This window comes from Baekduia sp. (assembly GCF_035685985.1).
In the GTDB taxonomy this organism is placed as follows: Bacteria; Actinomycetota; Thermoleophilia; order Solirubrobacterales; family Solirubrobacteraceae; genus Baekduia.
This window is the reverse complement of sequence record NZ_DASRZV010000023.1, coordinates 1-56,426: the sequence shown is the minus strand read 5'-3', so window position 1 is coordinate 56,426 and position 56,426 is coordinate 1. Positions and strand designations below refer to the sequence as shown.

Sequence of the window (56,426 nt, the reverse complement as noted above, 5' to 3'; positions counted from 1 at the left end):
GTACGACGTGTCCGGCGCTCAGGCCGCGATCCGCGCGGCGCGCCTGCCCGCGTCGCTCGCGGAGCGCCTGGAGTACGGTCAGTGAGCGTGCCCCGCGCGCCCCTCCCCCACCTCGTCGCGCTGCTGCTCGGCATCGGCGCCGCCGTCGCGGTCGGCTGCGGTGACCGCTCGGACCTGATCCCGCAGGGCAAGGCCGACCAGCTCACCCAGCAGCTCGCCGACATCAAGTCGCGCATCGACCAGGGCGACTGCGACGGGATCACCGGCGACGCGCGCCAATTCCGCGCCGCGGTGATCGCGCTCAACAACAACGGCGTCGACACGGCGCTGCGCCGCCGCCTGCGCGAGGGCGCCGACTCGCTGCTGGCCCACGCCGCCGCCGACTGCGCCGCGGTCCGCGACGGCCAGACCCAGACCGAGACGACCGACACGACCACGACCGAGACGGCGACGACGCCCACGGAGACGGTCACCACCGTCACGACGCAGACGCAGACGACGCCGACGAACACGACGACCCAGCCGCAGACGACGACGCAGCAGACGACGACCGAGCCGCCCCCGACGACCCAGCCGGACGGCACGACCGACACGACGCCCGACGACGGCAACGGCGGCGTCGTCCCGCCCGACGAGGGAGCGACCCCGTGAGCGGCCAGGGCACCATCGCCGGCCGCTACGAGCTGGGCGACCGCCTCGGCCTCGGCGGCATGTCCACCGTGTTGGTCGCGTTCGACACGCGGTTGGAGCGCTACGTCGCGATCAAGCTGCTGGCCGAGCACCTCGCCGACGACGCGACGTTCGTCACGCGCTTCCGCCGCGAGGCGATGGCCGCCGCGCGGCTCGTCCACCCCAACATCGTCCAGGTCTACGACTACGGGCTCGACGAGCCCAGTGGCCGCTACTACATCGTCATGGAGCGGATCGTCGGCCCGTCGGGCGCGCAGGTGCTGCGCGACCGCGGCCGCCTGCCGATCGACGAGGCCGTCGACTGGATCGCCCAGGCCTGCCGCGGGCTGGAGTACGCGCACCGCGCCGGCGTCGTGCACCGCGACGTCAAGCCCGGCAACCTGCTGCGCTCCGAGGGCGACGGGACGATCAAGCTCGCGGACTTCGGCATCGCCAAGACCGCGTCGGAGGAGTCCTCGATCACGCAGGTCGGCTCCGTGCTCGGCACCGCCGCCTACCTGGCGCCCGAGCAGGCCGCCGGCGAGGAGGCCGGCCCGGCCGCCGACCTGTACGGGTTGGGCGTCGTCGCCTACCAGCTGCTCGCGGGCCGCCTGCCCTACGAGGCCGCGTCGCTGACCGAGCTCGCGCTCAAGCAGCAGCGCGAGGTCCCGCCGCCGCTGCACCACGTCGACCCGTCGATCCCGCCCGCGCTGGCGGTCGCCGTCGAGCGCGCGCTGGCGCTGCGTCCGGGCGCGCGCTACGCGTCGGCCGACGAGATGCGCCAGGCGATCATCGACGGCGCGCGCGGGGTCGGGCCCGACCAGGACGCGACGCGCGTCGTCGGCGGCCACCCCGACGAGACCGCGGCCACGACGGTCTTCGGCGGCGGGCCCGGGACCGAGTCCGCGCCGGTCGTCCTCCCCCGCGAGCCGCGCCCGCCGCGCTCCGGCGTCGTCGCGCCGGCGGGCGGGTCCGGTCGCCGCGTCGCCCAGGACGCCCCGCCGCCGCGCCCGCCCGCCACGCGCTCCTCGCGGCGCAAGAAGCGCGGCGCGTTCCGCCGCCTGGTCACCGTCCTGCTCCTGCTCGCGCTGCTGGTCGCCGCCGGCGCGGCCGCCTACATCGCGACGTCGCAGGACAAGGCGTCGGTGCACCTGCGCGACGTCGTGCACGACAACGCGAACCAGGTCATCGACGACCTGACGCAGCTCATCCAGGACAACACGAGATAGCCTCGCGGGCCATGGCCCGCTCGCGAGAGACCTATGACGTGCGCGGCAAGGTCGCGCTGATCACCGGCGCCGCCCGCGGCATCGGCCTGGAGACCGCGCGCCGCCTGCACGCGCGCGGCGCCACGGTCGTGCTCGTCGGCCTGGAGCCCGAGCTGCTGAAGGACCACGCCGACGCCTTCGGCGCCGACCGCGCCGCGTGGTTCGAGGCCGACGTCACCGACCCCGAGCAGCTCGAGGCCGCGGTCGCCGGGACGATCGAGCGCTTCGGCGGCATCGACGTCGTGGTCGCCAACGCGGGCGTCGCGAACGTCGGGACGATCGAGACGATGGCCGTCGCGGACTTCGAGCGCGTGATCGAGGTCAACCTGCTCGGCGTCTGGCGCACGGTCCGAGCGACGCTGCCGCACGTGCGGGAACGCAAGGGCTATGTGTTGGTCATCTCCTCCATGTCGGCGGTCGTGCACCTGCCGCTGATGGGCCCGTACACGATGGCCAAGGCCGGCGTCGAGGCCTTCGCCGACGCGCTGCGCATGGAGGTCGCCCACACCGGCACGAAGGTCGGCGTCGCGTACTTCAGCTTCATCGACACCGACATGGTCCGCGGCTCGTTCGCCCATCCGGCCGCGGCGGCGTCGCGCAAGGGCCAGCCGTCGTTCGTCACCAAGCCGATCCCGCTGTCGGAGGCGGGCGACGCGATCGACCGCGCGATCGCCGGCCGCCTGCGCATCACCTACGCCCCGCGCTGGTCGGGCGTGCTGATCAAGCTGCGCGGCTTCATCCCGCCGCTGCTGGAGGCCGGCCAGCGCCGCCGCCCGAAGGACACGATCGCCGCGATCGAGGCCGCGCGGGCCGCCGAGCGCGGCGACGGCGGCGACGCGCCGACCGGCACGCACGTCGACGCCAAGTACGCGCGACCCGCGGCGCCGAAGGGCAAGCTGCCGCGCGTCGGCAGCGGCGGCTAGCGCGAGAGCTACGGCGCGAGGCCGCCGCGCAGCGCGGCGGCCTCCTCGGCCAGCCGGCCGTCGATGATCGCCTGGCGCAGGCGGGCCATCGTGCGCTGGACGAACGCGAGGTTGTGGACGACGAGCAGCCGCAGGCCGGTCAGCTCGCGCGCGGCGACGAGGTAGCGCAGGTACCCGCGCGTGAAGCCCGCCTCGCAGGTCGGGCACGGGCAGCCCTCGTAGATCGGCTCGTCGGAGTCCTTGAAGCGCCCGGCGGTCAGGTCCACGCGCCAGCGCTTGTCGGGGTCGGGGACGAGCGCGACGCCGTGGCGGCCGAGGCGCGTGGGCATCGCGCAGTCGAACGTGTCGATGCCCAGCTCGGTGCCGCGGATCAGGTCGTCGACGTCGCCGATGCCCAGCAGGTGGCGCGGCGGCGCCTCCGGCAGGATCGACGTCGCCATCTCGACCACCTCGTACATCTGCGGCTTGTCGGCGCCCAGCGACCCGCCGATCGCGATGCCGTCGACGCGCGACTCGGCGATCACGCGCGTGGACTCCTGGCGCAGGTCCTCGTAGACGCCGCCCTGGACGATCCCGTACACCAGCTGGCCCTCGGGGCCGTGGGCGTCGTGCCAGTCCAGGCAGCGCTCCAGCCAGCGGTGCGTGCGCTCGGTCGAGCGCGCCGTGTAGTCCTTGGACACGTTGAACGGCGTGCACTCGTCGAAGACCAGCGCGATGTCGGAGCCCAGCGCGGCCTGGATCGCCATCGAGTCCTCGGGGCGCAGGAACTTCTCCGAGCCGTCGATGTGGCTGCGGAACGCGACGCCGTCCTCGGTGATCTTCAGCGTCTTGCCGTGGCGCTCGCCGCCGTGCGCGGCGCGGCCCTTGATCTCGTCGGCGACCGTGCCGTGGCCCATCGAGAAGACCTGGAAGCCGCCCGAGTCGGTGATGATCGGATGGTCCCAGCGCATGAACTCGTGGAGGCCGCCGAGGCCCTCGATGCGCTCGTGGCCGGGCGTGAGGAACAGGTGATAGGTGTTGCCCAGCACCATGTCGAAGCCGAGGTCGCGGACCTCGGCGGGCGTCAGCCCCTTCACGGTGGCCTTGGTCGCCAGCGGGACGAACGCGGGGGTGCGGACCTCGCCGTGGGCGGTGCGCAGGATGCCCGCGCGGGCGAGCGAGCCGGGGTCGCGGGCGAGGATCTCCAGGGGGGAAGCCATCGGCGCTCGACCCTAGCGGGCGACGGGCGCGCGGAGTGCGGTGACGCGTTCGCTAGCGTCGGGCCATGACCCAGCTCGGATCCAGCGGCCTCGACGTCAGCGCGCTCTGCCTCGGCACCAACGTCTTCGGGTGGACGGCCGACGAGACGACGTCGCACGCGGTGCTCGACGCCTACGTGGCGAGCGGCGGGAACTTCCTCGACACCGCCGACGTCTACTCGGCGTGGGTGGACGGCAACGCCGGCGGCGAGTCCGAGGCGATCATCGGCTCCTGGATCGCGAAGAACCCGGACAAGCGCGACGACCTGGTCGTCGCGACCAAGTGCTCGCAGCTGGCCCCGAACAAGGGCCTGGGCCGCGACGCGATCCTCGGCGCCGCCGACGCCTCGCTGAAGCGCCTGCGGACCGACCGCATCGACCTCTACTGGGCGCACTACGACGACGCCGACACGCCGCTGGAGGAGACGCTGGCCGCCTTCGGCGAGCTGATCGTCGCCGGCAAGGTCCGCGCGATCGGCGCCTCCAACTACAGCGCGCCGCGCCTGGCCGAGGCGCTCGCGCTGGCCGACCGCGAGGGCCTGCCGAAGTACGTCGCGCTGCAGCCCGAGTACAACCTGGTCGAGCGCGAGGAGTACGAGTCGACGCTGGCGCCGCTGGTCGCCGAGCACGAGCTGACCGCGGTCCCCTACTACGGCCTGGCCCACGGCTTCCTGACCGGCAAGTACCGCCCGGGCGGCCCCGCCGTCGACAGCCCGCGCGCCCGCGGCGCGGCCGCCTACCTGGAGCAGCCGGGCGCCGTCGCCGTGCTGGAGGCGCTGGACGCGGTCGCCGCCGCGCACGACACGACGGTCGCCGCGGTCGCGCTGGCCTGGATCGCCGCCCAGCCGCATGTCACCGCGCCGATCGCCTCGGCCCGCACGGTGGCGCAGCTGCGCGACCTGCTGCCGGTCGACGACCTCCAGCTCACCGCCGGCGAGATCGAGCGCCTGACCACGGCGACGGTCGCATGATCCCTGCGCGGATCGGCGTGGTGGTGCATCCGCACCGCGACCTCGACGAGGCCCTCGCGACGCTGCGCGGCTGGGCGGCGGGCCACGGCGAGGAGATCGTCCAGATCCGCGTCGAGGGACAGGAGCGCCAGGTCGCCCCGCTCGGCGACCCCGCCGACTGCGACCTGATCGCGGCCGTGGGCGGCGACGGCACGACGCTGGCCGCGCTGCACGCCGGCGCGCCGCACGGCCTGCCGGTGCTCGGGATCGCGTGCGGCAGCCTCGGCGCGCTGACCGCGACCCACGCCGGCGAGCTGACCGTCGCGCTGGACCGCTTCGCCGCCGGCGCGTGGGAGGCGCGCGCGCTGCCGGGCGTCGCGGTCGCCGTCGACGGCCACGCGCCGAAGATCGCGCTCAACGACCTCGTCGTCGTGCGCAAGGGCGCCAACCAGGTCGTCGTCGGCGTCGAGATCGACGACGAGCCGTTCGTGCGCTTCGCGGGCGACGGCGTCGTGATCGCGACGCCGCTGGGCAGCAGCGCCTACACCATGGCCGCGGGCGGCCCGGTCCTGGCGGGCGACACGCCGGCGATCGTCGTGACGCCGGTCGCCGCGCACGGCGGCTCGACGCCGCCGCTGGTCGTCGGGTCCCAGAAGGAGGTGCGCGTGACGATCGACGGCGGCTGGGGCGGCGCGCGGATCGAGCTCGACGGCCAGATCCACGACTACGACCCCAAGGAGCTGCACGTCGCGTGGCGCGCGGGCTACGCGACGCTCGTGCGCTTCGCGGGCGCCGAGACGCTGCTGGCCGGCCTGCGCCGGCGCCGGATCCTGCAGGACAGCCCGCGCGTCGTGGCCCGCGACGAGCGCGAGCGGGCGCACGAGCCGGACGCCGGCGCGGCGGGCTAGCGGATCGACCGCGCCGACAGCTCGATCGCCTGCGCCGCGTTGGCGGCGGTGACGAAGTTCGGGCCGGTCGGGATCACGTCGCCCTGGGCCGGGAACAGGCCGTAGCGCGCCTTCTGGGCCAGGAGCACGACCGGCAGGTAGCCCTGCAGGTAGGCCTGCTGGTCGACCGCGAAGGCGAGCCTGCCGTCGCGGACGGCCTTCAGCACGTCGGGCCCGAGGTCGAACGTGCCGACGGTGACGTCGGCGCCGGCCAGCGCCTTGCCGGCCGCCAGGCCCGACGTCCCGTTCATCGCCAGCGCGCCGTCGGCGCCCGCGGCCTCGACCGCCGCGGCGATCCGCCTGGGCGCGTCGGCGGCCTGGTCGTCGATCCGCACCATCTTGGACGTGCCGCCCGCCGCGCGCATCGCGCGCGCCAGGCCGGCGCAGCGCGCGTCCAGCCCCTGGTTGGGGATCAGCAGGTTGATGCACAACGCCCGATGGACGCCCGCGCGCGCCAGGCGCCGCCCGGCCTTGAAGCCCGCGTCGCCCTCCGGCTGGCCGACGTGCGCGAGCACGCCGAGCTTCTTGTACTGGTCGCTGCCCGAGTTGATGGTGACGGTCGGGATGCCGGCCTTGACCGCGCGCTCGATCGCCGGCGCCAGGCCCGGCTCGGGCAAGGACACCACCAAGCCGTCGGGGCGCGTCGCCACGGCCTGGTCGATCAACTCCTCCATGTGCGCCAAGGAGTACACGTCGGGCGCCTTGTAGTCGATGACGACGTCCATCTGGCGCCCGGCCGCCTCCACCCCGTTGCGCACGATCGCCCAGAACGGGCTCGAGGCCTGGCCGTGGGTGACGACCGCGATCCGGACCGCGTGCCCGCCGCCGGGTGTGTCGGGCATCGAGCCGGAGGAGCCGGGGTTGTCGGCGCCCGTGCCGCTGCGCGCGACGGTGACCGGGCCCTCGTCGACCGTCGTGCTCCCGCCGCACCCGGCGAGGATCGCCGCCGCCAACGCCATCACCATCACAACGACCAGGCGTCTCATCCGCCCTCCTCCGTGATCTCGCTCGCCGGGATGCGCGCCCGCAGGCGCGTGCCGCCGCCGGGCGGGCTGTCGATGTCCAGCTCGCCGTCGACCGCCGCGAGGCGGTCCCGCAGCCCGCGCAGGCCGCTGCCCGCGCCGACGTCCACGCCGCCGACGCCGTCGTCGGCGACGTCGACGAGCACCGCGCCGTCCTCGCGGCGGATCCGCACGTCCACCCAGGAGGCGCGCGCGTACTTCACCACGTTGGTCAGCGCCTCGGCCACGACGAAGTAGGCGGCGGCCTCGACCGGCTCGGCGGGCCGCCCGTCGAGCGCCACGTGCGCCTCGACCGGCAGCGGCGCGCGCGAGGCCAGCGCCTCGATCGCGGGCGCCAGGCCCTGGTCGGTGAGGATCGTCGGGTGGATGCCGCGCGCCAGCTCGCGCAGCTCGGCCAGCGCGCTGGAGAGCCGGTCGCTCAGCGAGTCCACCAGCGGCACCAGCTCCGGCCGGTCGGCGACCTTGCCGCGCAGCAGCCGCAGCTCCAGCGCCAGCGCGACGAGCTGCTGCTGGGCGCCGTCGTGCAGGTCGCGCTCGATCCGGCGCCGCGCCGCGTCGGTCGCCTCGACGATCCGCAGGCGCGAGACGCGCAGCTCCTCCAGCCGCGCGCGCAGGTCGGCCTTCAGCCGCTCGTTGTCGATGGCCAACGAGGACGCGGCGGCCGCCGCCTGCACCAGCTCGCTCGTCGTGTCCAGCGCGGCGTCGTGGACGATCGCCGCGACCGGGCGGCCGTCGCGCTCGACCGCCGTCCACGTCCGCCCCGAGGCCGGGTGCGGCAGCTCGACGCGGCGGCCGACCTCGTCGACGAAGATCTCGCGGTCCGGCAGCCAGTAGGCGATCGACACCGAGTGGTCGCCGAGCGACTCGGCCAGCAGCTCGCGGACCGGGCCGCCCGCGGCGACGTGGCGCGGCAGCAGCAGCGCGCGCGACACGGTGCACATGACGGTCGCCAGCGCGTCCAGCGCCGCCAGCGCGAGCACGGCGGCGGGCAGCGACAGCACCAACAACACCAGGCCGGTCCCGAAGCCGAACGACCACGGGCCGAAGTAGTCGACGTCGCCGACGCCCGCGACGGCCTCGACGCCGAGCTTGGCCAGCCATGCGAACAGCACGACCGGCACGAGGCCGACGGCGAGCTGCGCGGCGGTCAGCAGCGGCTTGATCGCCAGCAGGCCGACCGTCCGCCAGAGCGCGCGGTCGGCCAGCACGGCCTGGCAGCGCCGCCAGAGGCTGCCGGTCGCCGGACGCGGCGCGCCGGCCACCGGCGGGATCCGCGCGCCGAGGAAGCGGTTGGCCGCGCGGCGGTCCAGGCGCACGAGCCCGCGGCAGGCGGCCGCGCCCGCGAGCAGCACCGGCAGGCCGAGGCCGCCGATCACGCTCAGCGCCGCGCCGACGGCCAGCACGACGACCGCGAGCACGCCGAGGATCGCGATCGGCACGCTCGCGGCCAGGTACGCCGTCGCCTCGCCCGCGCGGACGAGCCGGCGCGGCACGATCAGCGCCGCGGTGGTCACGAGCCGCCGCGCTCCACGGTCACCGCGCCCGAGCCCGACAGCGCCTGGATCGCGAACGGCGCGCCGGCGTCGGTCGTCACGCCGGTCACGCGCGGGCGCGGACCGGACGTCGACGCGTCCACGCGGTAGCGCGCCGCCGGCACGTGGACGTGCACGGCGCCGGTCGTCGTGCGCAGCGTCAGCTGCGGCGGCGGGCAGGCCGTCGAGGCGTCGATGTCGCCGCCGTCGTCGGCGCGCGCCTGCAGCGCGAAGCCGCAGAAGCCGTCGATGTCGATGTCGCCCCGGCCGGTCGTGATCCGCGCCGAGCCGCGGTAGCCCGCGAAGCGCACCGAGCCGTCGCCGGTGCGGACGGTCAGCGGCACGTTGTCGGGGACGACGACGCGGTAGGTCACCGCGCAGCCGTGCAGGACCGTCCGCGGGCAGCGCGAGCGCACGCGGAACACGCCGCCGGCCACCGACCGCTGCGCGATCGGCGCGTGGCCGAAGCCGTAGCGGTCGACGTGGAGCACCGAGACCGAGGTCGTCCGGCCGCCGCCGAGGACGACGACGTCGGCGTCGCCGAGGTCCAGCGAGACGCCGGTGACCGCGCCCTGGACCGCGTAGGTCACGCGCCGCTCCTGGGAGGACGCCAGGCTCCAGACGGCGAGCACGATCGCCGCGACGCCGACGACCGCCCCGCAGAGCGCGACCAGCCGTCCCCACGGTGTGAGTGCTGCGGCGCCGGGCACGCCGCGCACTCTAGACCGGTGAGGGCGCGCTCAGGGTACGGCTAACGCGCCGTCCGCCGCGCGTTCGGCGGAGGCTCAGCAGCCGCAGTCGTCGCCCGCCGCGCCCTTGGCGCCGGGCAGCACGCGCGCCCAGATCCCGCCGAGGACGTCCAGCTCCTCGGGCGAGAGGTGGCCGAGGAACAGCGAGCGGACGCCGGCCAGGTGCGTGGCGCGCGCCGCGATCAGCTTCTCCTCGCCCGCGGGCGTCAGCTTGGCGAACGCGCCGCGCGCGTCGCTGGCGCAGGACTCGCGCACGAGCAGCCCGTCGCGCTCGAGGCGGTCGACGAGCCGCGTCAGGCCGCTGCGGCTGAGGATCACCGACGCGGCGAGGTCGCACATCCGCATCTTGCGACCGTCGGCCTCGGCCAGGTACAGGAGGACCTCGTAGGAGGTCAGCGGCAGCCCGTGCTCGCGCTCGAGCTGCTGGTCAAGGGCCTTCGACAGCGACGCGTGGACGCGCAGCAGCCCGCGCCAGGCGAGCAGCTCACGCTCCTCGAGGGCGCCGGTCTCGGCGGGAGAGATCGTCGTGGTGGTGGACACGGGGGCGCCATGGTTGCATGAACAACCGCCGCGCGGAAGGACTTGCAGGCGTACTGTCAGCCTTCATGCCCTTGGAAGGCCTGCACCACGTGACCGCGATCTGCGCCGACGCGCCGCGCAACGTCGACTTCTATGCGCGGGTGCTCGGGTTGCGACTGGTCAAGAAGACGGTCAACTTCGACCAGCCCGACGTCTACCACCTGTACTACGGCGACGAGGCCGGGACGCCGGGGTCGATCCTCACGTTCTTCGAGTTCCCGGGCGCGGCGCCGGGCGTCGCGGGCGCCGGGATGGTGCACGCGATCGTGTGGCGGACGGCGGGGCCGGAGGCGCTGGCGTTCTGGGCGACGCGCCTGGCCGACGAGGGCGCGCCGGTCACGTGGGTCGAGGGCGGTGTGCTGCGGTTCACTGATCCCGAAGGGCTCGTGCACGAGCTGGTGGCGTCGGACGCGGGCGATCCGCCGCTGACCGCGGTCGCGCTGGACGTCCCGCCCGAGCACCGGCTGCTGGGCTTCCACGGCGTGCGCGCCTACAGCGCCGCGCCGGAGCACAGCGCGCCCGTGCTGCGGGCGCTGGGCTTCACGCGGCGCGCCGAGGGCGGCGCGTGGGTCGCCGAGGGCGAGCGGCGCCACGGCGTCATCCACTACGACCGCCCGCCGCCCGCCCGCCACGGGATGGCGGGCGCGGGGACCGTCCACCACGTCGCGTGGTCGGCGGCCGACGACGCCGAGCTGACCGCGCTGCGCGGCGTCGTCCGCGACGCGGGCGGCCACCCCACGCCGATCATCGACCGCCAGTACTTCCACTCGGTCTACTTCCGCGAGCCCTCCGGGGTGCTCTTCGAGCTGGCGACGCGCGACATCGGCTTCGCCGTCGACGAGGACGCGCGCGAGCTGGGCCGGGACCTCAAGCTGCCGCCGCGCTACGAGAGCCGCCGCGCGCAGCTCGAGACGCTGCTGACGCCGCTGGCCAACCCGCGCTACTGAGCCGCTACGCGCCGGCGGCGGGCTCCAGGACCACGACCGGGATCTGGCGGTCGGTCTTGGTCTGGTACTCGTCGTAGGCCGGCCACTCGGAGGTCATGATCTTCCAGAGCTCCGGCTTCTCCTCGGGCGTGGCGTCGCGCGCGGTCACCGGGATGCGCTCGCCCCAGACCTGGATCGTCGCCGACGGGTCGGCCTGGAGGTTGACGTACCAGGCCGGCGGCTCCGGGGCCCCGCCCTTGGAGGCCACGACGAGGTACGTGCCGTCGTGCTCGCCATAGATCAGCGGCGCCTTGCGGGGCTCGCCCGACTTCCGGCCGGTCGTCGTGAGGATCAGGGTCTTGGTGCCGCCCTGCCAGTCGTGGCCCTCGGCGCCGTCGGTCGCCTCGTAGCGCTCGATGTGCTCCTGTCCGAAAAGCATGGGTGTAGTTCTACCCGACGCGCTCGCGCAACGCGCGTCGTGTCCGCGCCCAGGACCGTTCCAGGCGCGCCGCCGCGTCCCGCAGGTCGTCGCCGGGCGCCTGGGCGCGGCCGAGCCGCTCCAGCTCGTCGGCGATCGTGTTGAGCTGCCCGGCGCCGACGGCCAGGCAGCCGCCCTTGAGCCGGTGGGCGCCCTGGGAGATCTCGACGTGGTCGTCGCCCTCGGCGGCCAGCACGATGCGCTCGATGATCGGCGGGGTCGAGTCGATGAACGCGTGGACGACCTCGCGGACGACGTCGGGCGAGAAGTCGCGCGCGAGGTCGTCGAAGCGCTCGTCGTCGATCGGGTCCTCGGCGTCCTCGCGGCCGGCCGCGTCCGGCGCGGCGGCGTGGCCGGCGCCGTTCCCATGGCCATGGCCGTTGCCGTCGCCGTCGCCCCGCGCGGGCAGCCAGCGCGCGAGCATCGCGTCGACCTCGTCGGGCCGCAGCGGCTTGGCGACGTAGTCGTCCATGCCCGCCGCCAGGCACTTCTCGCGGTCCCCGGCCATCGCGTGCGCGGTCATCGCGACGATCGGCAGGCGCCCGATGCCGCGGCCGACCTCGCGCTCGCGGATCCGGCGCGTGGCCGCGTAGCCGTCCAGCTCGGGCATCTGGCAGTCCATGAACACCAGGTCGACCGCGCTCTCGGTCGCCAGGCGCACCGCCTCCAGCCCGGTCGCCGCCGCGATCGTGCGGTGCCCGCGCTTGTCCAGCAGCTTCTCCATCAGGATCCGGTTGACGTCGTGGTCCTCCGCGATGAGGATCAGCGCGCCCTCGTCGCCGGTGCCGCCTCCGGGCGCCATCGTCGCTTCGACCTCCTTGTCGTGGGCCTCCCGCACGCGCGCCTGCTGCGCGCCGGTGGCGTGGTACATCGCCGACGCGATCGCGTCGTACAGGCGCGACTGGCGGACCGGCTTGGTGAGGAACTCGGTCACGCCCGCCTCGCGCGCGGCGGCGTGGCCGGTGCCCGACGAGGTCAGCATGACCATCCGCACCGACCGCAGCGCGGGCGCGGCGCTGATCGCGCGCGCCAGCTCGACGCCGTCCATGCGCGGCATGTTGAAGTCCAGGATCGCGACGTCGAACGGCTCGCCGCGCTCGGCGGCGCGGTGCAGCGCGTCGAGCGCCTCCTGGCCGTCCGGGCAGCTCGTCACGCGCATCCCCCACGAGCCCAGGTAGGCCTCCAGGACGCGCCGGTTCGTCGCGGTGTCGTCGACGGCCAGCACCTTCAGGCCGCGCAGCTCGATCGGCGGCCGCACCGTGGCGGGCTCGGCCTCGGCGGCGGCGAACGGGATGACGAACGCGAAGTCCGAGCCCTGGCCGACCGTGCTGGCGACCGTCAGGTCGCCGCCCATCATCCGCGCGAGCTGGCGGCTGATCGCCAGGCCCAGGCCGGTCCCGCCGAAGCGGCGCGTGGTCGACGCGTCGGCCTGCTGGAAGGACTCGAAGAGCCGGTCGATGTCCTTGTCGGCGATGCCGATGCCGGTGTCGCGGACGCTGAAGCGCACGCGGTGGCGCCCGTCGGGCCCGTCCCCACCCGCCTCCGCCGCGCAGCGCACCTCGACGGCGACCTCGCCCTCGGGCGTGAACTTCACGGCGTTGGACAACAGGTTGGTCAGGATCTGCGCGACGCGGCCGCGGTCGCCGCGCACCGCGCGCGGCACGTCCTCGGCGATCAGCACCGACAGCTCCAGGCCCTTGCCGTGCGCGGTCGCGGCGACGACGTCGGAGGTCGTCTCCACCACCTCGCGCAGGTCGAAGTCGCGCTCCTCCAGCTCCAGGTGGCCGGCCTCGATCTTCGAGACGTCCAAGATGTCGTTGATGACCACCAGGAGCTGCTCGCCCGAGCTGCGCGCGGTCTCCGCGTACTCGCGCTGCTCGGGCTCGAGGTCGGTGTCCAGCAGCAGGTCCGACATCCCGATCACGCCGTTCAGCGGCGTGCGGATCTCGTGGCTCATGTTGGCCAAGAACGTGGACTTGGTCCGCGACGCCTCCTCGGCCCGCGCCCGAGCGATGGCCGCGACGGCCTCGCGGCGGATCCAGCGCACGTTGAAGACCGCCAGCGCGGCGAGCCCGCCGAGCGTCAGCACGAGGCCGGCGACGCCGAGGATCGTGGCGCGGTCGGCCGCGCGGTCGGCGGCGGCGGCCTGGCGGTCCGACAGCGCCAGCTCGGCCGTGCGGAACGCGTCGAAGCGCGCGCGCAGGTCGTCGAGCTGGGCCTTGCCGTTGGCGAGCTGGTCGCGCAGGTCGGCGCGGCCGACCGTCAGCGGCAGGCCGGCGGCCATCGTCGCCCAGCCGGTGCGGTAGCCCTCGACGCGCCGGCGCAGCTCCTCGAAGCGGCGCCGCTGCGCGGGGTCGTGGACGAGCCGGTCCAGCGTCGCCTCGACGCCGGGGATGTCGCGCTGGGCGTCGCGGTACGGACCGAGGTAGTCGTCGCTGCCCGTCAGCAGGCGTCCGCGGACGCCGGTCTCCAGGTCGACGACGAAGCGGTTCAGCCGCGAGGCCTGGAGCACGACGCGCTCGGCCGTGCGGGCGGCCTCGGCGTTGGAGCGCATCGAGGACAGGCCGTCGAGCAGGAGCGCGAAGACGATCGCGACCACGATGCCCACGGCGACGAACGCCGCGACCGTGGGGGCGACGATGCGCCCCCTGGATCCAGCCCCCTTGCCCATCCGGGGCCGAGTCTAGTAGGGCGCAGGTTTTCTGAGCGTCAGCGCCGCGACACGAGCGAGCGGCCGGTCATCGCCGCGGGCTGGTCGATGCCCAGAAGCTCGAGCAGCGTTGGGGCGACATCGGCAAGGATGCCCCCGTCGCGCAGCGTCAGGCCGTCGACCGTGACGATCACCGGCACCGGGTTGAGCGAGTGCGCCGTGTCCGGCGACCCGTCCTCTTCGAGCATCTCGTCCGCGTTGCCGTGGTCGGCGGTGATCAGCAGCGCGCCGCCGGTCTCCTGGACCGCGGCGACGAGGTCGCCCAGGCACGCGTCGACCGTCTCCACTGCCTTGACCGCGGCGGGGATGACGCCGGTGTGGCCGACCATGTCGGCGTTGGCGAAGTTGATGATCCCGAACCGCGGCTCGTCCTCGCGCCAGGCGGCGATGAACTTGTCCGCGGCCTCGCGGGCGCTCATCTCGGGCTTCTTGTCGTAGGTCGGGACGTCGCGCGGCGACGGCGCCAGCTCGCGCCGCTCGCCCGGCTCCTCGGCCTCCTCGCCGCCGCCGAAGAAGTACGTGACGTGCGGGTACTTCTCGGTCTCGGCGACGTGCAGCTGCTTCCCGCCCGCCCGCGCGATGACCTTGGTCATCGTGATCTCCGGCCGCTGCGGCGGGAAGGCGACCGGCCACGGCCAGCCCTCCTCGTACTCGGCCAGCGTCGTGTAGCGCGCGGCCTGAGGCGCCACGGCCTCCGTGAGCTGCCGCATGCGGTCGGGGCGGAAGTTGAAGGCGATGACCGAGTCCTGCGGGCGGATGCGCGCCTCGTCGCCGACCGTCGTGGCCTCGACGAACTCGTCGCCGCGGTCGTCGCGCTCGTAGGAGGCGCGGACGGCGTCGACCGCGCTGTGGGCGTGGTGCGGCGAGACGCCGTCGATCAGCAGGTCGACCGCGGCCCGCGTGCGCTCCTCGCGCTTGTCGCGGTCCATCGCGTAGTAGCGGCCGACGACGCTGCCGATGCGGGCGTTGCCGGCCTTCTCGCACCACTCCTGGACCTGCTGGAGGTACTCCTCGCCGCCGTGCGGCGACGTGTCGCGCCCGTCGGTGAACGCATGGACGACGACGTCCTGGACGCCCTTCTCCCCCGCCAGCGCGATCAGCGCCTCGAGGTGCTTCCACCCCGAGTGCACGCCGCCGTCGGAGACCAGGCCGATCAGGTGCACGCGCTCGAAGCCGTCCAGCGCCGCGTTGAGCGCCGCGTTCTCGCCCAGCGCGCCGTCCTCGACGGCCTCGTCGATGCGCGTGAGGTCCTGCTTGACCACGGCGCCCGCGCCGAGGTTGAGGTGTCCGACCTCGCTGTTGCCCATCTGGCCCTCGGGCAGGCCGACGGCCTTGCCGCCCGCCGTCAGCCGCGTGTGCGGGTACTTGGCCCACAGCGCGTCGAAGACCGGCGTGTCGGCGAGGTCGACCGCGTTGCCGGGCCCGGGCGGCGCGAGCCCCCAGCCGTCGAGGACGACCAGCACGGCGCGCTCGACCGGCAACGCGGACGAGGTCATGCCTTCGGCGCCGCTTCGATGATGGAGACGAACTGCTCGACGTCCAGCGACGCGCCGCCGATCAGGCCGCCGTCGCAGTCGGGCAGCGCGAGCAGCTCGGCCGCGTTGTCGGGCTTCATCGAGCCGCCGTAGAGGATCCGGGTCAGCTCGGCCTGCTCCTTGGAGCGGTCGGCCACCAGCGCGCGGACGAACGCCAGCGCGTCCTGCGCCTGCTCGGCGGTCGCGACCTGGCCGGTGCCGATCGCCCAGACCGGCTCGTACGCGATGACGACCTCGCCGAGGCGCTCGGCCGGGACCTTCTCCAGCCCCTCCTGCACCTGGTGGCGCAGGCGGCGCTCGGTGTCGCCGTTCTCGCGCTCGTCCTCGGTCTCGCCGACGCAGAGGATGACCCGCAGGCCCGCCTCCATCGCGGCCGGGACCTTCAGCTGCAGCGCCTTGTCGGTCTCGCCGAACAGCTGGCGGCGCTCGGAGTGGCCGAGGACCACGCCGTGGACGTCCAGCTCGGTGAGCATCGGCGCCGAGATCTCGCCCGTGAACGCGCCCGACGGCTCGTGGTGCATGTTCTGGGCGTAGACCTCCAGGCGCGAGCCGCGCGTGGAGTCCACGACGGCCTGCAGCGCCGTGAACGGCGTGCAGACGGCGACGTCGACGTGCTCGGCGGTCGCGATCCGCGGGAGCAGGGACGCGACGCGCTCCTCGCTCTCCTCGATCGTGCCGTTCATCTTCCAGTTGCCCGCGATCAGCGGCGTCCGACTCATGCTTGAAGCACCTCCACGCCCGGGAGCGTCTTGCCCTCGATCAACTCCAGCGACGCGCCTCCGCCCGTCGACAGGTGCGTGACCCCGTCCTCCAGGCCGAACTGCGCCAGCGCGGCCGCGCTGTCGCCGCCGCCGACCACCGTCGTGCCCGACGTCTCCGCGACGGCCTCGGCGACCGCGCGGGTGCCCGCCTCGAACGGCGCCAGCTCGAACGCGCCCATCGGGCCGTTCCAGAACACCGTGCCCGCGCTCTTGACGACCTCGGCGTAGGCCGCCGCGGTCTTGGGCCCGACGTCGAGGCCCATCAGGCCGTCGGGGACGTCGACCCCGTCGACGTGCGTCACCGGCGTGGAGGCGTCGAACGCCTCGCCGCAGACGACGTCGACCGGCAGCCGGACCTGGCCCTCGCGCGCCTCGGCCAGCACGCGCCGCGCCGGCTCGATGCCCGCCTCCTCGCACAGCGAGGAGCCGACCTGATGGCCTTGGGCCTTGAAGAACGGGAACTGCATGGCGCCGCCGATCAGGATCGTGTCGGCCTGGTCGAGGAAGGCCTCCAACACGCCGATCTTGTCGGTCACCTTGGCGCCGCCGACGATCGCGACCAGCGGTCGCGCCGGGTTCGCGAGGATGCCCTGGAGCGTCTCGACCTCGCGCTGGAGCAGCAGGCCCGCGGCGCTCGGCAGCAGCTTGGCGATCGCGTGCGTCGAGGCGTGCGCGCGGTGCGCGGCGCCGAACGCGTCGTTGACGTAGGCGTCGGCCAGCGAGGCGTACGTCTTGGCCAGCTCGGCATCGTCCTTGGTCTCGCCCGCCTCGAAGCGGACGTTCTCCAACATCACGACGTCGCCGTCGGGGACGCTGTCGAGGTCGGCGGCGAGCGCCACCTCGGCGTCCAGCAGCTCGCCCAGGCGCGCGGCGACCGGCGCCAGCGACAGCTCCGGGTCGCGGCCCTTCGGCCGGCCGAGGTGGGCGGCGAGGAGGAGCCGCGCGCCGCGGCGGCGCAGCTCCTCCAGGGTCGGCAGCGCGGCGCGGATGCGCGCGTCGTCGGCGATGACGCCGTCCTTCAACGGGACGTTGAAGTCGACGCGGACGAAGACGCGCTTGCCGCCGAGGTCGCCGAGGTCGTCGAGGGTTCTCAAAGGACCTTCTGGATGAGGTCGGCGAGGCGGTTGGAGTAGCCCCACTCGTTGTCGTACCAGGACACGACCTTCACGAGCGTGCCGTCGATGACCGACGTCAGCCCGCTGTCGAAGATCGAGCTGTAGGGGTTGGTCACGATGTCCGACGAGACCAGCGGGTCCTCCGTGTACTGGAGGACGCCGGCCAGGTCGCCGGTGTCGGCCTTCTCCTTGAACAGCGCGTTGATCTCCTCGACCGAGGTCTCGCGGTCGGCCTCGAAGGTGAGGTCGACCATCGAGCCCGTGGGGATCGGCGCGCGGACCGCGAAGCCGTGCAGCTTGCCGTTGAGCTCGGGCAGCACGAGGCCGACGGCCTTGGCGGCGCCGGTCGACGTCGGCACGAGGTTGATCGCGGCGGCGCGGGCGCGGCGCAGGTCCTTGTGCGGCGCGTCCTGCAGGTTCTGGTCCTGCGTGTAGGCGTGGATCGTCGTCATCAGGCCGTGCTTGATGCCGATCGCGTCGTTGACGACCTTCGCGGCGGGCGCGAGGCAGTTCGTCGTGCACGACGCGTTGGAGATGACGTGGTGGGCGTCCTTGTCGTACTTGTCGAAGTTGACGCCCAGCACGACCGTGATGTCCTCGTCGCTGGCCGGCGCCGAGATGATGACCTTCTTGGCGCCCGCGTCGAGGTGCTTGGCGGCGTCGGCGCGCTTGGTGAAGAAGCCGGTGGACTCCACGACGACGTCGACGCCGAGGTCGGCCCACTTCAGGTCGGCGGGGTCGCGCTCGGCGAAGACCTTCAGCGGCTTGCCGTCGACGACGATCGCGTCGTCCTGCACCTCGACCGTCCCCGGGTACGGGCCCAGGATCGAGTCGTACTTGAGGAGCTGGCCGAGCGTCTTGGTGTCGGTGAGGTCGTTGACGGCGACCCACTCGATGTCGGCGCCGCTCGCCTGGGCGGCGCGGAAGAGGTTGCGGCCGATGCGGCCGAAGCCGTTGATCCCGACGCGTACGGGCATGTCGTGGTCAGTCCTTCCGGAGAGGGGGCGTTTCGTTCTGGGAGACGGCGGACCCTACCGGTCCGCTTGACATCAATGCCCGCCCGCGACGACCTCGATGCGCAGGCCATCCGGGTCGAGCACGTACGCCGCGTAGTAGCGCGGTCCGTACTGGGGCCGCGGCCCGGGCGGGCCGTCGTCTCGCCCGCCGTGGCGCAGCGCCGCCTCGTAGGCCGCGTCGACCGCGACCCGGCCCGCCGCCTGGATCGCGCAGTGGCCGTAGCCCGGCTCGGGCGTGCGACCGCGCTGGACGATCCAGAACCGCGGCTCGTGCTTGCCGTAGGCGATCGCCGCCTCACCGGTGTGCACGCGCCGGATCCCCAGGCGCGAGAACAGCGCGTCGTAGAAGCGTGCGGAGGTGGCGAGGTCGGAGACCTCGAAGCCAACGTGGTCAATCAAGGCCGGCGGAGCCTACGGCTTGCGGCCGATGTCGCGGTGCTCGATCTCGACCACGACGTCGTCGCGCTCGGCGAAGCGGTGGCCGAGGTGCTCGGTGATCGCGACGGAGCGGTGGCGGCCGCCCGTGCAGCCGATGGCGACCGACAGGTGCGCCTTGCCCTCCTCCTCGTACTGCGGCACGAGGAAGTCCAGCAGCGGCTCGAGCAGGCCGTAGAACTCGGCCAGCTTGCCCTCGCGCGCGACGTACGCGACGACCTCGGGCTCCAGGCCGGTCTTCGGGCGCAGCTCCGGGACGTAGTGCGGGTTGGGCAGGAAGCGGACGTCGAAGACGAGGTCGGCGTCGCGCGGCGGGCCGTGCTTGAAGCCGAAGGACTGGAACGTGAGCGCGAGCAGGCCGCGGCGGTTGCGCGGCAGCAGGTCGTCGGCGATCCGGCGGCGCAGGTGCGCGGCCTTCAGCCCGGACGAGTCGATGATGAAGTCCGAGCGCTCCTTGATCGGCGCGAGCATCTCGCGCTCGCGCGCGATGCCGGACGCGATCGAGCCCTCGGGCGCCAGCGGGTGGCGGCGCCGCGTCTCCTTGTAGCGGTCGACGAGCGTCGCGTCCTCGGCGTCCAGGAAGAGCACGCGCGCCGGCAGCTCGCGGGCGTGCAGCTCGTCGATGACGCCCTCCAGCGGCGTGAAGAACTCGCCGCCGCGGACGTCGGAGACGATCGCCGCGCGCTCGACCTTCGAGCCCTCGTGCGTGAACAGCTCGACCAGCGACCGGATCATCTCCGGCGGCAGGTTGTCCACGCAGAAGTAGCCGGCGTCCTCGAAGACGTTCATGGCCACGGTCTTGCCCGCGCCGGAGAAGCCCGAGATCACCACCAGGTCCTCGAGGCGCGTGTCCGTGCTCGTCGGCGCGGGGGTGCTGCTCACGGCCATGCCGACACTATGACGCCTGCGGCGGATCCCCCGGTGTTCCAGCGGTTAATGTCCCTGCCACGTTGTCCGGTTCCGTCGCCCCCGGCGTTCGCCGCGAGCCCCCGCGCCGCTTCGTCCCGCGCTTCCACTGGGAGCTGCTGGTGTGCGGGCTGGCCGGCCACGCGCTGGTGGGCCTGGACGCGCGCCGGCTGCGCCCCGAGGACGCGATCGTCGTGCGCGAGCGCGACGGCGTGCGCTGGCACCGCTGCCTGCGCTGCGACTCGTGGCTGCCGCTGCCGCCGCCCGGCGACGCGGAGGCGACGGCCGCGACGCCGCCCGACCGCGACGCCGTCGACCTGCCGCTGCGCGGGCGGCCGTTGCGCGACAAGATCGTCCTGCGGCTGATCGCCGTCGACCGCGCGGCGCACTTCCTCGGCCTCGGCCTGCTCGGCGTCGCGATCCTGCTGTTCAGCGCCAACCGCGCGAACCTCCACGACGTCGTCCTGCGCGTGGTCGCCGACGTCAGCGGCGAGTCGTCGAGCGGCGGCGCCGCGGCCGGCCACGGGCTCACGCACCGCATCGACGAGCTGTTCTCGCTGCGCAGCGGCCGCCTGCACCTCTACGCGGCGATCGCGCTGACCTACGCGACGATCGAGGGCGTCGAGGCCTTCGGCCTCTGGTTCGGCAAGCGCTGGGCCGAGTACCTCACGTTCCTCGTGACGGCGTCGCTGCTGCCGGTCGAGATCTACGAGCTGATCGACCGCGCCACGCCGTTCAAGATCGTGGCCTTCGTCATCAACGTGGCGGTGGTCGTCTACCTGTTGTACGCCAAGCGCCTGTTCGGGCTGCGCGGCGGCATCGCGGCCGACGAGGCGCTCAAGGCGCGCGACGTCGGCTGGCCGGCGCTGGAGGCGACGGCGCCGCCGGTGACCGCGCCTTAGCGCGCCCCTCCGACCGGCCGGCGCCGTCTCGCTCAGAACGCGCCGAGCAGCTGCGGCGCGACCTGCTTCTTGCGGCTCATCACGCCCGGCAGCTCCAGCACGCCCTCGTCGGCCTGCGTGCCGAACGCGCGCTCGGCGGCGCTGACGTCGCCGGCGACCAGCAGCGAGGTGTGCTTCTCCAGGATGTCGGTGACCATCAGCGCGCTGAGCACGTGGCCGTTCTTGTCGTGCTGGACCTGGAGCGCCTCGCGCAGCTCGCCGAGGCGGTCGACGAGGACCTTGCCCGCGGTCTCGACCTGCGCGATGCACATCGGGCCGTCGGCGGTCTCGTACTCCTTGAGGTCGCGGCCCAGCAGCGCCTCCACGGGCGCGTCGGCGGCGTCGGAGCCCGACTCGAACATCTCGCGCCCCCACTTCAGCGCGTCGAGGCCCAGCAGCTCCTCGAGGTGCCTGACCGCGACGCGGTCGCGCTCGGTCGTGGTCGGCGAGTTCAAGATCACGGTGTCGGACAGGATCGCGCCGAGCAGCACGGTCGCGGTCGGCTTGGTCGGCTCCTCGCGCGCCTGCTGGAAGCGCTCCAGCACGAGCGTCGAGGTCGAGCCGACCGGGTCGAACGTCGCGCGCACCGGCAGCCGCGTCTCGATCGAGCCGATGTGATGGTGGTCGAGGATCTCGACGATGTGCGCCTGCTCGATGCCCGTCACCGACTGGCCCTGCTCGGCGTGGTCGACGAGGATCACGTCGCGCGGCGTCGGGTTGACGAGGTCGGTGCGCGTCACCAGCCCGATCGGATGCCCGCGCCGGTCGACGGCGATCGCCGAGCGGTAGTGCACGTTCTTGATGTCGTCGGTGACGTCCTCGAGCAGGTCGTTGCCGCGGACGGTCAGCGGCTCGGCGTCCATCAGCGCGCGGCACGGCGCGGCCAGCGTCGTCATGCGGCCGCAGACGTAGGAGTCCAGCGGCGAGACGACGACCGCGGTCCCGGCCTCGTTGGCGAGCTTGAGGATCTCGTCGCTGGGCGTCGAGCCGTTGGAGACGAGCATCAGCGCGACGCCGCGCTCGATCATCCGGCGCTGGGCGTCCTCGCGGTTGCCGAGGACGACGACGTCGCCCTCGCCGATCCCGGACTCCGGGAAGTCGACCTCCATCGCGAAGACCCAGACGCGGCCCGCGACCGCGACGTCCTCGCCGACGATCTGCTCGCCGCTGACCGCGCTGGCGATCGCGCTGACGCGCGTCGGCGTGTCGACCAGCGACGAGGCCTCGCGCGACTCGCGGATGTAGCGGCGGGCCAGCGCGCGCTCGGTCATCACGCCCACGAGCTTGCCGTCGTGGTCGACGATCGGCACCACGTCGAGCTTGTCGGCGGCCATCGTCAGGCCGACCTCGCGCACGGCGTCGTCGACGCCGGCCGCGTAGAAGTCCTGCTGCATCACGTCGCGGACGCGCAGCATGATGTGCGGCAGCAGGTCCGGCTCGGCGGCCCCGGCCCGGTCCAGGACCCAGCGGGTCTGGGCGTTCAGGTCGCCGAGGCGGACGGGCAGGTAGGTGGTGTCGGGATCGAGGCGCGCCCGCAGCTCGGCGTACCCGATCGCGGCGGCGATCGAGTCCGTGTCCGGGTTGCGGTGACCGGTGACGTAGGTGAGCGGCACTCTCACCATTGTTTCGCGGAAGAGGCTTTCCGCGCGGTCTGGTGGCCTAACCCTGAGGTGGCGCGAAGCCCTGCGGGACGCCGTCGGAGCCGCCGCTTCCCGACGATGCACCGCCCGACTGGCTGCCGGTGCCCGTGCCGCCCGTTCCGCTCGTTCCGCCCGTGCCCGGGAAGCCGCCGAGACCGGCGAACGCGCTGACGCCCTTGGCCGTCGCGGTGATCGACGTGGCGGTCACGCTGCCGGAGCTGTTCTTGGTGCCCTGGATCACGACCGAGTCGCCGGGATGGACGGCGGCGACCGAGCTGTCGGCGTTGCGCGTGACCTTCGAGCTGTCGTCGGTGCGGATCTTCACCGTCGTGCCGTCGGTGCCGGTGACGTAGAGCGTCGTGCCCTTGACGTTGGCGACGGTGCCGACCGTGGCGTTGGAGCCGGAGCCGCCGGCAGCGGCGCTCTGACCCTGCCCCGGCCCGGAGCCCTGGGCGCTCGCGCCACCCGACGCGGCGCCCGCGCCCGCGCCGCCGCCGAGGCGCGCCGCGAAGCTCCCGCCGCGCGCGCCGCCGCCGCCCGGGCCGCCCGCGCCGCCGTTGTCGTCCTGGCCCTTCTGGACCTGCACGCCCGCGACGAAGCCGCCGGCGAGCAGCGCGATCGCGGCGAGCCCGCCGCTGACCGGCGTCAGCAGCCTGCGCCGCGGCCGGCGCGGGCGCGCGTCCTCCTCCCCCTGGGCGTCGTCGTCCTCGTAGTCCCACTCGAGGTCGGGGTCGTCATAGGTCGTCGTGTGCTGGTGCTGGTCGCTCATTCGAATCGGAGGGCGTCGATGGGACGCAGGCGCGCGGCGCGGCCCGCCGGGTAGGTGCCGAAGAACAGCCCGGCCAGGACGGCCGCGCCGAAGGACAGGGGGATCGAGTAGAAGGCGATGACGGGGTCGACGCCGGCGATCGTGAACTTCGAGCCGACGATCCCGACGGCGACGCCGACCAGGCCGCCGAGCATCGAGACCAGGACGGCCTCGGTGAGGAACTGGAGCAGGATGTCGGCGCGGCGGGCGCCGATCGCCTTGCGGATGCCGATCTCGCGCGTGCGCTCGGTGACCGACACCAACATGATGTTCATGACGCCGATGCCGCCGACGAGCAGCGAGATCGCGGCCACCGCGCCGAGCAGCGTCGTGAAGACCGACGTCGTCTCGTTGGAGGTCTCCAGGATCGACCCCTGGTTGATGACCTGGAAGCTGCTGCTCGACGTGCCGCTCGACGACGTCGTGTCGACGTCGTGGCGCTGGTCGAGGATCGACGTCACCTCGGCCTGGGCGGCGTTCAGCGCCTTCTCGCTCTTGGCCTGGACGACGATCTGGTCGATCGACCCGTAGCCGGAGAGCGCGTCCTGCACGGCGGTCAGCGGCGCGAAGACGACGTCGTCCTGGTCGGTCGTGCCGTTGGACCCCTTGGCCTTGGTCACGCCGACGACCGTGAACGTCGAACCGCCCATCTTCACGGTCTGGCCGACGGGGTTGGCGCCGCTGAAGAGGTTGGTGACGACGGTCGGGCCGAGGACGACGACGCGATCGTGCTTCTTGACGTCGGCGGTCGTGAACATCTGGCCCGAGGCGATCTCGTAGTCGCGCGCGGTGGCGTAGCTCGGCGTGGTGCCGGTGACGCTCGACGTGTAGGACAACGAGCCGGCGACGAGGCTGGTGCTGGACGCGGTCACCACGGGCGAGGCGGACTTGACGTCGGGCGCGTCGAACCGATCCTGCAGCGCGGTCGCGTCGGCCTGCGTCAGCGTGATCGAGCTGCCGCCGCCGAACAGCCCGGGGCCACCGCGGGCGCCGCCGGCCTGGACGAGCAGGACGTTGGAGCCCAGCGCGCGGACGCTGGCCTGCACCTGCCGCTTGGAGCCGTTGCCGACGGCGACGAGCACGATCACCGACGCGACGCCGATCGTCATGCCGAGGATCGTCAGGCCCGACCGCAGCTTGTTGGCCATGATGCCGCCGAGCGCGATGCGCAGGGTCTCGGCGAGCGTCATGCGGCCTCTCCGGCGGCGACGCGCCGATCGTCGGAGAGGATGCGGCCGTCGGCCAGGCGGATGACGCGCCGGGCGCGCTCGGCGACGTCGTCCTCGTGGGTGATGAGGACGACCGTGCGGCCCTCGGCGTTGAGGGTCTCGAAGATGCGCAGGACGTCGTGGGTGGAGCGCGAGTCGAGGTTGCCGGTCGGCTCGTCGGCGAGGATCAACGAGGGGTTGGTGACGATCGCGCGCGCGACCGCCACGCGTTGCTGCTGGCCGCCGGACAGCTCGGACGGCAGGTGGTCGAGGCGGGCGCCCATGCCGACGGCCTTCAGCGCGTCGGTCGCCCGCCGGCGGCGCTCGCCGCGCGAGACGCCCGCGTAGCTCAGCGGCAGCTCGACGTTGGCCAGCGCGCTCGTGCGCGGGACCAGGTTGAAGGCCTGGAAGACGAACCCGATCTTGCGGTTGCGCAGGTCGGACTGCTCGTCCTCGTCCATGTCCTTGACGTCGACCCCGTCGAGCAGGTAGCGCCCGCTCGTCGGCTGGTCGAGGCAGCCGAGCATGTTCATCAACGTGGACTTGCCGGAGCCCGAGGAGCCCATGATCGCGACGAGCTCGCCGGCGGCGATCGTCAGGCTGACGCCGTCGAGTGCGTGGACGGCCAGGTCGTCGGTGACCTGGTAGGTCCGCCGGACGTCCTCGACGACGATGACCGGACGGCGACGCCTCCGCCTCGGTCGGTCGCTCACCGGCCGCCTCCCCCGGGGAAGCCGCCGCTGGGCGGGCCGCCGCCGGAGAACCCGCCGCCGCTGAAGCCGCCGCCGGCGCCGGCGCCGCCGCCGAAGCGGCTCGTGCCGCCGCCGAGGCCGCTCTGCGTGGAGTTGGAGGTACCGCCGGCGCGTGACGCCGCGGCGCCGGCGGCCGCCGACTGCGAGGTCACGACGACCTGGTCGCCGGCGCTGAGGCCGGAGACGACCTGCGTGGCGGAGTCGCCGGCGACGCCGGTCTGGACGCGCTGGGTCGTGCGCGCGCCGTTCTTGACGACGGTGACCGAGCTGCCCTGCAGCGCCTGGTTGGGGACGACGACGCCCTCGGCCTGCGACGTGACGATCTCGGCCGTGGCCGACATCCCCGCCTTGAGGCCCTTGGTCGTCTGGGTCAGCGCGATCGTGACCGGGTAGGAGACCGCGCTGGACGAGCCGCTGCTGGACGAGCTGCTGCTGAGCACGTCGATCGACGCCACCTTGCCCGCGACCTCCTCGCCGGACGCGGCGTTGACGGCGACCGTCGCCTGCTGGCCGACCTTGACGTCGTTGATGTCGGACTCGCTCAGCGAGACCTCGAGGTGCATGCGGCTCAGCTGGGTCAGGACGACGAAGGCCGAGGAGCTGGAGGATGAGCCGCCGGAGGTGCCGGAGGTGCCGGAGGCGCCGACGCCGCCGCCGCTCGCGCCACCGCCGCTGCTGGAGGAGGACGAGGACGACGTGCTGCCCGACGAGCCGCTGACCTGGTCGCCGACCGCGCCGTTGACCTCGGCGACGGTCGCCGCGCCGGGCGCGCGCAGCGCCGTCGCGGCCAGCGCGTCCTCGGCGTTGTCGACGGCGAGCTGCGCGGACTTGACCGCCGCCTCGGCGGCGGCCTGCGACATGGTGGAGTTGGAGCCGCCGCCGGAGCCGCTCGCGCCGGACGTGGAGCCGGAGCCGGAGCCGGAGCGCGAGGCGCTGCCGCTCGCCGAGCCCGAGCCGCCGCCGGTCGAGCCACTCCCCGCCGAGCCGCTGCCGTTCGCCGAGCCCGAGCCCGAGCCGCCGCCGGTCGAGCCGCTCCCCGCCGAGTCGTTCCCGTTCGCCGAGCCCGAGCCGCCGCTGCCGTTCGAGCCGGTCCCGTTCGCCGACCCCGAGCCGCCGTCGCTCCCGCCGGACCCGCTCGGCGTCGTCGTGGTGGTCGAGGGCGTCGTCGTGCTCGCCGGCGTGGACGCGGAGGACGTCTCCTCCGCCTGCGCGGCGGTCGCCTTCACGGCGGCGATCGTCGCGGTCGCGGTCGTCGCGGTGGCCGACGACGAGGAGGTCGACGCCGACGCCGTCGTGGTCGTCGTCGTGCCGGACTGGATGTCGTCCAGCGTGTCCTGCGCGCTCTGGAGGTTGGCCTTGGCCTCGGCCAGGTCGACCTCGGCCGAGGTCGGGTCGATGCGCGCCAGCAGCTGACCCTCGGTGACGTGCTCGCCGGCCTTGACGTACACCTTGGTCACCTTGCCCGAGGCACCGAAGCTCAAGTTCATCGTGTTGGCCGGCGACAGGTTGCCGCTGCCCGACACCGTGGACTGCACCACGCCCTTGGAGACCGTGACCACCCGCTCGCTGGTGGTGGACGACGCCTTCTCCGGACCGACGACGACGATCGCGGCGACCACGCCGCCGGCGGCGACGACGCCGAGCGCGACGTTGATCGGGGACAGCAGGTGACGAGCACGGGTCGACCGGGGCATACCTGCACCAGCTTCAGGCCAACCCGTGAGTGGTCTTTAAGCGGAACGTGAGGAAATGCGAAGAACCGGCGCACCGCGGGCCCCCGAGGCAGCGCGAAGGCGGTTCTCCGTGCGAAGAACCGGCGCACCGCGGGCCCCCGCGGCAGCGCGAAGGCGGTTCTCCGTGCGAAGAACCGGCGCGCCGCGGGCCCCCGCGGCAGCGCGAAGGCGGTTCTCCGTGCGAAGAACCGGCGGCTCCCCCATGCGTCGGGCCGGGCGCGCCGCCCGGCCGCGCCCGATCAGCTCGGGCGCCGCAGCGTGAGGCGGACCGTCCGGGACGGCGCGCCTTCGGCGTCGCGGAGCGTCGCGGTGGCGACGAGCGTCCGCGGGTGACGGCGCAGCGCCGCCTTCGCCGGGCCCGAGAGGCGGATCGGCAGCAGGAGGCGGCCGGTCCCGGCGCCGTGGGCGGTGCCGATCGTGCGCGTCCGCAGGCCGAGCGCGCGGGCCGTGGCCGACGGGACGGTGAGCGTCACGGTCAGCGTGCAGCGCGCGGAGCAGCGCACGGCCAGGCGGGTGCGCCCGGCGAGGACGGAGCCGAGCGTGCGCGCCTGAGTGAGGCGGGCGAAGGGCGCGCTCGGCGGCGCGGGCGTCGCGCTCGGCGCCGGCGGTGCGGCGGCCGGGGTCGCGACCGGCGGGACGGGCGCGTTCGGCTGGGTGGTCGTGGCCGCGTCGTCCTTCGGCGCGTCGTCGCCCGGCGTGGTCTCCCCCGCCGACGGGTCCGGATCGGTCGCGGGATCCGGCTCCGGCTCATCGTCGGTGATCGTCGCGACCGCGTCGCGGGCCGGCAGCGTGACGGTCGGCCCGCCGGCGCCGGGCGCGAGGCGCAGGAAGAACGAGCGGTCGCCGGTGTGGACGTCGTCGTCGGCGATCGGCACCGTGATCGTCTGGCTCAGCTCGTTGACCCACCGGAGAGAACCGGACGTCGCGGTGTAGTCGACGCCGGCCTTCGCGGTGCCGTCGACCGTCGTGTAGGTGAACCAGATCGTGTTGACCTTGGAGGTGCGCGAGACCGTGAACGTCACCGAGTTGGTGTTCTCGGACGCGGTCACGTCCGGGACGGTCAGCGTCCCCCAAGGCGCGTTCTCCTCGAGCCCGGCCATGCAGCGCACCCAGCGCTGGCCGTCGAAGACCAAGATGCTGTAGAGGCCGCCGTCGCACGCCTCGTCGCCGTCGATGGCGGCATGGGCGGCCGGGGCGAAGGCCACGGAGGACAGGACCGTCGCGAGCAGCGCGGCGGGCATGGTAAACGGCATTCGCACATCCCGGTTCTCGGCCGGACGGGCCCGGGCTTTGACCGCGGCCGTGCCGCACCGGACTTACGCACTTCTTCGCGAGCGCTTGGCCCTCGTTTCGGTTCGTGCGGCTCACTGCGAGGCCATGTCTCGCCTTGCCACGCCCTTGTCCGTGCTCGCCATCGCGGGCGCCTCGGTCGCGCTCGTCGCGTGCGGCTCCAGCGGCGACTCGTCGTCGGGCGCCGACGCCTCCGCGACGACCAAGAGCGGGGCCAACGGCACCCAGAACGCCGCGTTCGAGAAGTACCGGCAGTGCCTGAAGGACAACGGCGTGACGCTGCCCGACCGCGGTCAGCGGCCCAACGGCGGCGACGGCAACGGCGGCGGCTACGGTCCCCCGCCCGGCGCCGACGGCGGCGACGGCCAGCCGCCGACCGGCACCAACGCCCAGCCGCCCACGGGCACCGACGGCGCTCCGCCCTCCGACGGAAACGGCAACGGCGGCGGCGCGGGCGGCCCCGGCTTCTTCGGCGGCGGACAGCCCGACGCCAAGACCCAGAAGGCCATGCAGGCCTGCGCCAAGCTCCGGCCCCAGTTCCGCGGCGGCGGCTACGGCGACGGCACCCGCAACGGCGGCGGCCGGCCGCCGCAGCAGAACATCAAGGCCTTCACGCCCTACCTGACCTGCCTCAAGGACCAGGGCCTCGACGTCAAGGTCTCCGACGGCTTCAACGCCCTGCGCAACCTCAAGGCCTCGGATCCCAAGGTCCAGGCCGCCTTCAAGACCTGCCAGTCCAAGCTGCCCCAACGCCCCGGCGGCGGCAACGGCCGGCAGCAGACGTCGACCACCGGTTCGACGACGTAGCACCTTGGCGGGCGGCCCCCTCACCGGACCGCCCGCCCATCATTTGGTCACGTCGGCGATGAGCGCCGCGAACCAGCAGACGATCGCGGGTGGTCGCCGACCGTGAAGACCTCGCGCCCGGAGACCATCGTGAAGCCGAGCGCGACGTCACTGTGCGCGCCAACGCCCGAGCGCTAGGCCGACGCCCTCATGACACCAATGGCTCGCGCCCCGGCCAACCCCACTGGGCGCGGTTCGCGGCCTCGTCTGCCTCCAGGCTGCTCCGCCGCTCAAGCCAGAACTCACAAGGCCAACACCCTCCGCCTTTCGCTCGCGCATCAACTCTATTTGCTAAGCAAATTAGACTGACGTCAATCCCACCTTGACACTTTGCGTTTCTTAGCATAGGTTGCGTCAGCATCCGGACATCGATACTCGCCTCGGAGCGGCACACGTACGACGACGACGGTTCCACCGACTACTCGTACGGCTCCCGGTACATCAGCTCGTACCTGCAGAATCCCAGCACCGGCACGATCATCGCGTACGCCTGGGGTGCCGGTTACGCCTACCAGTGGTGGAGCGACAACAACAACATCTGGGTCGACGCGTACGTTGATTGGTGGACGAACCAAGGCCCTGGCACCGCCCGACTCACGGCTCACTACTAGGAGACAGATCATGCGATACCTCAACAAGCGCAAGATCGCCATCCTCGCGGCGCTCGTCGCCTGCCTCGCCGCTTGCAGCGTGGCGATTGCGGGGATCGACGGCACGCCGGCTCCTCCGACGGGTGAACCGCAGCCGATCAAGAACGAGGCAACCGCGCCCGGAGAGTCTCAGTCGCACGGTGGTCCGGTGTTCGCAGCCGCAGGTCTCGACGCCAAGAGCTCCCGGGACGGCGCCAAGCTCCGCTCGGGATTCCGGATGAAGGTGGCCGAGAACAACGACGTCGTCTGCTACACGACCGACGATCATGGCAGCGGACGCTGTGGCAAGAAGGCGACGCTCAACGAGGGATCCGGGATCGGCGCGCAGATGTGCCTGCCCGGCCTGCCGACGAATCACGTCCGCATCAACGCGGCGGTGCCTGACGGCGCGGGCACCGTCTCGTTGGCAACGGACAAGGGGTCGCTCGAAGCGGCCTCGGTCAACGGAACCGTGTCGTTCGAGATCGACCGCGCGGACCTCTCCGACCAGACGTCGATCTCGCTGACGTGGGCCGGCGGCGGCGGGGTCATTCCCGCCCCGCCCGACATCGCGTGCGATCCGGCGGTGAGCCGGCAGTAGGGCCGGCGATCTCCGGCGAGCAACGGCTCGCTCGAGCCGGCGGCCGCTCAACCGAGCGGCCGCCGGGCGATCGGCGCGCCCGCCTAGCGCCCCGTCCGCGTCCGGTGCAGGAACGTGTACAGCTCCCGCGCCGTCTTGCCGGGCAGGCCCGGGACCGCCTCCAACTGCTCGCGGGTCGCCGCGAGCACGGCGTCCGGCGAGCCGAAGTGGTTCAACAACGTGCGCTTGCGGGCCTCGCCGATGCCGGGTAGGTCGTCGAGCACCGACACGGTCATCGCCTTGTCGCGGCGGGTGCGGTGGTGGGTGATCGCGAAGCGGTGGGCCTCGTCGCGGACGCGCTGCAGCAGCTGCAGGGCGGGCGTGTCGTGCGGCAGGACGATCGGGTCGGGCCGGCCGGGCACGAAGACCTCCTCGATGCGCTTGGCCAGCGAGACGACGGCCACACCGCGGTCGAGAAACCCGCGCAGCGCCTCGACGCCCGCCGAGAGCTGGCCCTTGCCGCCGTCGATCACGATCAGGTTCGGCAGCGTCGCGAAGCTCTCGTTGCGATCCGGGTCGTGCGGCGACAGGTCCTGCTGGCGCTCCCACTGCGCCAGGCGGCGGCCGAGCACCTCGCTCATCGACGCGAAGTCGTCGGGCACGCCCTCCTCGCCGCCGCGGATCGTGAAGCGCCGGTAGTCGGCCTTCTTCGGCGCGCCGCCCTCGAAGACGACCATCGAGGCGACCGTGTGCGTCCCCATCAGGTTGGAGATGTCGAAGCACTCGACCCGCAGCGGGAGTGCCTCCAACGCCAGCGCCTCCTGCAGGTCGTCCAGCGCCTGCACGCGCTGCTGGCGCGAGCGCTCGGCCTTCAGCCGCTCCTGGTCCAGCGCCAGGCGCGCGTTGCGCTCGGCCAGGTCCAACAACCTGGCCTTGTCGCCGCGCTCGGCCGCGCGAACCTCGACCTTCGCCCCGCGCCGCTCGGTCAGCAGCTCGGCCAGCGGCTCGAGGTCCTCGACCTGGAGCTGGACGATGACCTGCGGCGGGATCACGGTCGCCTCGCCGTAGTACTGCAACAAGAACTCCTGGGCGACCTCCCCCACGCCGCCCTCCTGGATGTTGTCCAGGTAGAACGACTGGCGGTCGCTGAGCACGCCGTCGCGCAGCTGGAAGACCTGGGCGTTGGCGTCGGTGCCGTCGGCCGCGACCGCGACGACGTCGATCGTCCCGTGCGCCTCGTTGGCCACGCGCTGCTTCTGCAGCAGCGAGCGCACGGCGGCCAGGCGGTTGCGCTCCAGCGCGGCCTGCTCGAACTCCTGCTTGGCCGACGCCTCCTTCATGCGCGCCTCGAGGTCGCGCTCGATCTCGCGGTAGCGCCCGCTCAGGAACGCGCGGACGCCGTCGATCGACTCCATGTACTGCTTGCGGTCGACCCCGTAGTCGACGCACGGCGCGCCGCAGCGCTTGATGTAGAAGTCGAGGCACGGGGACCCGCTGCGCCGGCCCGGCTCCGCGCCCTGGCAGGAGCGGTACTGGAAGACCTTGCCGAGCGTCTCCAGCGTCGAGCGGGTGCGCTTGGCGGAGGAGTACGGCCCGAAGTACAGCCGCGTCTTGCGGTGCTTCTCGCGCGTGAAGTAGACGCGCGGGAACGGCTCGTCCATCGAGATCGCGATGTACGGATAGGACTTGTCGTCGCGCAGCCGGATGTTGAACTGCGGCTGGTACTGCTTGATGAAGTTCTGCTCGACGAGCAGTGCCTCGGTCTCGGACCCGACCAGGATGAACTGGACGTCGTCGATGACCTCGGTCATCTGGACCGCGCCGCGCGTGACCGGGTTGGCGAAGTGCGACGCCACCCGCTTCTTGATGGACTTGGCCTTGCCGACGTAGATGACCTTGCCCTTCTCGTTGCGGAACAGGTAGACGCCCGGCCCGTCGGGCAGGTTGCGGCGCTGCTCGGCGAGACGGTCCTTGCGGTCGGCGTCGGAGACGGATGAGGCCATGCTCCTTCGAGGATAGGGTCGGGTACGGACTCGGCGATGTCAGAGCTGCCCGACGAAGACGCCATCGAGGAGGCCGCCCGCGAGGAGCTGGGCCACGACCACCTGCGCCCCGGCCAGCTGGAGGGGATCGAGGCGGCGCTGGAGGGACGTGACGCGCTCGTGGTGATGGCCACCGGCAGCGGCAAGTCGGCGATCTACCAGCTCGCCGGGTACTTCCGGGACGGCCCGACGGTCGTCGTCTCGCCGCTGATCGCGCTGCAGCGCGACCAGGTCGAGCAGGCCGAGGGCGGCGCGGCGGCCGAGCTGAACTCGACGCTCACGCACGCCCAGCGCGAGGCGGTCTTCGCGGGCCTGGAGTCCGGCGCGACCGAGTTCGTCCTGCTCGCGCCCGAGCAGCTCGCGCGGCCGGACACGCTGGAGCGCCTGCGCGCGACGAAGCCGTCGCTGTTCGTGGTCGACGAGGCGCACTGCGTGTCGCAGTGGGGCCACGACTTCCGGCCCGAGTACCTGGAGCTGGGCGCGGCCGCCGAGGCCCTCGGCCGTCCGCCGATCCTCGCGCTGACCGCGACCGCCGCGGCGCCGGTGCGCGAGGAGATCGTGTCCGTGCTGCGGCTGAAGGACCCCGACATCATCGTCAAGGGCTTCGACCGCCCCAACATCTGGCTCGGCGTCGAGCACTTCCACGAGGAGGAGGCCAAGGAGCGCGCGCTGCTGGACGCGGTGGCCGAGCGGGAGGGCGCGCCCGGGATCGTCTACGTCGCCACGCAGAAGGGCTCCGAGGACGTGGCGCGCGCGTTGCGCGAGCGCGGCGTGCGGGCGACCGCCTACCACGGCGGGATGGGCGCCAAGCGGCGCGACGCGGCGCAGGAGGCGTTCATGGACGCCGACGGCGACGTGGACGTGATGGTCGCCACGATCGCCTTCGGCATGGGCGTCGACAAGCCCGACGTGCGGTTCGTGTTCCACCTCGACGTCAGCGCGTCGCTGGACGCGTACTTCCAGGAGCTGGGCCGCGCCGGGCGCGACCGCGAGCCCGCGGTGGCCAAGCTCTTCTACCGGCCCGAGGACCTCGGCCGCCGCCGCTTCTTCGCGTCCGGCAAGCTCGACCGCGCGACGCTGGAGCGCGTGGCGGGCGTCGTGCGCGCCGCCGGCCGTCCGGTCGACGCGGGCGCGCTGCGCGAGGAGCTGGGCCTGGGCCGGTCACGGCTGGCGACCGTCCTGCACCGGCTCCAGGACGCCCACGTCGTGGACGTGACCGACGCCGGCGAGGTGTCCGCCGTCCGCGACGCCGACCTCGCCGCGGGCCTCGACGAGGCCGCGACCGACGAGATCGACCGCGAGCACTTCGAACGCTCCCGCGTCGAGATGATGCGCGCCTACGCCGAGCACTCCACCTGCCGCCGCGCCTTCTTGTTGGGGTACTTCGGCGAGCCCTTCGACCCGCCGTGCGGCAACTGCGACAACTGCGACGCCGGCCACGGCGTCGCGGACTCCGACCCACCCGACGAGGACGCGCCCTACCAACCCGGCGAGCACGTCCACCACCCCGAGTTCGGCGACGGCACGATCCAGTCCATCGAGTCCGGGATCGTCACCGTCGTCTTCGACCGCGTCGGCTACAAGACGCTGTCGGAGGAGATCATCGTGCGGCGGCGCCTGCTCTGAAGAACGCCACCAACTCGTCCACGTCGTTCGTCCACGGCCGCTCCGCGCCGGTGAAGCCGACGGCGTTCCAGAACGTGGACGGGCCGGTCTCCAGCCCAGGAGGCGGGGTCCAGAGCGAGATGTAGGCGTAGGGCTCGGGGTGGGCGTCGTCGCCGGGGGACACCCCGTAGGTCGCCTGGGCGTGCTCGATGGCGATGTCGAAGTGCTCGGGCCAGAGGATCGGGGTGGTGTCGTCGCCGCCGAGGGCGATCAGCGCCTCCTCGCCGGAGGCCCAGGCGTCGGCGAGGATCTGGGCGGCGCCGGCGTGGACCTCCAGCGGCGCGTCGGTCAGCGCGCTCGCCGCGTCGTCGAGGCCGACGAAGTCGGCGGCGTCCAGGAGCGACGTGATCGGCGCGGTCTCGCGGGCGCCTTCCCCGTCCACGCGCACGAGGTCCGTGCCGTCCACGCCGACCCAGCCGCCCTCGGGCAGCTCCGGCGTCCCGAAGCCGCCGGGCCGGGGTCGCAGCGCGATCTCGTTCCCGGTCGCCTGCGTGCGCAGCGGCGCGATCACCTGGGCGGCGAGCGCGTGCAGCGCGCGGCGGGTGGTCACGAGCGTCGGGTCAGCCTCCGGAGCCATCTCCTCATCCTGCCGGAGCGGCGCGCGCGACGCTGCCCGCGCAGCCACTCCTCGCGCGACGGCAGCAGGCCCTGCCTGCGCGCCTTCGCCGCGCAGGCCACGTGCGCGTGGCGCCGTCCGTCCCCGCGTCCCAGCGGTCGGATCAGCACGTGCTCGGAGAACGCGGGCAGCTTGCGCGGGCAGAACGGGCACGAGTACGTCGCGGGCTTGTTCGACTGCGCCCGTCTGACGTCGTACCACTCGGCCTTGACCAATCCGCTCATGCGCGTGCGAGGGTACGCGTCCGGCGATGACCGACGACGACCTGACCGGATACGCCCGCGTCGTCCTCACCGGCCTCCCGATCAACCGCTCAGCGACCACACCGACTTCTGCTTCGGCGGGCCGCACGTCGACGTCGACGGCCTCACCGCCGACGGCGACCGCGTCCCGCTGATGCGCGGCGAGCGCTACGTGGGACCAGGCGGCGCCTAAGCCGCCAGGTCCCCGCCCCGCAGCTCCGCGCCGGCGATCATCGCCCGCGACCGGCCCGCGCGCTTGGCGTCCAGCAGCGCGACGTCGGCGGCCTCCAGGAGGTCGGCCAGCTCGGTGCCGTGGGTCGGCGCCGCGGCGCAGCCGAGCGAGAGGTCGACCTTGGGGCCGGAGCCCGCCTCGAACACCTCGCCGACCTGGGCCATGATCCGCTGGGCGGCCTGCACGGCCTCCTCGAGGTTGCCGGGCACGAGCACGGCGAACTCGTCGCCGCCGAGCCGTCCCGCGTGGCCGTGCACGCTGAGGATCCGGCCGATCTCGGCGAGCACGAGGTCGCCCGCGGCCATGCCGTGGCGCTCGTTGACCGCCTTGAAGTTGTCCACGTCGCAGATCAGGATCGCCCCGCCGCCCTGCTCGATCAGCGCGGTCCGCGTCGTCTGCAGCCAGTGCCGACGGTTGGCCAGCCCGGTGAGGTCGTCGGTCTGCGACAGCCGCTCCAGCTCGGCGACGCGCTGCGCCAACCGGCCGGCCTCGCCGCCGCCCCGCTGCTCGGGGTTGGCGATCTGCTCGGCCAGGACGTCGAGCACGTCGCTGGTCAGCCCGAGGCGGTCGAGCGACACCTCCAACAACGCGTGGTCGGCCTCGTTGCCGCTCAGCATCCCCGCGACGTTGTCGGACAGCTGCACGCAGGCGATCTCCGCGTTCGGCGCGCCGACGCCGGTCGCGCCGCCGTGGTGCCACGCGATGATCGACGCGACCTCGGCGGGCAGCCCCCAGCGCTCGGCCAGCAGCGCGCCGCACTGGGCGTGGTCGATGCCGAAGCGCTCGCGCTCGGCCAGCACGCGCTCGGAGCCGGCCGGGAACTCGCGGGCCAGCGCGTCGCACGCGTCCTCGCCGAAGACCTCGGGCAGCACGAGCTTGCCGACGTCGTGCAGCAGGCCCGCCAGGTGCACGGTGTCGCCCGCGACCTGCGCCTCCTCGGCCGCGGCCGCGGCGCCGATGGCGACCGTGATCGCGTGCAGGTGCATCTGGCCGCAGGACGCGCGGCCGTTGCCGCGCGACCGCTCCAGGAAGCGGTAGGTCGCCGCCTCCAGCGCGAGCCGCCGCAGCGCGCGGCGCCCGACGAGCATCACCGCCTGGCGGATCGTCTTGGCGCGGATCGGGTGCGCCCGCGCGGCCGAGTTCGAGAAGCGCAGCAGGTTCGCGGCGAACGTCGCGTCCTGCTCCAGCGCGTCCACCAGGTCGGCGGCCGTCGACTCCTGGTCGTCGCAGAGCGCGATGACCCGGAGCACCGTGGCGTCCAACACCGGGAACTCGGCGAGCTCGTCGATCGCGCCGGCGACGTTGCGGGCAGCGACCGGGTCGATGCCTTCCCGCCAGGGCGCGCAGTCCGTTGCGTGCTTTGCCTCCATGGCCCTCTCAGGCATCGGACGGCGGTGAGCGCCGTTGAGGTGGGGATGTGGCGGTTGGACGAGTGTCGGATGTCGGAGTACGGTCACCCGATGCCCGTCGCGTTCCGGACCTGTCCGCTCTGCGAGGCGACGTGCGGCCTCGCGCTGGAGGTCGACGCGGCCGCGCACACGGTGACGAAGGTGCGCGGCGACGCCGACGACGTCCTCAGCCACGGGTTCATCTGCCCGAAGGGCGTCTCGATCAAGGAGCTGCACGACGACGCGGATCGCGTGCGCACGCCGCTGGTCCGGCAGGCCGACGGGTCGTTCGCGCCCGCGACGTGGGACGAGGCGTTCGCGCTGATCGCGCGGCGCCTCCCGGCGATCGTCGAGGAGCACGGCCGCGACGCGGTCGGCGCCTACGTCGGCAACCCGGCCGCGCACTCGCTCGCGTTCCTGTTGTACGGGAAGGTCTTGTTGAAGGCCATCGGGACCAAGCAGATCTTCAGCGCCTCGACCGTCGACCAGTACCCGAAGCAGGCCGCCTCCGCGCTGCTGTTCGGCAGCGGCACGACGGTCGCGATCCCGGACCTCGACCGCACGGACTTCCTGCTCTGCCTGGGCGCCAACCCGATGGCGTCCAACGGCTCGCTGATGACCGCGCCCGACGTGCGCGGGCGGCTGCGCGCGATCCGCCGGCGCGGCGGGACGATCGTCGTCGTCGACCCGCGCCGCTCGCGCACCGCGCGGGAGGCCGACGAGCACCTGGCGATCCGGCCGGGCACCGACGCGCTGTTGTTGATGGCGTTGCTGCACGTGGTCTTCGACGAGGGGCTGGAGGCGACGCCGCCGTCGCCGCACGTCTCCGACGACGACCTCGCCACCGTCCGCGCGCTCGCCCGGGACTTCGCCCCCGAGGCCGTCGCGCCCGCCACCGGCCTGGACGCCGACGCGATCCGCCGGGTCGCGCGCGCCTTCGCCACCGCGCCGTCCGCCGTCGCCTACGGCCGCATCGGCACGACCACGCAGGCCTTCGGCACGACCGCCTCGTGGCTGATCGACGTCCTCAACGTCGTCACCGGCAACCTCGACCGCCCCGGCGGCGCGATGTTCCCGCTGCCCGCCGGGGGCCTGCCGAACACCAAGGGCGCGCCGGGGCGCGGGCGCGGCGCGGCCTTCGGGCGCTGGACGTCGCGCGTGCGCGGGCTGCCCGAGGTCTTCGGCGAGCTGCCCGCCGCCGCGCTGGCCGAGGAGATCGACACGCCCGGCGCGGGCCGGATCCGCGCGCTGCTGACGATCGCGGGCAACCCGGTGATCTCGACGCCGAACTCCGCGCGCCTGGCGACCGCGCTCGACGCGCTCGACTTCATGGTGTCGGTCGACATCTACGTCAACGAGACCACGCGCCACGCCGACGTCATCCTGCCCGCGCCCTCGCCGCTGGAGAAGGCGCACTTCGACCTCGTCTTCCAGGGCTTCAGCGTGCGCAACCACGCGAACTGGTCGCCGCCGGTCCTGCCGCGCCCGGCCGGGATGCCCGACGAGTGGAGGACCGTCCTGCGGCTGGTCGGCGTCGTCACCGGCCAGGGCCCGGACGCCGACGTCGCCGCGATCGACGACTTCGTCGCGCGCGCCGCGATCGGCAAGGAGGTCGCCGACGAGCGCTCGCCGTGGCACGGGCGCGACGTCGAGGACGTCCTGGCGGAGCTGGCGCCGCGCACGGGCACCGAGCGGATGGTCGACCTGCTGCTGCGCACCGGCCCCTACGACCTCACGCTCGCCGACCTCGAAGCGCGGCCGCACGGCGTCGACCTCGGCCCCCTGGCCCCGCGCCTGCCCGAGGTCCTGCGCACGCCGTCGGGCCGCGTCGAGCTGGCGCCGCCCGCGCTGGTCGCCGACGTCGCCCGCCTGCACGACGCGCTGGACGCGGCCGCCGACGCCGACCCCGGGCAGCTCGTGCTCATCGGCCGCCGCCACCTGCGCTCCAACAACTCCTGGATGCACAACCTGCCGCTGCTCGTCCGCGGCCCGGAGCGCTGCACGCTGCACGTCCACCCCGACGACGCCGCCCGGCTGGCGCTGGTCGACGGCGCGCCCGCCGGCGTCCGCTCGCGCGTGGGGCAGCTGACCGCGACCGTCGAGGTCACCGAGGACATCCGTCCCGGCGTCGTCTCGCTGCCCCACGGCTGGGGCCACGACCTCGACGGCGTCGCGATGGGCGTCGCCCGCGCCCACGCCGGCGTCAACTCCAACGTGCTGACCGACGAGACCGCGGTCGAGCCGCTCACCGGCACCGCGATCCTCAACGGGATCCCGGTCACGCTCACGCCCGTCGCCGCGCCCCTCGCCACCGCCGGGTAACCGCACCCGGCGGCGTTCGGCATGCCGCCCGGCAGCGCAGGACTAGGCGGTTCCCTCATTTCGCATCCCCGCGAGGGCCGTCACGGTGGGGGCCAAGATGACCTTCTCCTCCCCCTCACCATCCGCGATCCAGCGCTGGACGCTGGCCGTCGTCTGCGTCGCGACCGCCATGCTCATGCTGGACATCGCCGTGGTCAACACGGCCCTGTCCAAGATCGCGTCCGACCTCGACACGGGCCTCTCGGGCCTGCAGTGGGTGGTCGACGCCTACACGCTGGCGCTCGCCTCGGTCGTGCTCACGGCCGGCTCGCTGGCCGACCGCTTCGGCCGCCGGCGCCTGTTCCTCGTCGGCCTGGCGATCTTCACCGTGGCCTCGCTGCTCTGCGGCCTGGCCGACGACATCGCCGTGCTCAACGCGGTCCGCGCGGTGCAGGGCGTCGGCGCCGCGATCATGTTCGCGGTCTCGCTGGCGCTGCTGGCCAACGCGTTCCCCGACGCCCGCGAGCGCGCGGGCGCCCTGGCCGCCTACGGCGCGACGATCGGCGCCGCGTTCGCCGTCGGCCCGCTGGTCGGCGGCGCGCTGACCTCCGGCCTCAGCTGGCGCTGGATCTTCTTCGTGAACATCCCGCTGGGCCTGCTGTGCCTGTGGATCACGCGCACGTTCGTCGCCGAGTCCAAGGACGCGCACGCCCGCCGCGTCGACCTCGGCGGCCTGCTGACGCTGACCGGCGGCCTGTTCCTGCTGATCCTCGCGCTGCTGCGCGGCAACGAGGACGGCTGGGGCTCGACCGAGATCGTCGCGCTGTTCTCCTGCGCGGCCGTCCTGCTGGTCGCGTTCCTGGCGATCGAGTCCTACGTCAAGGAGCCGATGCTGCCGCTGAACCTCTTCCGCAACGGATCGTTCACCGGTGCGCAGATCGGCGCTTTCGCGATCTCCGCGTCGTGGTTCGCGGTGTTCTTCTACGTCACGCTCTACATGCAGCAGATCCTCGGCCTCAGCGCGATCGAGGCCGGCCTCGTCTACCTGCCGGCGACCGCGATCTCGTTCTTCGTCGCGGGCGCCACGAGCGCGATGCAGGCGAAGGTGTCGAGTCGGATGATGGTCGTGGTCGGCCTGCTCCTGGTCGGCGTCGGGATGGCGCTGCTGACGGTGGCGCGGGTCGACTCGTCGTGGACGGTCGGCCTGCCGGGCTCGATCGTGGCGATGATCGGCACGGGCCTCTTCAACCCCTCCATCTCGCACTTCGCGCTGGGGTCGGTCGAGGAGCGCCAGAGCGGCCTGGCCGCGGGCGTCAACGACACGTTCCGCCAGGCGGGCATCGCGGTCGGCGTCGCGGCGCTCGGCGCGCTGGTCCCGGCGGGCGCGGCGCTGGGCGGCGGGGATCCGCAGTCCTACGTCGACGGCCTGCACCACGCGCTGTGGGTCTGCACGGCGGTCTGCCTCGTCGGCGCCGTGGCCTGCTGGGCCGTGCTGCGCGATCTGCCGCTCGGCGCGCCGGCGGAGGCCGAGCCCACGGGCCCGACGGCCGTCGCCGAGCCGGCCGAGGCCGTCGCCTGAGGCCGTCGCCGGAGACCGCTCGAAAGCGGCACGGCCGAGCCCTGGATCCCCCGATCTACCACGTTCGGGGGATCCAGCGTGCCATGATCGCCGCCGAACCCTGCGCATATGGGGACTTCTGCCGCCGGCCCCTGGGTGCGCAGGCTCGCGCTCTGCGTCGGGCTGACCGCCGGTGCCTACTTGGTGTCGACGGTCCCGCTGGTCCGTGGCCACGCGCGCTACGTGTGGTGGCTGGACGCGACGCTGCCGATGGCGGCGCTGCTGCTGTCGATCGCGCTCGTCGTCGCGCGGGCGGCGCAGGTCCGCGAGGAGCGCCGGTTCTGCGTGGCGCTGGCGAGCGCGATCGCGCTGTGGACCGCCGGCTACGTCGCCTGGCTCGTTCAGATCGGCCCGGGCGGCAGCGCCCCGGTCCCGTCGGTCTCCGACATCGGCTATCTCGGCTTCTACCCGCCCGCCTACCTGGCGCTCGGCCAGCTGCTGCGGGCGCGCGGCGCGCGGATCCACGCGTCGATGTGGCTGGACGGTGTCGTCGCGGGCCTCACGGTCGCGGCGATCGCGGCCGCGGTGTGCTTCGACTGGGTCGCCGACGCGACCGGCGGCAGCGTGCAGACCGTCGCGGTCACGCTCGCCTACCCGGTCGCCGACCTGCTCGTGCTGGCGCTGATCGCCGGCACGCTCGTGCTGCACGGCGGTCGGCCGATGCGGTCGCTGATCGTGTTCGGCGTCGGCCTGGCGGTCTTCGCGATCGGCGACGCGCTGTTCATGTTCCAGACCTCGAGCGGCCGCTACGTGACGGGCTCGACGGTCACCGCGACCTGGCCGGTCGGCTGCGCGATCATGGCCTTCGCGCCGTGGGCGCGGGCGCGACGCTTCGAGATGGAGTGGGCGGGCACGACGGTCGTGCTGCTGCCCGCGCTGTGCACGTTGTGCGGGTTGGCGATCGTCGCGCTGAGCCGCGTCGTCGCGATCCCCACGCCGGCGTTCGTCCTGGCCTGCGTGGCGATCGCCGTCGCGGTCGGCCGGACCGTGCTGACGTTCCGCGAGGTCCGCGAGCTGGGCGAGCGCCGCGCCGAGGCGCGGACCGACGAGCTGACCGGGCTGGCCAACCGCCGCGCGCTGACCTGGCACCTGGAGCGGGTGGTGCGCGGCGGCGAGCGCGCGTCCCTGCTGCTGCTGGACCTCGACCACTTCAAGGAGCTCAACGACACGCTCGGGCACGCCGCCGGCGACGAGCTGCTGCGACGGATCGGGCCGCGGCTGCGCGCGGTCCTGGGCCCGAGCGACGTCCTGGCGCGCCTGGGCGGCGACGAGTTCGGGATCATCGTCGCGGGCACGCCCGGCGAGCCGCGGCGGGCGCTGATGGTCGCGCACGAGCTGTTGAACATGTTGGAGGAGCCGTTCGACCTGCGCGGGATCGCGCTGCGCGTGGACGGCTCGATCGGCGTCGCGCACCACCCCGAGCACGCGACCGACGCGTCGGGCCTGCTGCAGCGCGCCGACATCGCCATGTACCTGGCCAAGGAGCGCCGCAGCGGCGTCGAGGTCTACGACGCGGGCCGGGACCACCACACGCCCGACCAGCTCGCGCTGGCCGGCCAGCTGCGCGGCGCGATCGCCGCGGGCGAGCTGGTGGTCGTGCACCAGCCGAAGGTCGACCTGGCGACCGGCGCGGTGACGTCGACCGAGGCGCTGGTCCGCTGGCGCCACCCGACCGAGGGCCTCCTGGCACCCGCCGCGTTCCTGCCGCTGGCCGAGCAGACCAACGCGATGGGCCCGCTGGCGCTGCAGGTCCTGGAGCTCGCGCTCGCCGACGTCGCCGCGTGGCGGGCGCGGGGCGAGGCCGTCGAGGTGGCCGTGAACCTTGCGACCGCGAACCTGCTGGACGTCGAGCTGCCCGGGATCGTCCGCGCGGCGCTGGAGCGCCACGGCGTGCCCGCGAGCGCGCTGCGCTTCGAGGTCACCGAGACGTCGGTGCTGGCCGACGCCGAGCGGTGCGTGTCCGTGCTGGAGGGCCTGCGCGACCTGGGCGTCGGGCTGTCGCTGGACGACTTCGGGACCGGCCACGCGTCGCTGTCGCGCCTGGCGACGCTGCCGGTCGACGAGCTGAAGATCGACCGCTCGTTCGTGTCCGACGTGGCGGTCAACGCCGCCCACCGGGCGATCGCGCGCACGATCGTGGACCTCGGACGCTCGCTGGGGCTGCGCGTCGTGGCCGAGGGGATCGAGGACGCGGAGTGCCTGGCGGTCGTCCGCGCGCTCGGGTGCGACGTGGCGCAGGGCTTCGGCCTCGGGCGGCCGATGCCCGCCGCCGAGGTCGTCTTCGGGCGCGCGGCCGGGGATCCGGGTCGCTCTATGACTGCATAGCAGTCATCAGGCGACCCGGATGCCTGAGGACCACGCGCCCTCGAGGTGCGGCAGGCCCTTCTTGGCGTCGTGCAGCGCGAAGGCGCGGCCGCCGTCGGCGGCCCGGGTCGAGAAGCCGACGGTCGCCGGCAGCAGCACGGGCAGCTTGAAGCGCACGTCGACGACGAAGGCCTCCGGCAGCTCGGACTCCAGCGCCGCCAGGGCGCGCGCCTTCAGCCACATCCCGTGCGCGATCGCGCACGGCATCCCGAAGACCTTGGCCGACAGGTTGTGCAGGTGGATCGGGTTGCGGTCGCCGGACACCGCGCCGTAGCGGCGGCCGATGTCGGCCGGGACCTTCCAGATCGCCTCGGCGGCGGGCGGCTCCGGACGGTCCTCCTTCGCGCCCCCGCCCCCGGTCCCGCCGCCGCGGCGCAGGTACGTCGACCGGCCCTCCCACACGCGCTCGCCGTCGACCGTGGCCAAGGACACCATGTCGAACTGCTTGCCGCGCGGGTGGTCGCGGAGGTCCTCGGCGTGGACGCGGAAGGACACCGCCTCCCCCACCGCCACCGGACGGACGACCTCGATTCGGTTCTCCACGTGCACCAGCCCGAGCACGCCGAACGGGAACGACGAGTCGGTCATCAGCCGCATCTGCAGCGGGAAGGCCAGGACGTGCAGGTACGTCGGCGGCACCGCGTCGCGCAGCGAGAACCCGCAGACGCGCGCGTAGTCGGCGACGTGGCCGCCGTCCAGCGCCACGTCCTGGAGCGCGAAGGCCAGGTCGGGCAACCCCTTCGCCTGGCCCGGCCCGATCAGGGGTACACCGCGCAGCAGCGGCAGCGCGTAGGTCCCCGCGACCGCGCGCGGGTAGAGCGAGGCCGCGCCGGGCGGGCCGTCGAGCGTGCGGGTCGTGGCGTCGCCGCTCATGCGCCGATCAGCGACTGGCCGCAGACCCGGACGACGTTGCCGTTCACCCCGCCGCTGGCCGGCGACGCGAACCAGGCGATCGTCTCGGCGACGTCGATCGGCAGGCCGCCCTGCGTCAGCGAGTTCATGCGCCGCCCGCCCTCGCGGACGAACAGCGGCATCGCGGCGGTCATCTGCGTCTCGATGAACCCGGGCGCGACCGCGTTGATCGTCGCGCCGCGCTGCGCCAGCTCGGGCGCGAGCGTCTCGACGATCCCGATCACGCCGGCCTTCGACGCGCCGTAGTTCGTCTGGCCGCGGTTGCCCGCGATGCCGCCGATCGACGACACCGTGATGACGCGGCCGCCGTCGCCGATCAGGTTGGCCAACAACAACGCGTCGTTGAGCCGCTCCTGGGCCGACAGGTTGACCTCGAGCACCGCGTCCCAGCGCTCGGGCTTCATCCGCGCCAGCGTGCGGTCGCGCGTGATGCCCGCGTTGTGGACGACGACGTCGACGCCGCCGTGGCGCTCCTGCAGGTGCGCGGCCAGCGCGGCGGGCGCGTCGTCGGCGGTGATGTCGAGCGTCAGCGCCGTGCCGCCGATCGCGTTGGCGACCTTCGCCAGGTCCTCGCCCTGCTGGGGGATGTCGATGACGACAACATGGGCGCCGTCGCGCGCGAGCGTCCGGGCGATCGCCTCGCCGATGCCGCGCGACGCGCCGGTGACCGCGGCGACGCGGCCGGCCTGCGGCGCGTCCCAGTCCTTCGGCGCGTCCGCGCCGCCCTCGTCGACGCGGACGACCTGGCCCGACACGTAGGCCGACTTGGAGGACAAGAGGAAGCGCAGCGTGGACTCCAGCGCGTCCTGCGCGCCGGGCGCGACGTAGACGAGGTTGCCGGTCGCGCCGTGGCGCAGCTCCTTGGCCGCGCTGCGCACGAAGCCCTCCAGCGCGCGCTGGGCGACGTGGTGGCGGCGGTCGGCGGCCTGCTCGGGCGGCGTGCCGAGCACGATCAGGCGGCCGGAGGCGGCGATCCGGTCGATCGCCGGCGAGAAGAACTCGCGCAGCGCGGCGAGGTCCTCGGAGGCGGTGATCCCGGAGGCGTCGAAGACGACCGCGCCGAGCTTGGCGCCCGCGCCCTCGGCGGGCGCCTCGGCGACGGTCCGCGCGCCGGCGTCCTTCAGGACGCGCTCGACGACCGGGAGCAGGCGGTGCTCGGGCGCGCCGCCGATGAGCGCGGGGCCGACGAGCAGCGGTTGCCCCGGCTCGTAGCGGCGCAGCGGCGTCGACTCCGGGAGGCCCAGGCGGCTCGACAGGAAGCGGCCGGGCGGCGTGGACGTGAGGCGTTGGTAGCGATCAGCGGTCGGCGACACGGTTCGATGTTACATTCTTCGATGTCACATGCCTGCCAAGACCAAGAACTCCACCCCCCGCCGCGCCGCGATCCTCGGCGGCAACCGGATCCCGTTCGCGCGCTCGAACGGCCCCTACGCGCAGGCGTCCAACCAGGACATGCTCACCAGCGCGCTCGACGGCCTGATCGCCCGCTTCGGGCTCGCCGGCGAGACCGTCGACGAGGTCGTCGCCGGCGCCGTGCTCAAGCACGCGCGCGACTTCAACCTCGTGCGCGAGTGCGTCATGGGCTCCGCGCTGGACGACGCCACCCCCGCCTTCGACGTCCAGCAGGCCTGCGACACCGGCATCCAGGCGGCCGTGTTGGCCTCCAACAAGATCAAGCTCGGCCAGGCCGACGTGGCGATCGCGGGCGGCGTCGACACGACCTCCGACGCCCCGCTCGGCGTCAACGACGACCTCCGTCGCCTGCTGGTGAAGGTCAACGCCTCCAAGTCGACGGGCGACAAGGTCAAGCTGCTGGCGCACGTGCGCCCGTCGCACCTGGCGCCCGACGTCCCGCGCAACGCCGAGCCGCGCACCGGCCTGTCGATGGGCGAGCACGCCGCGATCACGGCGCGCGCGTGGAACATCTCGCGCGAGGCCCAGGACGAGCTGGCGGCGACCTCGCACCAGCGCCTGGCCGCCGCCTACGACCGCGGGTTCTTCGACGACCTGGTCACGCCCTACCTCGGCCTGTCGCGCGACCAGAACCTGCGCCCGGACTCGACGGTCGAGAAGCTCGCCAAGCTCAAGCCGGTCTTCGGCGTGCGCGACGAGCATCCGACGATGACCGCGGCCAACTCGACGCCGCTGTCGGACGGCGCGTCGGCCGTGCTGCTGTCCACCGACGAGTGGGCCGAGCAGCGCCACTTCCCGGTGCTCGCGCACCTGACGCACTCGCAGACGAGCGCCGTCCCCTACATCCACGGCGACGAGGGCCTGCTGATGGCCCCGGTCTACGCGGTGCCGAAGATGCTCGAGCGCGCCGGGCTGACGTTCGCGGACTTCGACTTCTTCGAGATCCACGAGGCGTTCGCGTCGCAGGTGCTGGCGACGCTGGCCGCCTGGGAGGACGCGGAGTTCTGCCGGGAGCACCTCGGGCTGAAGGGCCCGCTGGGCTCGATCGACCGCGCCAAGCTGAACGTCAACGGCTCGTCGCTGGCCGCCGGCCACCCGTTCGCCGCGACCGGCGGGCGCATCCTGGCCACCGCCGCGAAGCTGCTGGCCGAGAAGGGCTCGGGCCGCGCGCTGATCTCGGTCTGCGCCGCCGGCGGCCAGGGCGTCGTGGCGATCGTCGAGCGCGACTAGCGCGAGTAGCCCTCCGCGGGCCGCGGACGCAGCGCGGGTCGCTCGCCGGTGCGCTGGCGGTGCGGCTCGCGTCGGGTCCGGGGCCGCGCGGTCGTCCGCCGCGCCCAGCGGATCGCCGGCCGCTCGACGCACAGCCACGAGAGCGTGGCCAGCGGGATCGTGATGGCCATCACCTTGAGCAGCTCCTGGCCGAGGGAGTCCTCGGGCCAGCGCTCGGTCATGCGCAGGAAGACGATGACCGGGAAGTGGATCAGGTAGACGCCGTAGGAGATCGCGCCCAGCCACTTCGCGGGCCCGCGCGACAGCAGCCGCGCGCGCCACGGCCCGGCGACGAGGACGGCGAGGACGATCGCCAGGCCGGCGATGCCGGGCGCGTCGCCCACCCACGACCGCACCTCCTTCGTGCTCTGGCCGGTCGCGTGCCACCACGAGTTCGCGACGACCAGCGCGAGGCCGAGGAGCACCAGGCCGCCGGCGGCCCGGCGGTCGAGCATCCCCCGGCCGTGCAGGAGCACCGCGGCCGTCATGCCCGCGCCGAACTCCACGAGGTGCGGCAGCAGCGACGTCGACAGCGTCTCGGGCCAGCGATGGGTGTAGGCGAGGATCGTGGCGAGCACGCCGCCCGCGACGACCAGCAGCGTGAGCGCCGCCAACGCGGCGCGGCGGCCGCTCCGGAGGCCGCCGACGGCCTTGAGCGCCAGGAGGCCGAAGACCGGCAGCGTCGCGTAGAACGACACCTCGATCGCCAGCGTCCACATCGGCGGGTCGAGGTGCTTGATCGTCTCCAGGAAGTGGTTCTCGGCGAAGACGAGGAAGACCGGCAGCTGCGCGGGATCGACCTGCATCGGATGGTCGAGGTGCTTGAGCAGCAGGAAGCTCGCGCCCAGGGCCAGCCAGTAGCCGGGCAGGATCCGGGCCGCGCGGCGGATCATGTAGCGCTTGAGGTTGGGGCCCTTCCCGGCGCCGTCGAGGATCGCCGCGGCGAACGGCCGGAAGATCAAGAACCCCGACAACACGAAGAACAGCTGCACGCCGAGCCGCAGCTCGCCGAGCGAGAAGTCGAGGAAGCCCTTCGGCGGCTTGCCGTCGTCGCCGTAGCTGAACATCCACACGTGCAGGACGAGCACGCCGAGCGCGGCGAGGCCGCGCAGGCCGTCGAGCGCGTCGAGGCGGCCGCCGCCGCTCGCGGGCTTCGCCTCCGCGGACGGACGGCTCGCGCGGGGCGCGGCGGCAGTGGCGGGCTCGGCCGTGGGCATGGGCGGACGGTCGGTCACGGGGCTGAGGGGCGGGCGAGAACGCTCTGGGCAGACGCCGAGCGTCGTCAGGCTCTTGCGCCGCTGTCCGTTGCCGTACCCAGCGGCGCGCTCACTACACGTTAGGAGCTTGCCTCAAGACCGCCTCAAGCGCGGTGAAGATCCCGATCAATGGAAGGTCCAGGTGACCGCCGCGGTGTCCTGGACGCCGTCGCCGGCCGTCGCGGTGACGACGACGCCCGCGGTGACGACCGCAGCGCCCGCGCGCAGGCGGGAGCGGAGCTTCGCGGCGGTGGCGGCCGGGATCTTGATGACGAAGGTCCGGCCGACCCGGGTCGCGGTCGCGTTGTAGGTCTTCGCGCCGCCGTGGCCGTACACGCCGACCGTCGCCTCGCTGACCGACGTGGTGCACGTGCGCTGACAGCTGGCGCGGATCGACCCCAGGCGCGCGGCGGGGCGCGCCACCCGCCGGAGCGTGCGCAGCTTCAGCCCGACCGGCCGCGGCGGACGGCCGGCGACCGCGGTCGGCGCGCTGACGCTGCCGCAGCCGGTGGTCGTGTCGGCGACGTTCGCGAAGCGCACGATCCGGTCGTTGCCGCTGTCGGCGACGACGAGGCCGCCGGCGCAGTCGAGGTCGAGGCCGCGCGGCTCGGCGAGCTGCCCGTCGCCGGTGCCGGGCGCGCCGAGCGTCTGCGCGATCGTCCCGTCGGGCGCGAAGCGCAGGAGGCGGTCGTTGGCGGCGTCGGAGGCCCAGGCGCCGCCGTCCGGCGTGGCGACGAGGCCGGACGGGCGCGACGGCAGGCCGCCCGCCGGACGCGGGACCGCCCAGGTGCCGACGCGGTGGCCGGTCAGGTCGTAGCGCAGGATCGTGCCGTCGGCGGGCTCGTCCTGGTGGGGCGAGGTGCCCTCGGCGACCGCGATCGTGCCGTCGGCCAGCGCGGCGATCGCGTTCGCGGAGCGGCCGAACGGCAGCTTGACGCCGAGCCAGGTCGGCGTCCGGCCCTGCTCGATCCGCGCGAAGCGGCCGTCGGCCCGCGCCGCCCACTGGGCGCCGTCGGGCGCGACGTCGATCGTCGCGGCGCCGGGGCCGCTGCCGGGGTCGTTGCGCAGCAGCCGCCGGACCGCGCCGGCGGCGTACTCGCGGACCTCTCCCCCGTCGGCGACCCGCACCGCGTGGTCGCCGGCGAAGTCAATGCCATTGGGTGAGCTGACGACCGCGGTCGACTCCTGGAAGGACCGGCTCTGCGCCCAGCCGCCGTAGTAGGCGCCGCCGAGCGAGAACCACGAGATGCGGCCGTTGCCGTCGGCGACCGCGACCTCGCCGAGCGCGTTGACGGCGACGTCGGCGGGCGCCGTGACGTGCGGCGGCTTGCGGCCGTCGAGGCCGATCGCGCGGACGAAGCGGCCGGTGGCGGTGAACTGCTGGACGCGGTCGTTGCCGGCGTCGGCGACGACCAGGCCGCCGCCGTGCAGCACCGCGACGGCGCGCGGGAAGACGAACCGCCCGTGGCCGCTGCCCTGGGTCCCCCACGCGCGGACGCGCTTCAGGCGACGGTCGAGCTGGACGATCCGGTGCAGGTTGTTGTCGGCGACGTACGCACCGCCGCGCGCGTCGAGGGCGACGTCGTAGGGGAAGCGCAGCTCGACGCCCGCGCTGTCGCGGACGAGGCGGCCGGTGGTGGTGTCCAGCTCGGCGATCCGGTGGTGGCCGTCGTCGGCGACGAGCAGCCGCGTGCCCTTGACCGCGAGGCCCTGCGGCGTGTCGAGCTTGCCCTTGCCGAAGATCTTGGGGTTCTTGCCGTCGAGCGTGAAGCGCTGCACGCGGTCGTTGCCCGTGTCGGCGACGTAGACGAAGCCGCCGGCGACCGCGATCCCGCCGCTGGCCGACGACGCCGCGTAGGCCCCGGAGCCGGTGCGCATCCGGCCGGGCCCGCTGCCGTTGCCGCCGAAGCAGCGCAGCGACGCGCCGTCGGGGCCGAAGACCTGCACGAGCTGCTGGTCGGAGTCCAACACGTAGGTGTTGCCCTGGGTGTCGGCGGCGAGGCCGCCGACCGCGCCGAGCCGCCCGCAGCCCTGGCCGCGCAGGCCGAAGGCGCCGACCAGCCGGCCGTCGCGGAACCGCTGGACGCGGCCCGAGAAGTGGTCGCCGACGAGCAGATCGCCGTCGGGCGCGACCGCCACGGCCTCGGGCAGCCGCAGGACGCCGGGCGCGTCGCCGAAGCTCGTGGTTGCCGTCGAGGCCTGCCCGGCGTCCGCCGCCACGGCGCTGCCGGCCAGCGCGACGACGGTGCCCAAGAGCGCGATTCGCCCGATCATGGCGCGGCACGCTAGTGGTGACGGACGCCGTGCACATCAGGGAGATCCCTGATCGCGAGCGCTGCGCGGCGCGGCCGGATCAGGCCGCGCTCAGCGCGTCGCGCCCGTCCAGGTCGTCGGCGTCGCCATCGTCCTCGCCCGCCCGCGACGCCTTCCGGGGCGCGTCCTGCACCGCCTCGCCGACGACGACCACGTCGTGCTCGACCGCGCGGCGCATCGCCAGCAGCGCCTCGTGGTCGGCCGCGACGCCCTCGACGGTGAACACGCACTCGTCGGTGCCCAGGCGCCAGTCGATCTCCGAGCCGGGGCCGAAGTTGAGGACGACCTGGCTCACGCCGGGTCGCGCGCGCAGCTCGTCGAGGCCGTCGATCGAGACGACCCGGCGGTGCTCCCGCGGAAGCTGGCGGAAGAACAGGTAGCCGACGCCGGTCGTCGGCGGCAGCGGCGCGACGTCCTCCTGGACGTCGAGCGCGCCGCGCAGCGCCATCGGCAGCAGCTCGACCCCGGCGACGTCGCGCAGCATCTCGGGGACGCCGCCGCCGATGCGGCCGTTGACCTCGATCACGCGCGGGCCGTCCGGCGTCATCTTGACCTCGGTGTGCAGGCACCCGCGCTCGACGCCCAGCGCCTGCAGCGCGGCGGTCGCCAGGTCGAGCGCGGCCCGGCGCTCGTCGGCGGGCATCGCGGCCGGGATGAACATGCCGGTCTCGCGCAGCGGCGCGGCCGGCGGGAAGCGCCCGGTGACCGCGAGGTGGCGCGGGCGGCCGGCGACGACGACGCTCTCGACCGAGACGTAGTCGGCGACGTCGTCGCCCTCGGTCGCCGCGCCCGGGCGGTCGCCCAGGTACTCCTCCAGCTGCAGCGCGTCGCGGTCGGCGGGCGCGTGGCGGGCGACGTCGTCCAGCGCGGCGACCAGCTCCGCGCGCGAGCGGACCAGCACGGTGTTGCGGCTGCAGTCCGACCGGCGCGGCTTCATGACGGCGGGGAAGGTCGCGGCGCCGAGCAGCGCGCTGAGGCTCTCGCGGTCCCGCCGCGGCGGGACGGGCAGCACGGCGGGCATCGGGACGCCGCCGGCGGCCAGCGCGGCGCGCTGGGCACGCTTGTCGCTGAGGGCCGCCGCGGTCTCGGGCGAGAAGCCCGGCAGCCCCAGGCGCTGGGCGACCTCGGCGGTCCAGCTCAGCAGCTGGTCGTGCAGCGCGAGGATGCCGTCGGGCCGGGCCTCGGCGATCCGGGCGGCCGCCGCGTCGTGGCCGAGGCCGGTGACGTCGACGACGTCGCCCAGGCGCCGCAGCAGCGGCACCATCGACGACGTCTCGCCGAGGTCGTGGTCGACGATCCACACGAGGTCGCAGACGCCGTCGGCGGCCGCCTTGACGTCCATGGTCGCGAACGATCTCGGGTGGTACGCGAACGCGAGCCTCTTCACGCGGAACTCCCCCTGTCGCTTTCGTGCCGGTTCCTCGGAGAACATGCCCATTCCTTGAGCCGTTGGTCAGGCACCGGACAGTACTCACGAGACGAGCCGCACCGCCAGCCCGATGTCAGCCGACGCGGGATCGCGCGCGCCGCCGAGCAGGCCGAGGATCGCGCTGACGTAGGCGACGGTCTCGGGGATCGACGGGATGCAGCCGCACGCGGCGACCGGCCGCGGCCCCGCGTTGTAGGCGGCCAGCGCGAGCGGGACCGAGCCGAACCGCGCGAGCAGGTCGTGCATCAGGTGCGCCTGGGCCATGATCGCGGCCTCGCCGTCGAACGGATCGGTCAGGTTGTAGTCCTTGGCCGTGTCCGGCATGAGCTGCGCGATCCCCCGCGCGCCCGCCGACGAGATCGCATAGGGGTTGAAACGCGACTCCTGGAAGAGCTGCGCGGCGAGCAGCGCGGCGCCGACGTTCCAGCGCTGCGCGGCGCGCGAGATCGCGGGCGCCCAGCGCTCGGGGACGAACGACGGGACGCCGGAGCGCCCGTCGCCAGGGCCGTAGCCGACGCTGCGCGAGCCCGCGGCGCGCGTGTAGCCGTAGTGCCACGGCTCCCAGTCGTAGCGCTGGACGAAGCCGAACCGGCGCGCGTTGGCCGCCAGCCACGCGTAGGCCGACGCCGGGCCCAGGTCCAGCTCGGTGCCGAGCCGGTGCAGCGACGTCCCCGGCCGCGCGACCCACCTCGGATCCGGATGGGCGGCGAAGAGCGCCGCCTGCTCGGCGTCGCCGCGGTAGGCGCTGGTGATGACCAGCGCGACGCCGTCGCGCCGGGCGGCCGCCGCGAGGCGGTCGAAGGCCGACGCGACGTCCGGGCGCATGCGCTTGCCCTGCCGCTCGGCGAACGGTCCGGAGTACGCGCCCGACAGGCTCGCGCCCGCCGTCGGCGTGATGACCGGGGCGATCTCGGCGACCGCCCGCGCGGGCGCGGCGAGACGGCGTCCGGCGACCGTCATCGGGTCGGAGATCGCGATCGCGATGCGCGTCGGCGCGAGCGCCGAGGCGTCGGGGAACGCGACGGCGACCCGGCGGACGCCGTTGCGCCGCGCGGTCGCGATCGCCGCCTCCCGCGCCAGCGCGAGGTACCGCGCCTTCTCGAGGTGGCGCGGGTTCGGCACGCCGTGGTCCAGCTCGGCCGGCTCGAAGACCCGCGGCCGCGCGGCGCGCATGGCCTCCGCGCCCGCCAGCGCGATGACGTCCGCGATGCCCCGACGCTCCTGGTGGGCGCCGATCCCGGCGGCCAGCGCCGCCAGCAGCGCGCCGCCGAGGACGAGCGCCAGCACGAGCGCGAGCAGCAGGACGAGCGCCTGGCCGTCCTCGTCGCGCGGCGCTCGCGCCTCACGCATCGTCGCCTCCGCCCAGCGCCGCGGCGGCCGCCGCGCGCAGCCGCGGCGAGACCGACCGTCCGGTGATCGCCACGAGCCGCGCGAGCGCCGTGTCGGGCAGGTCGAGCCGCGCGACGCCCCGCCCCAGCCGGGCGGCGGCGGTCGCCGCCAGCTCGGAGAGCCCGGACGGCGCGTCCGGCGCGGGGACGACCACCAGGCGATCCAGCGCCGCGAGGACCGCGTCCAGCGCCGGCGGCCGCGGCCCGGCGACGAGCACGACGAGCGGCAGGTCGTCGATCGCGGCGTGCGTGCGCTCGATCGCCGCGCGGGCCGCGGCCGGCTCCGGCGGCAGCGCGACCGTCACCACCCGTCCGCGCGCGCTCGCGGGCAGCCCGCGCCGGTCCAGGCGCTCGGCCAGGCGGCGCGCGCCCCGGGTCGCGAGCGCGAGCGCCGCGCGGGGCGCCTCGGGGCACGCGCCGTCCCATCGGCAGACGACCGCGCACCGCGCGCGCCGACCGCGCGCGACGGCGACCGCCAACGCCACCGCGGCGACCTCGCCCTCCCGCGCCGGGCCGAGCACGCCGACGGTCGCCGGAACGGCGCGCTCGGCCACGCGCCGGACCGGCGCCGCCGCGTCCGGCGCGAGGAACAGCTCCCGCAGTCGGCCCGCCACGTGGGCGCTCACGCCGCGCCCGCCGCGACGACGTGGCGGGTCGGGGTGCCCGGAGCACGCGCCTCCGGCACGGGCCCCGCGTCGGCCTCCGCCGTCGCCCACAGCAGCCGCGCGGTCCCCGGCAGGAACGCGCGCGGCGCGACGCGCACGCGCACGTGGCGGCCGTCGACGGTCACCGCCATCCGCGAGCGCGACCACGACGGCGCCGCGGCGCGGGCGGCGTCCGCCGGGTCGCCGGTGCGCTGGAGCACGGCGGCCGCCGCGGCCTCCGCCGCGCCGGACGCGGCGGAGCGCGCCGCGCCCGTGGCCAGCAGCTGCGCCAGGCTCAGCAGGACGAGCAGGATCAGCGGCAGCATCCCGAGCAGCTCGATCGACGACTGGCCGTCGCACGCGCCGAACCGGGCGCGAGCGCGCCGGATCATCGCTGCGGCTCCATGTGGGCCCGGCCGACCGCCGACCCCAGCCGCGCGCCCCCGAGCAGGCTCGGGATCGCCAGCCGCACGGTCACCGTGGCGTCGCGCGAGGACGACACCGACACCCCGGACCGCGACGGACGCAACGCGCCCGGCACCGCCGCCCGGGCCGCCGCCACCGGGTCCTGCCCCAGCGCCGCCGCCCGCGCGCCCTCGCGCGCGGCGACCGACGCCAACCACCAGCTCGTCCCCGCCAGGAGGGCCTGGAAGGCGAGGGCGGCGATCAGCCCGAAGACCGGGAGGACCGCCAGCAGCTCGACGGAGGCCTGGCCGCCGTCGTCGTCGTCGGAGTCGAACTCGCGGGCGCGCGTGAGGATCCACATGGGCGGGACGCTCCCGCCCGAGGGGTCACGGCGCTACGCGGGTCTGCGGCGAAGCTCAGTAGCCGTAGGAGCGGTGGTGCCGCCACACGGCGTAGGCGCCCGCCACCGCCCCGGCGAACAGCAGCACGAGCACGACGCTGCCGATCGCGGTCTGGGTCAGCTTGGACCGTCCCGCGAAGGCCACGACCACCGCGCCCAGCGACGCGTAGGCGATCGCCCGATGCTGGTCGCCCAGCGAGAAGACCGCCACGCGGTTCTCGCGGTAGAAGCGGATCCCCAGCAGGACGAACGCGGTCATGATCCCGATCGACAGCAGCGCCAGCACGAGGCCCGCGGCATCCCCGCCGCCCGGCAGGAAGGCGACCACCGCCGCGACCGCGACGAGGATCAGCACGTTGCGCGCCGTCTTGCTCACGACCCGCAGGATACGCCGCTCGGGCGGGCGCTAGGAGGTCAGCGCCCGCAGCTCGGCCTCGACGTCGTCGGCGCCGAGCGCCAGCGTCGCCGGGGCCGGACCGTCGGCCGGCTCGGCATGGGCGGCCGCGACCTCGCGCGACTCCGCCATCGAGCCCTCGACCGCCTCCGCCGCGAAGCGGTAGCCGACGCCGAAGTGCGTGTGGATGTAGCGCCACTCCGGCGACGCCTTCTCCAGCTTCTGGCGCAGCTTGCGGACGAACACGTCGACCGAGCGATCCCCGCGCGCCATCGCGTAGCCCCACACGCGCTGGTAGATCTCCTCGCGCTCCAGGACGCGGCCCTCGGACCCGGCCAGCAGCTCGATCAGCTCGAACTCGCGTCGCGTGAGGTCGACCGAGCGCCCGTCCACGAACGCCTGGAAGCGGTCGGAGCGGATCTCCAGCTCGCCCGCGGCGACCGGCCCGCGCTCGGCCCGCGCGTCGGCGCGGCGACGACGCCGCACGACCGCCTCGACCCGCGCGATCAGCTCCTCCGGATGGCAGGGCTTCGACAGCCAGTCGTCGGCCCCGAGCCGCAGGCCGCGGACGCGCTGGGCGACCGTCGACTGCCCGGTGCACACGACGACCCCCAGGCCCGGCAACTCCGAGCAGAGCCGGTGCAGGTACTCCCACCCGCTCGGCCCGAGGACGGCCAGGTCCACCACCAGCGCGCTCAAGCGCATCGCGACGATGGTCTCGACCGGGACCGCGGACGCGAGCGTCCGATGCTCCCAGCCGAGGCGCTCGAGCCGCTTGTCCAACACCTGCAGGAAGCCCGAGTCGGTGTCGATGACGGCGAGCCGCAGGGGCTGCGCCGACGTGCCTCGTTCCGTCGTCATCTCGCCCGGCAGTCTAGACGCACGCCTCGACAACTGGCCCAGAAATCCAGTCGTCGGTCACAACAAAATCACAACTGATCTCGCGGTCGTGACGGGCGTCACAAGTTCGCCCGCGGCTGCGACGAGTCCGAGAACTCGCGGAACAGCCCCGTGACCACGAACGCCGTCTGCTCGCCGATGTCCACGGCGTTGTCGCCCACGCGCTCCAGCGCCCGGGCGACCATCACCATGTGCATGCCCCACTCGCGCGTGTCGGGATCGGTCCCGATGTCGATCGCGAGCTGGAAGATCTCGCGGTTGAGCAGGTTGATCTCGCGGTCCTGCCGGACGAGGTCCTCGGCCAGCTCGACGTCGCGCTGCGCGAACGCCCTCTTGGCCTGCCCGGCCTCGCTGCGCGCCGCGCGCCCCATGCGGAGGATCCGCTCCAGGACCTCCTCGCGGACCGGCGGCTCGTGGCCGGTGAGCGGGATCGTCTTGGCGATGTTCACGCACTGGTCGCCCATGCGCTCGACGTGCTTGATGACGTGCAGCAGCGCGGCGATCAGCCGCAGGTCCCCCGCGACGGGCGACTGGCGCGCGAGCAGCGACAGGATCCCCTGGTGGACCTCCAGGTAGCGGCCGTCGATGCGGTCGTCGTCGGCTACGACCATCGCAGCCAGCTCGACGTCCTGGTAGCTGACGGACTCCAGCGCCCGGTCGAGCTGCCCGATCACGAGATCGAGGCCGCCGAGGACCTGGCGCTCCAGCTCCTTGAGGTCCTCGCGGAATTGGTGGCGCGTCTCCTGCATCGCAGATCAGGTCCTTTCAGCCGAACTTGCCGGTGACGTAGCGCTCGGTGCGCTCGTCGGACGGATTGGTGAAGAGCTTGGTCGTCTCCGCGTGCTCCACGACCTCGCCGTCGAGCATGAACACGGTTGACTTGGCCACGCGCGCCGCCTGCTGCATGTTGTGGGTGACGATGACGATCGTGTACCGCGCCTTCAGCGTGTGGATGAGGTCCTCGATCGAGGCGGTCGCGATGGGGTCGAGTGCCGAGGCGGGCTCGTCCAGCAGGATGACGTCGGGCTCGATCGCGATCGTCCGCGCGA

Annotated in this window: 50 protein-coding genes and 1 pseudogene (1 of these 51 running past the window's edge); 15 read left to right on the top strand and 36 right to left on the bottom strand. The window is 73.9% G+C overall.

What is annotated here, in order from left to right; translation table 11 throughout:
- The 4 genes in view from VFG42_RS12385 to VFG42_RS12370 are tightly spaced (at most 11 nt apart) and all read left to right on the top strand, a layout consistent with a single transcriptional unit that may run on beyond the window.
- A protein-coding gene (locus tag VFG42_RS12385; protein WP_324908806.1) for a metallophosphoesterase family protein crosses the window boundary here: on the top strand, positions 1-85 show its final stretch. 647 nt of this gene lie to the left of the window's left edge; only the last 85 of its 732 coding nucleotides appear in the window; its start codon lies beyond the left edge, outside the window; the stop codon is at positions 83-85.
- Between the two features lie 2 nt (positions 86-87).
- The gene (locus VFG42_RS12380) at positions 88-651 is read left to right on the top strand and encodes a hypothetical protein (protein WP_324908804.1); all 564 of its coding nucleotides are present in this window, start codon (positions 88-90) and stop codon (positions 649-651) included.
- Entirely contained in the window at positions 648-1,898 is a 1,251-nt protein-coding gene (locus tag VFG42_RS12375) for a protein kinase domain-containing protein (protein ID WP_324908802.1), read from the top strand. Before VFG42_RS12380 ends, VFG42_RS12375 begins: the two co-directional genes overlap by 4 nt.
- A gap of 11 nt (positions 1,899-1,909) precedes the next feature.
- Entirely contained in the window at positions 1,910-2,860 is a 951-nt protein-coding gene (locus VFG42_RS12370) for an SDR family oxidoreductase (RefSeq protein WP_324908800.1), read from the top strand.
- A gap of 8 nt (positions 2,861-2,868) precedes the next feature.
- On the opposite strand, the gene tgt is transcribed toward VFG42_RS12370, so the two are convergent.
- Positions 2,869-4,059, bottom strand: a complete 1,191-nt coding sequence (tgt, locus tag VFG42_RS12365) for a tRNA guanosine(34) transglycosylase Tgt (protein WP_324908798.1) — start codon at positions 4,057-4,059, stop codon at positions 2,869-2,871.
- Between the two features lie 65 nt (positions 4,060-4,124).
- On the opposite strand from tgt, the gene VFG42_RS12360 reads away from it, so the two are divergent.
- Both VFG42_RS12360 and VFG42_RS12355 read left to right on the top strand, forming a co-directional pair.
- Positions 4,125-5,069 carry an aldo/keto reductase gene (locus VFG42_RS12360; protein WP_324908796.1) on the top strand — a complete coding sequence of 315 codons (945 nt, stop codon included), beginning with the start codon at positions 4,125-4,127 and terminating at the stop codon, positions 5,067-5,069.
- Positions 5,066-5,956 carry an NAD(+)/NADH kinase gene (locus tag VFG42_RS12355; protein WP_324908794.1) on the top strand — a complete coding sequence of 297 codons (891 nt, stop codon included), beginning with the start codon at positions 5,066-5,068 and terminating at the stop codon, positions 5,954-5,956. Before VFG42_RS12360 ends, VFG42_RS12355 begins: the two co-directional genes overlap by 4 nt.
- Here the strand turns inward: VFG42_RS12355 and VFG42_RS12350 are convergent.
- The 4 genes from VFG42_RS12350 to VFG42_RS12335 all read right to left on the bottom strand — a co-directional run bounded on the left by VFG42_RS12350 (position 5,953) and on the right by VFG42_RS12335 (position 9,838).
- Positions 5,953-6,981, bottom strand: a complete 1,029-nt coding sequence (locus VFG42_RS12350; RefSeq protein WP_324908792.1) for a substrate-binding domain-containing protein — start codon at positions 6,979-6,981, stop codon at positions 5,953-5,955. The two genes, VFG42_RS12355 and VFG42_RS12350, sit on opposite strands and share 4 nt — an antisense overlap.
- Positions 6,978-8,531, bottom strand: a complete 1,554-nt coding sequence (locus tag VFG42_RS12345) for a sensor histidine kinase (protein WP_324908790.1) — start codon at positions 8,529-8,531, stop codon at positions 6,978-6,980. The genes VFG42_RS12350 and VFG42_RS12345 overlap by 4 nt, the downstream gene beginning before the upstream one ends.
- Positions 8,528-9,259: a DUF4097 family beta strand repeat-containing protein gene (locus tag VFG42_RS12340; protein ID WP_324908788.1), complete on the bottom strand. Its 732-nt coding sequence runs from the start codon at positions 9,257-9,259 to the stop codon at positions 8,528-8,530. The genes VFG42_RS12345 and VFG42_RS12340 overlap by 4 nt, the downstream gene beginning before the upstream one ends.
- 75 nt (positions 9,260-9,334) lie before the next feature.
- Positions 9,335-9,838, bottom strand: coding sequence for a MarR family winged helix-turn-helix transcriptional regulator (locus tag VFG42_RS12335; protein ID WP_324908786.1), 504 nt, complete (start codon positions 9,836-9,838; stop codon positions 9,335-9,337).
- A gap of 65 nt (positions 9,839-9,903) precedes the next feature.
- On the opposite strand from VFG42_RS12335, the gene VFG42_RS12330 reads away from it, so the two are divergent.
- Entirely contained in the window at positions 9,904-10,824 is a 921-nt protein-coding gene (locus VFG42_RS12330) for a VOC family protein (protein ID WP_324908784.1), read from the top strand.
- A 4-nt stretch (positions 10,825-10,828) separates the two neighbouring features.
- Here VFG42_RS12330 and VFG42_RS12325 read toward each other — a convergent pair whose 3' ends face one another.
- The 8 genes from VFG42_RS12325 to rapZ form a co-directional block, all read right to left on the bottom strand.
- On the bottom strand, positions 10,829-11,242 hold the full coding sequence (locus VFG42_RS12325; protein ID WP_324908782.1) for a nitroreductase family deazaflavin-dependent oxidoreductase: 414 nt from the start codon (positions 11,240-11,242) through the stop codon (positions 10,829-10,831).
- A gap of 10 nt (positions 11,243-11,252) precedes the next feature.
- The gene (locus VFG42_RS12320; protein ID WP_324908780.1) at positions 11,253-13,952 is read right to left on the bottom strand and encodes a response regulator; all 2,700 of its coding nucleotides are present in this window, start codon (positions 13,950-13,952) and stop codon (positions 11,253-11,255) included.
- A gap of 38 nt (positions 13,953-13,990) precedes the next feature.
- On the bottom strand, positions 13,991-15,487 hold the full coding sequence (gene gpmI, locus VFG42_RS12315) for a 2,3-bisphosphoglycerate-independent phosphoglycerate mutase (protein WP_324908778.1): 1,497 nt from the start codon (positions 15,485-15,487) through the stop codon (positions 13,991-13,993).
- Complete coding sequence (gene tpiA / locus VFG42_RS12310; protein WP_324908776.1) at positions 15,484-16,245, bottom strand: triose-phosphate isomerase; 762 nt, start codon at positions 16,243-16,245, stop codon at positions 15,484-15,486. Before tpiA ends, gpmI begins: the two co-directional genes overlap by 4 nt.
- Entirely contained in the window at positions 16,242-17,381 is a 1,140-nt protein-coding gene (locus tag VFG42_RS12305; protein ID WP_324908774.1) for a phosphoglycerate kinase, read from the bottom strand. Before VFG42_RS12305 ends, tpiA begins: the two co-directional genes overlap by 4 nt.
- Positions 17,378-18,379 carry a type I glyceraldehyde-3-phosphate dehydrogenase gene (gene gap / locus VFG42_RS12300; RefSeq protein ID WP_324908772.1) on the bottom strand — a complete coding sequence of 334 codons (1,002 nt, stop codon included), beginning with the start codon at positions 18,377-18,379 and terminating at the stop codon, positions 17,378-17,380. The genes VFG42_RS12305 and gap overlap by 4 nt, the downstream gene beginning before the upstream one ends.
- A 72-nt stretch (positions 18,380-18,451) precedes the next feature.
- A complete protein-coding gene (locus tag VFG42_RS12295; RefSeq protein ID WP_324908771.1) occupies positions 18,452-18,817 on the bottom strand; it encodes a VOC family protein in 366 nt (121 codons plus the stop codon).
- Positions 18,818-18,829: 12 nt separating this feature from the next.
- Entirely contained in the window at positions 18,830-19,741 is a 912-nt protein-coding gene (gene rapZ / locus VFG42_RS12290) for an RNase adapter RapZ (protein ID WP_414642382.1), read from the bottom strand.
- 62 nt (positions 19,742-19,803) lie between these two features.
- On the opposite strand from rapZ, the gene VFG42_RS12285 reads away from it, so the two are divergent.
- A complete protein-coding gene (locus VFG42_RS12285; protein ID WP_324908767.1) occupies positions 19,804-20,661 on the top strand; it encodes a DUF2127 domain-containing protein in 858 nt (285 codons plus the stop codon).
- Between the two features lie 32 nt (positions 20,662-20,693).
- Here VFG42_RS12285 and VFG42_RS12280 read toward each other — a convergent pair whose 3' ends face one another.
- From VFG42_RS12280 to VFG42_RS12255, 6 genes are all read right to left on the bottom strand, one after another.
- Positions 20,694-22,313: a putative manganese-dependent inorganic diphosphatase gene (locus VFG42_RS12280; RefSeq protein ID WP_324908765.1), complete on the bottom strand. Its 1,620-nt coding sequence runs from the start codon at positions 22,311-22,313 to the stop codon at positions 20,694-20,696.
- Positions 22,314-22,359: 46 nt separating this feature from the next.
- A complete protein-coding gene (locus VFG42_RS12275) occupies positions 22,360-23,109 on the bottom strand; it encodes a hypothetical protein (RefSeq protein WP_324908763.1) in 750 nt (249 codons plus the stop codon).
- Positions 23,106-24,338 carry an ABC transporter permease gene (locus VFG42_RS12270; protein ID WP_324908761.1) on the bottom strand — a complete coding sequence of 411 codons (1,233 nt, stop codon included), beginning with the start codon at positions 24,336-24,338 and terminating at the stop codon, positions 23,106-23,108. The genes VFG42_RS12275 and VFG42_RS12270 overlap by 4 nt, the downstream gene beginning before the upstream one ends.
- On the bottom strand, positions 24,335-25,069 hold the full coding sequence (locus VFG42_RS12265) for an ABC transporter ATP-binding protein (RefSeq protein ID WP_324908759.1): 735 nt from the start codon (positions 25,067-25,069) through the stop codon (positions 24,335-24,337). Before VFG42_RS12265 ends, VFG42_RS12270 begins: the two co-directional genes overlap by 4 nt.
- A complete protein-coding gene (locus tag VFG42_RS12260; protein ID WP_324908757.1) occupies positions 25,066-26,802 on the bottom strand; it encodes an efflux RND transporter periplasmic adaptor subunit in 1,737 nt (578 codons plus the stop codon). The genes VFG42_RS12265 and VFG42_RS12260 overlap by 4 nt, the downstream gene beginning before the upstream one ends.
- Before the next feature lie 278 nt (positions 26,803-27,080).
- A complete protein-coding gene (locus tag VFG42_RS12255) occupies positions 27,081-28,082 on the bottom strand; it encodes a Calx-beta domain-containing protein (RefSeq protein ID WP_324908755.1) in 1,002 nt (333 codons plus the stop codon).
- A 136-nt stretch (positions 28,083-28,218) separates the two neighbouring features.
- Between VFG42_RS12255 and VFG42_RS12250 the strand changes: the two genes are divergently transcribed.
- A complete protein-coding gene (locus VFG42_RS12250) occupies positions 28,219-28,938 on the top strand; it encodes a hypothetical protein (protein ID WP_324908753.1) in 720 nt (239 codons plus the stop codon).
- A 660-nt stretch (positions 28,939-29,598) separates the two neighbouring features.
- The gene (locus VFG42_RS12245) at positions 29,599-30,207 is read left to right on the top strand and encodes a hypothetical protein (RefSeq protein ID WP_324908751.1); all 609 of its coding nucleotides are present in this window, start codon (positions 29,599-29,601) and stop codon (positions 30,205-30,207) included.
- Positions 30,208-30,290: 83 nt separating this feature from the next.
- On the opposite strand, the gene uvrC is transcribed toward VFG42_RS12245, so the two are convergent.
- Positions 30,291-32,189 (bottom strand): excinuclease ABC subunit UvrC, encoded by a 1,899-nt coding sequence (uvrC, locus tag VFG42_RS12240; RefSeq protein WP_324908749.1) that lies wholly within the window; start codon positions 32,187-32,189, stop codon positions 30,291-30,293.
- Between the two features lie 36 nt (positions 32,190-32,225).
- Here uvrC and VFG42_RS12235 point away from each other — a divergent pair, with 36 nt between their 5' ends.
- Positions 32,226-33,854: a RecQ family ATP-dependent DNA helicase gene (locus VFG42_RS12235; RefSeq protein ID WP_324908747.1), complete on the top strand. Its 1,629-nt coding sequence runs from the start codon at positions 32,226-32,228 to the stop codon at positions 33,852-33,854.
- Here the strand turns inward: VFG42_RS12235 and VFG42_RS12230 are convergent.
- The 3 genes from VFG42_RS12230 to VFG42_RS12220 all read right to left on the bottom strand — a co-directional run bounded on the left by VFG42_RS12230 (position 33,829) and on the right by VFG42_RS12220 (position 36,353).
- Positions 33,829-34,470, bottom strand: a complete 642-nt coding sequence (locus VFG42_RS12230; RefSeq protein ID WP_324908745.1) for a hypothetical protein — start codon at positions 34,468-34,470, stop codon at positions 33,829-33,831. The genes VFG42_RS12235 and VFG42_RS12230 overlap by 26 nt on opposite strands.
- The gene (locus tag VFG42_RS12225) at positions 34,440-34,733 is read right to left on the bottom strand and encodes a hypothetical protein (RefSeq protein ID WP_324908743.1); all 294 of its coding nucleotides are present in this window, start codon (positions 34,731-34,733) and stop codon (positions 34,440-34,442) included. The genes VFG42_RS12230 and VFG42_RS12225 overlap by 31 nt, the downstream gene beginning before the upstream one ends.
- Positions 34,734-34,940: 207 nt before the next feature.
- Positions 34,941-36,353, bottom strand: a complete 1,413-nt coding sequence (locus VFG42_RS12220) for an HDOD domain-containing protein (RefSeq protein ID WP_324908741.1) — start codon at positions 36,351-36,353, stop codon at positions 34,941-34,943.
- Positions 36,354-36,443: 90 nt separating this feature from the next.
- Between VFG42_RS12220 and VFG42_RS12215 the strand changes: the two genes are divergently transcribed.
- From VFG42_RS12215 to VFG42_RS12205, 3 genes are all read left to right on the top strand, one after another.
- Entirely contained in the window at positions 36,444-38,693 is a 2,250-nt protein-coding gene (locus VFG42_RS12215) for a molybdopterin-dependent oxidoreductase (protein ID WP_324908739.1), read from the top strand.
- A 97-nt stretch (positions 38,694-38,790) separates the two neighbouring features.
- Positions 38,791-40,251 carry an MFS transporter gene (locus tag VFG42_RS12210; RefSeq protein ID WP_324908737.1) on the top strand — a complete coding sequence of 487 codons (1,461 nt, stop codon included), beginning with the start codon at positions 38,791-38,793 and terminating at the stop codon, positions 40,249-40,251.
- Between the two features lie 108 nt (positions 40,252-40,359).
- On the top strand, positions 40,360-42,615 hold the full coding sequence (locus VFG42_RS12205; protein ID WP_324908735.1) for a putative bifunctional diguanylate cyclase/phosphodiesterase: 2,256 nt from the start codon (positions 40,360-40,362) through the stop codon (positions 42,613-42,615).
- A 6-nt stretch (positions 42,616-42,621) separates the two neighbouring features.
- Here VFG42_RS12205 and VFG42_RS12200 read toward each other — a convergent pair whose 3' ends face one another.
- Both VFG42_RS12200 and VFG42_RS12195 read right to left on the bottom strand, forming a co-directional pair.
- Complete coding sequence (locus tag VFG42_RS12200) at positions 42,622-43,527, bottom strand: MaoC/PaaZ C-terminal domain-containing protein (protein WP_324908733.1); 906 nt, start codon at positions 43,525-43,527, stop codon at positions 42,622-42,624.
- Positions 43,524-44,879, bottom strand: a complete 1,356-nt coding sequence (locus VFG42_RS12195) for a 3-oxoacyl-ACP reductase (protein ID WP_324908731.1) — start codon at positions 44,877-44,879, stop codon at positions 43,524-43,526. Before VFG42_RS12195 ends, VFG42_RS12200 begins: the two co-directional genes overlap by 4 nt.
- Positions 44,880-44,907: 28 nt before the next feature.
- On the opposite strand from VFG42_RS12195, the gene VFG42_RS12190 reads away from it, so the two are divergent.
- Positions 44,908-46,209 (top strand): acetyl-CoA C-acetyltransferase, encoded by a 1,302-nt coding sequence (locus tag VFG42_RS12190; RefSeq protein WP_324908729.1) that lies wholly within the window; start codon positions 44,908-44,910, stop codon positions 46,207-46,209.
- Here the strand turns inward: VFG42_RS12190 and VFG42_RS12185 are convergent.
- The 11 genes and pseudogenes from VFG42_RS12185 to pstB form a co-directional block, all read right to left on the bottom strand.
- Complete coding sequence (locus tag VFG42_RS12185) at positions 46,206-47,465, bottom strand: acyltransferase (RefSeq protein WP_324908727.1); 1,260 nt, start codon at positions 47,463-47,465, stop codon at positions 46,206-46,208. The two genes, VFG42_RS12190 and VFG42_RS12185, sit on opposite strands and share 4 nt — an antisense overlap.
- 165 nt (positions 47,466-47,630) lie before the next feature.
- Complete coding sequence (locus VFG42_RS12180; protein ID WP_324908725.1) at positions 47,631-49,778, bottom strand: NHL repeat-containing protein; 2,148 nt, start codon at positions 49,776-49,778, stop codon at positions 47,631-47,633.
- A 79-nt stretch (positions 49,779-49,857) separates the two neighbouring features.
- A complete protein-coding gene (locus VFG42_RS12175) occupies positions 49,858-51,159 on the bottom strand; it encodes an ATP-grasp domain-containing protein (protein ID WP_324908723.1) in 1,302 nt (433 codons plus the stop codon).
- A 129-nt stretch (positions 51,160-51,288) separates the two neighbouring features.
- On the bottom strand, positions 51,289-52,596 hold the full coding sequence (locus tag VFG42_RS12170) for a transglycosylase SLT domain-containing protein (RefSeq protein WP_324908721.1): 1,308 nt from the start codon (positions 52,594-52,596) through the stop codon (positions 51,289-51,291).
- Entirely contained in the window at positions 52,589-53,260 is a 672-nt protein-coding gene (locus VFG42_RS12165) for a hypothetical protein (RefSeq protein ID WP_324908719.1), read from the bottom strand. The genes VFG42_RS12170 and VFG42_RS12165 overlap by 8 nt, the downstream gene beginning before the upstream one ends.
- Entirely contained in the window at positions 53,257-53,670 is a 414-nt protein-coding gene (locus VFG42_RS12160; RefSeq protein ID WP_324908717.1) for a hypothetical protein, read from the bottom strand. Before VFG42_RS12160 ends, VFG42_RS12165 begins: the two co-directional genes overlap by 4 nt.
- Positions 53,667-54,044, bottom strand: a complete 378-nt coding sequence (locus VFG42_RS12155) for a hypothetical protein (protein WP_324908715.1) — start codon at positions 54,042-54,044, stop codon at positions 53,667-53,669. The genes VFG42_RS12160 and VFG42_RS12155 overlap by 4 nt, the downstream gene beginning before the upstream one ends.
- A 55-nt stretch (positions 54,045-54,099) precedes the next feature.
- Entirely contained in the window at positions 54,100-54,459 is a 360-nt protein-coding gene (locus tag VFG42_RS12150) for a hypothetical protein (protein WP_324908713.1), read from the bottom strand.
- 30 nt (positions 54,460-54,489) lie between these two features.
- Positions 54,490-55,338 carry a response regulator transcription factor gene (locus VFG42_RS12145; RefSeq protein WP_324908711.1) on the bottom strand — a complete coding sequence of 283 codons (849 nt, stop codon included), beginning with the start codon at positions 55,336-55,338 and terminating at the stop codon, positions 54,490-54,492.
- Positions 55,339-55,436: 98 nt separating this feature from the next.
- Entirely contained in the window at positions 55,437-56,126 is a 690-nt protein-coding gene (gene phoU / locus VFG42_RS12140) for a phosphate signaling complex protein PhoU (RefSeq protein ID WP_324908709.1), read from the bottom strand.
- 16 nt (positions 56,127-56,142) lie between these two features.
- A pseudogene (pstB, locus tag VFG42_RS12135) lies at positions 56,143-56,426 on the bottom strand (phosphate ABC transporter ATP-binding protein); the annotation flags it as partial.

Coding starts and splice junctions, on each gene's coding strand:
- VFG42_RS12235 (WP_324908747.1), top strand. CDS start 32,226: ATGTCAGAGCTGCCCGACGAAGACGCCATCGAGGAGGCCGCCCGCGAG.
- VFG42_RS12325 (WP_324908782.1), bottom strand. CDS start 11,242: ATGCTTTTCGGACAGGAGCACATCGAGCGCTACGAGGCGACCGACGGC.
- gpmI (WP_324908778.1), bottom strand. CDS start 15,487: ATGACCTCGTCCGCGTTGCCGGTCGAGCGCGCCGTGCTGGTCGTCCTC.
- VFG42_RS12270 (WP_324908761.1), bottom strand. CDS start 24,338: ATGACGCTCGCCGAGACCCTGCGCATCGCGCTCGGCGGCATCATGGCC.
- VFG42_RS12175 (WP_324908723.1), bottom strand. CDS start 51,159: ATGGACGTCAAGGCGGCCGCCGACGGCGTCTGCGACCTCGTGTGGATC.
- VFG42_RS12160 (WP_324908717.1), bottom strand. CDS start 53,670: ATGATCCGGCGCGCTCGCGCCCGGTTCGGCGCGTGCGACGGCCAGTCG.
- gap (WP_324908772.1), bottom strand. CDS start 18,379: ATGCCCGTACGCGTCGGGATCAACGGCTTCGGCCGCATCGGCCGCAAC.
- phoU (WP_324908709.1), bottom strand. CDS start 56,126: ATGCAGGAGACGCGCCACCAATTCCGCGAGGACCTCAAGGAGCTGGAG.
- VFG42_RS12250 (WP_324908753.1), top strand. CDS start 28,219: ATGTCTCGCCTTGCCACGCCCTTGTCCGTGCTCGCCATCGCGGGCGCC.
- VFG42_RS12205 (WP_324908735.1), top strand. CDS start 40,360: ATGGGGACTTCTGCCGCCGGCCCCTGGGTGCGCAGGCTCGCGCTCTGC.
- VFG42_RS12215 (WP_324908739.1), top strand. CDS start 36,444: ATGCCCGTCGCGTTCCGGACCTGTCCGCTCTGCGAGGCGACGTGCGGC.
- VFG42_RS12320 (WP_324908780.1), bottom strand. CDS start 13,952: ATGGGCAAGGGGGCTGGATCCAGGGGGCGCATCGTCGCCCCCACGGTC.
- VFG42_RS12185 (WP_324908727.1), bottom strand. CDS start 47,465: ATGCCCACGGCCGAGCCCGCCACTGCCGCCGCGCCCCGCGCGAGCCGT.
- VFG42_RS12330 (WP_324908784.1), top strand. CDS start 9,904: ATGCCCTTGGAAGGCCTGCACCACGTGACCGCGATCTGCGCCGACGCG.
- VFG42_RS12370 (WP_324908800.1), top strand. CDS start 1,910: ATGGCCCGCTCGCGAGAGACCTATGACGTGCGCGGCAAGGTCGCGCTG.
- VFG42_RS12360 (WP_324908796.1), top strand. CDS start 4,125: ATGACCCAGCTCGGATCCAGCGGCCTCGACGTCAGCGCGCTCTGCCTC.
- tpiA (WP_324908776.1), bottom strand. CDS start 16,245: ATGAGTCGGACGCCGCTGATCGCGGGCAACTGGAAGATGAACGGCACG.
- VFG42_RS12255 (WP_324908755.1), bottom strand. CDS start 28,082: ATGCCCGCCGCGCTGCTCGCGACGGTCCTGTCCTCCGTGGCCTTCGCC.
- uvrC (WP_324908749.1), bottom strand. CDS start 32,189: ATGGCCTCATCCGTCTCCGACGCCGACCGCAAGGACCGTCTCGCCGAG.
- VFG42_RS12190 (WP_324908729.1), top strand. CDS start 44,908: ATGCCTGCCAAGACCAAGAACTCCACCCCCCGCCGCGCCGCGATCCTC.
- VFG42_RS12260 (WP_324908757.1), bottom strand. CDS start 26,802: ATGCCCCGGTCGACCCGTGCTCGTCACCTGCTGTCCCCGATCAACGTC.
- VFG42_RS12200 (WP_324908733.1), bottom strand. CDS start 43,527: ATGAGCGGCGACGCCACGACCCGCACGCTCGACGGCCCGCCCGGCGCG.
- VFG42_RS12245 (WP_324908751.1), top strand. CDS start 29,599: ATGCGATACCTCAACAAGCGCAAGATCGCCATCCTCGCGGCGCTCGTC.
- VFG42_RS12220 (WP_324908741.1), bottom strand. CDS start 36,353: ATGGAGGCAAAGCACGCAACGGACTGCGCGCCCTGGCGGGAAGGCATC.
- rapZ (WP_414642382.1), bottom strand. CDS start 19,741: ATGGCCGTGAGCAGCACCCCCGCGCCGACGAGCACGGACACGCGCCTC.
- VFG42_RS12180 (WP_324908725.1), bottom strand. CDS start 49,778: ATGATCGGGCGAATCGCGCTCTTGGGCACCGTCGTCGCGCTGGCCGGC.
- VFG42_RS12355 (WP_324908794.1), top strand. CDS start 5,066: ATGATCCCTGCGCGGATCGGCGTGGTGGTGCATCCGCACCGCGACCTC.
- VFG42_RS12210 (WP_324908737.1), top strand. CDS start 38,791: ATGACCTTCTCCTCCCCCTCACCATCCGCGATCCAGCGCTGGACGCTG.
- VFG42_RS12225 (WP_324908743.1), bottom strand. CDS start 34,733: ATGAGCGGATTGGTCAAGGCCGAGTGGTACGACGTCAGACGGGCGCAG.
- VFG42_RS12230 (WP_324908745.1), bottom strand. CDS start 34,470: ATGGCTCCGGAGGCTGACCCGACGCTCGTGACCACCCGCCGCGCGCTG.
- VFG42_RS12275 (WP_324908763.1), bottom strand. CDS start 23,109: ATGAGCGACCAGCACCAGCACACGACGACCTATGACGACCCCGACCTC.
- VFG42_RS12145 (WP_324908711.1), bottom strand. CDS start 55,338: ATGACGACGGAACGAGGCACGTCGGCGCAGCCCCTGCGGCTCGCCGTC.
- VFG42_RS12170 (WP_324908721.1), bottom strand. CDS start 52,596: ATGCGTGAGGCGCGAGCGCCGCGCGACGAGGACGGCCAGGCGCTCGTC.
- tgt (WP_324908798.1), bottom strand. CDS start 4,059: ATGGCTTCCCCCCTGGAGATCCTCGCCCGCGACCCCGGCTCGCTCGCC.
- VFG42_RS12350 (WP_324908792.1), bottom strand. CDS start 6,981: ATGAGACGCCTGGTCGTTGTGATGGTGATGGCGTTGGCGGCGGCGATC.
- VFG42_RS12155 (WP_324908715.1), bottom strand. CDS start 54,044: ATGTGGATCCTCACGCGCGCCCGCGAGTTCGACTCCGACGACGACGAC.